The organism is Aquabacter sp. DMC10 (assembly GCF_056314145.1).
In genome coordinates this window covers 221,866-277,049 of sequence record NZ_JBQUYX010000008.1, presented here as the reverse complement: position 1 = coordinate 277,049, position 55,184 = coordinate 221,866, and the positions used below count along the sequence as shown (strand labels likewise).

General features: G+C 67.0%; 54 protein-coding genes (2 of these 54 only partly in view). 15 read left to right on the top strand and 39 right to left on the bottom strand.

Translation table 11 applies throughout. From position 1 onward, the window contains the following. From ACT54L_RS20890 to ACT54L_RS20875, 4 genes are all read right to left on the bottom strand, one after another. Window positions 1-482, bottom strand: the 5' portion of a protein-coding gene (locus tag ACT54L_RS20890; RefSeq protein ID WP_476087567.1) for an ABC transporter ATP-binding protein. Its footprint begins 322 nt before the window's first position; 482 of the gene's 804 nt are visible here — the first part of the coding sequence; the start codon lies at window positions 480-482; its stop codon lies off the left edge, out of view. A gap of 70 nt (window positions 483-552) precedes the next feature. Next, window positions 553-957 carry a RidA family protein gene (locus ACT54L_RS20885; protein ID WP_476087566.1) on the bottom strand — a complete coding sequence of 135 codons (405 nt, stop codon included), beginning with the start codon at window positions 955-957 and terminating at the stop codon, window positions 553-555. Between the two features lie 5 nt (window positions 958-962). Continuing rightward, window positions 963-2,117 (bottom strand): alanine racemase, encoded by a 1,155-nt coding sequence (locus ACT54L_RS20880; RefSeq protein WP_476087565.1) that lies wholly within the window; start codon window positions 2,115-2,117, stop codon window positions 963-965. A 1-nt stretch (window position 2,118) separates the two neighbouring features. Beyond that, window positions 2,119-2,760: an HAD family hydrolase gene (locus tag ACT54L_RS20875; RefSeq protein WP_476087564.1), complete on the bottom strand. Its 642-nt coding sequence runs from the start codon at window positions 2,758-2,760 to the stop codon at window positions 2,119-2,121. Between the two features lie 409 nt (window positions 2,761-3,169). On the opposite strand from ACT54L_RS20875, the gene ACT54L_RS20870 reads away from it, so the two are divergent. Then, the gene (locus ACT54L_RS20870; protein ID WP_476087635.1) at window positions 3,170-3,697 is read left to right on the top strand and encodes a Dps family protein; all 528 of its coding nucleotides are present in this window, start codon (window positions 3,170-3,172) and stop codon (window positions 3,695-3,697) included. A 126-nt stretch (window positions 3,698-3,823) separates the two neighbouring features. On the opposite strand, the gene ACT54L_RS20865 is transcribed toward ACT54L_RS20870, so the two are convergent. Both ACT54L_RS20865 and ACT54L_RS20860 read right to left on the bottom strand, forming a co-directional pair. Then, window positions 3,824-5,218 carry a sensor histidine kinase gene (locus ACT54L_RS20865; RefSeq protein ID WP_476087563.1) on the bottom strand — a complete coding sequence of 465 codons (1,395 nt, stop codon included), beginning with the start codon at window positions 5,216-5,218 and terminating at the stop codon, window positions 3,824-3,826. Then, entirely contained in the window at window positions 5,193-5,858 is a 666-nt protein-coding gene (locus ACT54L_RS20860) for a response regulator (RefSeq protein WP_476087562.1), read from the bottom strand. Before ACT54L_RS20860 ends, ACT54L_RS20865 begins: the two co-directional genes overlap by 26 nt. Window positions 5,859-5,967: 109 nt before the next feature. Between ACT54L_RS20860 and ACT54L_RS20855 the strand changes: the two genes are divergently transcribed. The 3 genes from ACT54L_RS20855 to ACT54L_RS20845 all read left to right on the top strand — a co-directional run bounded on the left by ACT54L_RS20855 (window position 5,968) and on the right by ACT54L_RS20845 (window position 8,717). After that, window positions 5,968-6,747 carry an ABC transporter ATP-binding protein gene (locus ACT54L_RS20855; protein ID WP_476087561.1) on the top strand — a complete coding sequence of 260 codons (780 nt, stop codon included), beginning with the start codon at window positions 5,968-5,970 and terminating at the stop codon, window positions 6,745-6,747. Window positions 6,748-6,759: 12 nt separating this feature from the next. Beyond that, the gene (locus tag ACT54L_RS20850; RefSeq protein WP_476087560.1) at window positions 6,760-7,626 is read left to right on the top strand and encodes an ABC transporter permease; all 867 of its coding nucleotides are present in this window, start codon (window positions 6,760-6,762) and stop codon (window positions 7,624-7,626) included. Between the two features lie 74 nt (window positions 7,627-7,700). Continuing rightward, window positions 7,701-8,717, top strand: coding sequence for an ABC transporter substrate-binding protein (locus ACT54L_RS20845; protein ID WP_476087559.1), 1,017 nt, complete (start codon window positions 7,701-7,703; stop codon window positions 8,715-8,717). 90 nt (window positions 8,718-8,807) lie between these two features. Here ACT54L_RS20845 and ACT54L_RS20840 read toward each other — a convergent pair whose 3' ends face one another. After that, window positions 8,808-9,206, bottom strand: a complete 399-nt coding sequence (locus tag ACT54L_RS20840) for a (R)-mandelonitrile lyase (RefSeq protein ID WP_476087558.1) — start codon at window positions 9,204-9,206, stop codon at window positions 8,808-8,810. Window positions 9,207-9,319: 113 nt separating this feature from the next. Here ACT54L_RS20840 and ACT54L_RS20835 point away from each other — a divergent pair, with 113 nt between their 5' ends. Beyond that, a complete protein-coding gene (locus ACT54L_RS20835) occupies window positions 9,320-10,375 on the top strand; it encodes an NAD(P)H-dependent flavin oxidoreductase (protein ID WP_476087557.1) in 1,056 nt (351 codons plus the stop codon). A gap of 3 nt (window positions 10,376-10,378) precedes the next feature. Here ACT54L_RS20835 and ACT54L_RS20830 read toward each other — a convergent pair whose 3' ends face one another. The 10 genes from ACT54L_RS20830 to ACT54L_RS20785 all read right to left on the bottom strand — a co-directional run bounded on the left by ACT54L_RS20830 (window position 10,379) and on the right by ACT54L_RS20785 (window position 22,314). Beyond that, window positions 10,379-11,374, bottom strand: coding sequence for an Ldh family oxidoreductase (locus ACT54L_RS20830; protein WP_476087556.1), 996 nt, complete (start codon window positions 11,372-11,374; stop codon window positions 10,379-10,381). A gap of 327 nt (window positions 11,375-11,701) precedes the next feature. Next, complete coding sequence (locus ACT54L_RS20825; RefSeq protein ID WP_209099234.1) at window positions 11,702-12,097, bottom strand: carboxymuconolactone decarboxylase family protein; 396 nt, start codon at window positions 12,095-12,097, stop codon at window positions 11,702-11,704. A gap of 359 nt (window positions 12,098-12,456) precedes the next feature. Further along, window positions 12,457-13,752, bottom strand: a complete 1,296-nt coding sequence (locus ACT54L_RS20820; protein ID WP_476087555.1) for an ABC transporter substrate-binding protein — start codon at window positions 13,750-13,752, stop codon at window positions 12,457-12,459. 167 nt (window positions 13,753-13,919) lie between these two features. After that, window positions 13,920-15,164, bottom strand: a complete 1,245-nt coding sequence (locus ACT54L_RS20815; RefSeq protein ID WP_476087554.1) for an ABC transporter substrate-binding protein — start codon at window positions 15,162-15,164, stop codon at window positions 13,920-13,922. A gap of 62 nt (window positions 15,165-15,226) precedes the next feature. Continuing rightward, entirely contained in the window at window positions 15,227-15,934 is a 708-nt protein-coding gene (locus tag ACT54L_RS20810; RefSeq protein WP_476087553.1) for an ABC transporter ATP-binding protein, read from the bottom strand. Then, a complete protein-coding gene (locus ACT54L_RS20805) occupies window positions 15,921-17,690 on the bottom strand; it encodes a branched-chain amino acid ABC transporter ATP-binding protein/permease (protein ID WP_476087552.1) in 1,770 nt (589 codons plus the stop codon). The genes ACT54L_RS20810 and ACT54L_RS20805 overlap by 14 nt, the downstream gene beginning before the upstream one ends. Next, window positions 17,690-18,646, bottom strand: coding sequence for a branched-chain amino acid ABC transporter permease (locus ACT54L_RS20800; protein ID WP_209099243.1), 957 nt, complete (start codon window positions 18,644-18,646; stop codon window positions 17,690-17,692). Before ACT54L_RS20800 ends, ACT54L_RS20805 begins: the two co-directional genes overlap by 1 nt. A 122-nt stretch (window positions 18,647-18,768) precedes the next feature. After that, window positions 18,769-20,184 (bottom strand): MmgE/PrpD family protein, encoded by a 1,416-nt coding sequence (locus ACT54L_RS20795; protein ID WP_476087551.1) that lies wholly within the window; start codon window positions 20,182-20,184, stop codon window positions 18,769-18,771. A 124-nt stretch (window positions 20,185-20,308) separates the two neighbouring features. After that, on the bottom strand, window positions 20,309-21,268 hold the full coding sequence (locus tag ACT54L_RS20790) for an NAD(P)-dependent oxidoreductase (protein WP_476087550.1): 960 nt from the start codon (window positions 21,266-21,268) through the stop codon (window positions 20,309-20,311). 83 nt (window positions 21,269-21,351) lie between these two features. After that, entirely contained in the window at window positions 21,352-22,314 is a 963-nt protein-coding gene (locus ACT54L_RS20785) for a LysR substrate-binding domain-containing protein (protein WP_476087549.1), read from the bottom strand. Between the two features lie 260 nt (window positions 22,315-22,574). Between ACT54L_RS20785 and ACT54L_RS20780 the strand changes: the two genes are divergently transcribed. Beyond that, window positions 22,575-23,315, top strand: coding sequence for an SDR family oxidoreductase (locus ACT54L_RS20780; RefSeq protein WP_476087548.1), 741 nt, complete (start codon window positions 22,575-22,577; stop codon window positions 23,313-23,315). A 12-nt stretch (window positions 23,316-23,327) separates the two neighbouring features. On the opposite strand, the gene mntR is transcribed toward ACT54L_RS20780, so the two are convergent. Then, entirely contained in the window at window positions 23,328-23,792 is a 465-nt protein-coding gene (gene mntR, locus ACT54L_RS20775) for a manganese-binding transcriptional regulator MntR (RefSeq protein WP_476087547.1), read from the bottom strand. A gap of 265 nt (window positions 23,793-24,057) precedes the next feature. Between mntR and ACT54L_RS20770 the strand changes: the two genes are divergently transcribed. Then, a complete protein-coding gene (locus ACT54L_RS20770) occupies window positions 24,058-25,371 on the top strand; it encodes an Nramp family divalent metal transporter (RefSeq protein WP_476087546.1) in 1,314 nt (437 codons plus the stop codon). Window positions 25,372-25,456: 85 nt separating this feature from the next. Here the strand turns inward: ACT54L_RS20770 and rhmD are convergent, their stop codons facing one another. From rhmD to ACT54L_RS20750, 4 genes are all read right to left on the bottom strand, one after another. Beyond that, the gene (rhmD, locus tag ACT54L_RS20765) at window positions 25,457-26,644 is read right to left on the bottom strand and encodes an L-rhamnonate dehydratase (RefSeq protein ID WP_476087545.1); all 1,188 of its coding nucleotides are present in this window, start codon (window positions 26,642-26,644) and stop codon (window positions 25,457-25,459) included. A 59-nt stretch (window positions 26,645-26,703) separates the two neighbouring features. Beyond that, window positions 26,704-28,014 carry an MFS transporter gene (locus ACT54L_RS20760; protein ID WP_476087544.1) on the bottom strand — a complete coding sequence of 437 codons (1,311 nt, stop codon included), beginning with the start codon at window positions 28,012-28,014 and terminating at the stop codon, window positions 26,704-26,706. A 139-nt stretch (window positions 28,015-28,153) separates the two neighbouring features. After that, window positions 28,154-28,906: an SDR family NAD(P)-dependent oxidoreductase gene (locus ACT54L_RS20755; RefSeq protein WP_476087543.1), complete on the bottom strand. Its 753-nt coding sequence runs from the start codon at window positions 28,904-28,906 to the stop codon at window positions 28,154-28,156. Window positions 28,907-28,920: 14 nt separating this feature from the next. Further along, entirely contained in the window at window positions 28,921-29,763 is an 843-nt protein-coding gene (locus ACT54L_RS20750) for an ureidoglycolate lyase (protein ID WP_476087542.1), read from the bottom strand. A gap of 138 nt (window positions 29,764-29,901) precedes the next feature. Between ACT54L_RS20750 and ACT54L_RS20745 the strand changes: the two genes are divergently transcribed. Continuing rightward, complete coding sequence (locus ACT54L_RS20745) at window positions 29,902-30,912, top strand: LysR family transcriptional regulator (protein ID WP_476087541.1); 1,011 nt, start codon at window positions 29,902-29,904, stop codon at window positions 30,910-30,912. 49 nt (window positions 30,913-30,961) lie between these two features. Here ACT54L_RS20745 and lldD read toward each other — a convergent pair whose 3' ends face one another. Together lldD and ACT54L_RS20735 are read right to left on the bottom strand one after the other, a co-directional pair. Beyond that, on the bottom strand, window positions 30,962-32,134 hold the full coding sequence (gene lldD / locus ACT54L_RS20740; RefSeq protein WP_476087540.1) for an FMN-dependent L-lactate dehydrogenase LldD: 1,173 nt from the start codon (window positions 32,132-32,134) through the stop codon (window positions 30,962-30,964). Then, complete coding sequence (locus ACT54L_RS20735) at window positions 32,131-32,883, bottom strand: FCD domain-containing protein (RefSeq protein ID WP_476087539.1); 753 nt, start codon at window positions 32,881-32,883, stop codon at window positions 32,131-32,133. Before ACT54L_RS20735 ends, lldD begins: the two co-directional genes overlap by 4 nt. Window positions 32,884-33,182: 299 nt before the next feature. On the opposite strand from ACT54L_RS20735, the gene ACT54L_RS20730 reads away from it, so the two are divergent. Then, window positions 33,183-34,316: a PLP-dependent cysteine synthase family protein gene (locus tag ACT54L_RS20730; protein WP_476087538.1), complete on the top strand. Its 1,134-nt coding sequence runs from the start codon at window positions 33,183-33,185 to the stop codon at window positions 34,314-34,316. Window positions 34,317-34,319: 3 nt separating this feature from the next. Here ACT54L_RS20730 and ACT54L_RS20725 read toward each other — a convergent pair whose 3' ends face one another. Next, window positions 34,320-34,763 (bottom strand): SRPBCC family protein, encoded by a 444-nt coding sequence (locus ACT54L_RS20725; protein WP_476087537.1) that lies wholly within the window; start codon window positions 34,761-34,763, stop codon window positions 34,320-34,322. Window positions 34,764-35,280: 517 nt separating this feature from the next. On the opposite strand from ACT54L_RS20725, the gene ACT54L_RS20720 reads away from it, so the two are divergent. Then, a complete protein-coding gene (locus tag ACT54L_RS20720; protein WP_476087536.1) occupies window positions 35,281-35,757 on the top strand; it encodes a hypothetical protein in 477 nt (158 codons plus the stop codon). A gap of 13 nt (window positions 35,758-35,770) precedes the next feature. Here the strand turns inward: ACT54L_RS20720 and ACT54L_RS20715 are convergent, their stop codons facing one another. Then, window positions 35,771-36,196 (bottom strand): ArsR/SmtB family transcription factor, encoded by a 426-nt coding sequence (locus ACT54L_RS20715; RefSeq protein WP_476087535.1) that lies wholly within the window; start codon window positions 36,194-36,196, stop codon window positions 35,771-35,773. A gap of 119 nt (window positions 36,197-36,315) precedes the next feature. On the opposite strand from ACT54L_RS20715, the gene ACT54L_RS20710 reads away from it, so the two are divergent. Beyond that, entirely contained in the window at window positions 36,316-37,293 is a 978-nt protein-coding gene (locus tag ACT54L_RS20710) for a quinone oxidoreductase family protein (RefSeq protein ID WP_476087534.1), read from the top strand. Window positions 37,294-37,332: 39 nt separating this feature from the next. Here the strand turns inward: ACT54L_RS20710 and ACT54L_RS20705 are convergent, their stop codons facing one another. From ACT54L_RS20705 to ACT54L_RS20665, 9 genes are all read right to left on the bottom strand, one after another. After that, on the bottom strand, window positions 37,333-38,886 hold the full coding sequence (locus ACT54L_RS20705) for an APC family permease (RefSeq protein WP_476087533.1): 1,554 nt from the start codon (window positions 38,884-38,886) through the stop codon (window positions 37,333-37,335). 253 nt (window positions 38,887-39,139) lie between these two features. Next, window positions 39,140-39,913: a 4-hydroxy-2-oxoheptanedioate aldolase gene (gene hpaI, locus ACT54L_RS20700; RefSeq protein WP_476087531.1), complete on the bottom strand. Its 774-nt coding sequence runs from the start codon at window positions 39,911-39,913 to the stop codon at window positions 39,140-39,142. A 24-nt stretch (window positions 39,914-39,937) separates the two neighbouring features. Next, window positions 39,938-40,741: a 2-oxo-hept-4-ene-1,7-dioate hydratase gene (gene hpaH, locus ACT54L_RS20695; RefSeq protein WP_476087530.1), complete on the bottom strand. Its 804-nt coding sequence runs from the start codon at window positions 40,739-40,741 to the stop codon at window positions 39,938-39,940. After that, on the bottom strand, window positions 40,728-41,609 hold the full coding sequence (locus tag ACT54L_RS20690) for a fumarylacetoacetate hydrolase family protein (RefSeq protein ID WP_476087528.1): 882 nt from the start codon (window positions 41,607-41,609) through the stop codon (window positions 40,728-40,730). Before ACT54L_RS20690 ends, hpaH begins: the two co-directional genes overlap by 14 nt. A gap of 50 nt (window positions 41,610-41,659) precedes the next feature. Then, window positions 41,660-42,640 carry a 3,4-dihydroxyphenylacetate 2,3-dioxygenase gene (hpaD, locus tag ACT54L_RS20685; RefSeq protein WP_476087527.1) on the bottom strand — a complete coding sequence of 327 codons (981 nt, stop codon included), beginning with the start codon at window positions 42,638-42,640 and terminating at the stop codon, window positions 41,660-41,662. A 111-nt stretch (window positions 42,641-42,751) separates the two neighbouring features. Further along, window positions 42,752-44,269 (bottom strand): 5-carboxymethyl-2-hydroxymuconate semialdehyde dehydrogenase, encoded by a 1,518-nt coding sequence (hpaE, locus tag ACT54L_RS20680; protein ID WP_476087526.1) that lies wholly within the window; start codon window positions 44,267-44,269, stop codon window positions 42,752-42,754. Between the two features lie 70 nt (window positions 44,270-44,339). Then, window positions 44,340-44,735 (bottom strand): 5-carboxymethyl-2-hydroxymuconate Delta-isomerase, encoded by a 396-nt coding sequence (locus ACT54L_RS20675; RefSeq protein WP_274775972.1) that lies wholly within the window; start codon window positions 44,733-44,735, stop codon window positions 44,340-44,342. Window positions 44,736-44,970: 235 nt separating this feature from the next. Beyond that, window positions 44,971-45,504: a flavin reductase gene (locus tag ACT54L_RS20670; protein ID WP_476087525.1), complete on the bottom strand. Its 534-nt coding sequence runs from the start codon at window positions 45,502-45,504 to the stop codon at window positions 44,971-44,973. Window positions 45,505-45,508: 4 nt separating this feature from the next. Further along, complete coding sequence (locus ACT54L_RS20665; RefSeq protein WP_476087524.1) at window positions 45,509-47,098, bottom strand: 4-hydroxyphenylacetate 3-hydroxylase N-terminal domain-containing protein; 1,590 nt, start codon at window positions 47,096-47,098, stop codon at window positions 45,509-45,511. 118 nt (window positions 47,099-47,216) lie between these two features. Between ACT54L_RS20665 and ACT54L_RS20660 the strand changes: the two genes are divergently transcribed. From ACT54L_RS20660 to ACT54L_RS20650, 3 genes are all read left to right on the top strand, one after another. Continuing rightward, window positions 47,217-48,077 (top strand): helix-turn-helix domain-containing protein, encoded by an 861-nt coding sequence (locus ACT54L_RS20660; protein WP_476087523.1) that lies wholly within the window; start codon window positions 47,217-47,219, stop codon window positions 48,075-48,077. A 348-nt stretch (window positions 48,078-48,425) separates the two neighbouring features. Next, window positions 48,426-48,872 carry a hypothetical protein gene (locus ACT54L_RS20655; RefSeq protein WP_476087522.1) on the top strand — a complete coding sequence of 149 codons (447 nt, stop codon included), beginning with the start codon at window positions 48,426-48,428 and terminating at the stop codon, window positions 48,870-48,872. Window positions 48,873-49,010: 138 nt separating this feature from the next. Continuing rightward, on the top strand, window positions 49,011-49,406 hold the full coding sequence (locus ACT54L_RS20650) for a hypothetical protein (protein WP_476087521.1): 396 nt from the start codon (window positions 49,011-49,013) through the stop codon (window positions 49,404-49,406). A 218-nt stretch (window positions 49,407-49,624) separates the two neighbouring features. On the opposite strand, the gene ACT54L_RS20645 is transcribed toward ACT54L_RS20650, so the two are convergent. From ACT54L_RS20645 to ACT54L_RS20630, 4 genes are all read right to left on the bottom strand, one after another. Then, window positions 49,625-50,431: an ABC transporter ATP-binding protein gene (locus tag ACT54L_RS20645; protein WP_476087520.1), complete on the bottom strand. Its 807-nt coding sequence runs from the start codon at window positions 50,429-50,431 to the stop codon at window positions 49,625-49,627. Then, window positions 50,428-52,191: a branched-chain amino acid ABC transporter ATP-binding protein/permease gene (locus tag ACT54L_RS20640; protein WP_476087519.1), complete on the bottom strand. Its 1,764-nt coding sequence runs from the start codon at window positions 52,189-52,191 to the stop codon at window positions 50,428-50,430. Before ACT54L_RS20640 ends, ACT54L_RS20645 begins: the two co-directional genes overlap by 4 nt. After that, entirely contained in the window at window positions 52,188-53,228 is a 1,041-nt protein-coding gene (locus ACT54L_RS20635) for a branched-chain amino acid ABC transporter permease (protein ID WP_476087518.1), read from the bottom strand. The genes ACT54L_RS20640 and ACT54L_RS20635 overlap by 4 nt, the downstream gene beginning before the upstream one ends. A gap of 66 nt (window positions 53,229-53,294) precedes the next feature. Beyond that, the gene (locus tag ACT54L_RS20630) at window positions 53,295-54,452 is read right to left on the bottom strand and encodes an ABC transporter substrate-binding protein (protein ID WP_476087517.1); all 1,158 of its coding nucleotides are present in this window, start codon (window positions 54,450-54,452) and stop codon (window positions 53,295-53,297) included. A gap of 290 nt (window positions 54,453-54,742) precedes the next feature. On the opposite strand from ACT54L_RS20630, the gene hpaR reads away from it, so the two are divergent. Beyond that, a protein-coding gene (hpaR, locus tag ACT54L_RS20625) for a homoprotocatechuate degradation operon regulator HpaR (RefSeq protein WP_476087516.1) crosses the window boundary here: on the top strand, window positions 54,743-55,184 show its 5' portion. The gene runs 158 nt beyond the window's last position; 442 of the gene's 600 nt are visible here — the first part of the coding sequence; it begins with the start codon at window positions 54,743-54,745; its stop codon lies off the right edge, out of view.

The following is a 55,184-nucleotide window of genomic DNA, read 5'->3' as shown; positions in this document are numbered from 1 at the left end:
CGGGCGATGGCCACGCGCTGCTTCATGCCCCCCGAAAGCTGGTGGGGGAAGCGGTCCGCCGCATGCTCCAGCTTCATCAGCGCCAGCAAATCACGGGCGCGGGCATCGGCGGCAGCGCGGCTGCGGCCGATGCGGCGCTGGGGATAGGCGATGTTGTCGAGCACCGTGCGCCAGGGAAAGAGCTGGTCGAATTCCTGGAACACCACCGCCCGGTCGGGGCCGGGGCGGTCCACCGCGCGGCCATTCACCTGGAGCGTGCCCTTCAAGGGCGAGAGGAAGCCCGCCACGGCTTTGAGGATGGTGGACTTGCCGCAGCCGGAGGGGCCGAGCAGGATGGCCGTCTCGCCGCGCGCCACGGTGAAGGTGACATCTTTCACCGCCGTCACGGTCCCCGCCGGCCCGCCATAGCCCAGATGCAGGCCGGTGACGGCCAGCATGGGGCGTTCAGCGTCCGGCACGGTCTGTGCCTGAACCTGTCGCATCGTTGGTTCCTGTCTGGTCGGTTGCTCCGGCCTCTGCGGGCCGGTTTGGGTCCTGGTGGGTTGGACGCGGTCAGATCACGGCGATGGCCTCGATCTCCACTTTGGCACCGAAATGCAGGGGCCCGGTGGGCACCACCGAGCGGGCGGGGCGATGGTCGCCGAAGAAGTCCGCATAGGCGGCATTCACCTCGTCCCAGCCGGCAATGTCGGAAATGTAGAGGGTGGTCTTGGCCACCCGCGTGCGGTCGCAGCCGGCGGGCTTGAGGATGGCCTCGATGCTGGCGAGGGCGAACAGGGTCTGCTCACGCAGAGAGCGGGCAGGATCCTGCCCGCGCAGCACGCCCAATTGGCCGGACACATAGACCGTGCCGCCGGCCACGATGGCCTGGGAATAATGCCCGCCGGGGGCGGGAGCCTCGCGGCTCATGACGCGGGTGAGGGGCGGTTGGGTGGGGTTCGTCGTGGGGCTCGTCATGGGGATCACCAGCCGGAAATGCGGGGCCAGAGGGAGCTGACCTTGCCGTCGGCGATGACCGCATACTGGTCATAGGCCGCGCAGGTCAGGCAGGCATGATTGGGCAGGATGCGCACGGTCGTGCCCACGGGCAGGCGGGCGAACCAGGCTTCGTCGTCCACGGGCACATGGCCGTGTTCCTGGTGGACGGCGGTGACCGACAGGGCGCCGAGGCGTTCGCCGGTAACGGCATCGCACACATAGCCATAGCCAGCATCGGGCAGGAATTTGTTGGCACCGATGTCCTTGGTGAGGGCCAGCGCCCCCGCATCCAGGATCAGCGCGCGGGCGGCATGGTTGTGGCCGATGACGGTGGAGAGGACGCTAACCGCAATGTCCTCCAGCGTGCACATGTGGCGGGAGAACTGGGCGAGGTCCCAGAACATATAGATGCCCGCCCGCGCCTCGGTGACGCCCTCCAGGTGGTCCGCATGAAGCACGGTGGGCGTCGAGCCGATGGAGACGATCTTCACCGGGATGCCCGCCGCGCGGATGGCCTCCGCCGCTCCGACCGCCGCGTCCCGCTCGAGCGCGGCGAGCTTCACCACGTCGGGAATCTGGTCGCTGCCATAGGAATGGCCCGCATGGGTCATGACCCCTCGGAAATCCAGGTGCGGCGCGTCGTGGATGGCGCGGGCCAGCGTCACCACATCCGGCGCGTCGGGCAGGAGGCCCGAGCGGTGCTCGCCGCAATCGATCTCCACCAGGAAGGAAAGGCGCGTGTGCGCCTCTGCGCAGAACGCCTCCGCCGCCTCGATGACGGACAAAGCGTCGGTAACGAGGAGCAGGTCCACCCCCGATGCGCCGATGCGGGCGGCGCGGGCGAACTTGCCGGGCGCGACGGCGGTGGCGAGCAGGATGTCCTTATAGCCGGCGGCGGCGAAATACTCGGCTTCCTTCAGCGTGGAGACGGTGATGGCCCCAGGCCCGTCGGGCAGCGCCACGCGGGCCACGTCCACGGATTTGGCCGTCTTCAGATGGGGCCGCAGGAGCACGCCGAGATCCGCGCAGCGCGCCCGCATGCGGGCGGCATTGGCTTCGAGCTTCGCGCGGTCCAGCAGCAGAGCCGGGGTTTCGAGATCCTGCGCGGCAAAGCCGAGAGGGGAGGGGGCCGCTTCCATGTCACACCAGCTTCAGGAGAGGGTCGAGGGAATCGGCAATATAGTCCGGCCGCGCTGCATCCACCGGCCTCAAGCCCATGCGATTGTGCCAATAGACGGACATGCCCACCCCGCGCGCGCCCGGCACGTCGGAGGCCGATCCCGCCACGAAGAGGGTGCGGGCGGGGTCGACGCCCAGTTTCTCCAGCACCGCGCGATAGGGCTCGGGGCGGGGCTTGTAATAGCCGGCATCCTCCGCCGTCACCACGGCGGCAAAGTCGGTGCCGGTGCAGGAAACGGCGATGGCCCCGAGCGTGCGGGAGCAATTGGTGGCGATGCCCAGCGGCACCTTGCGGGAGAGTTCCGCGAGCACGGCCTGTGCCTCCGGCCAGCAGGCAAGTTCCGCCTGACGGTCGGCCAGCGCCTGCGCCCAGTCCACCGGGAAGCCGCAAGCCTGCGCGGCCTGCGCCACCAATTCCTCATAGGGCCGGTAGCTGCCGCAGCCATAGGTGAGTTCAAGATATTTCCGCCGCCAGCGCAGCCCCGCCTCGGGCGAGCCGGCAATGTCGTTCCACAGCGACCAGGAATCGATCAGCGCGGTCAGAAGATCGAACACCACCGCGTCATAGCGGGCCGCGCCCGTCGTGTTTGCCCCGTCCATCATTCGTCCTCCTGCATGTTACATGTAGCATGTAGAGGTGAGAGTCAATCGCTTGCCATCTGCAAGGGACGCCGGCGCGAGAAAAATGCGAGGGCGCGGCAACCTTCGGCGTGGCCGGGCGTTATGCCCGCGGCTCGCGTGCGGGCCGGATGCTGCGTGGGCGCCATCGTCCGCCGGCCCGGCCACTGGCCGCGCGCCCGGTCCGCCATCCCCGGCGGGCGCGCGAGAAGCGAAGAAGAGGTTCTCCATGGCCATTTCCAAGAGCAACCGGACCGGCACTCCCTCCAACCTTCCCTCGAAGGCCCCTGCCAAGAGCGCGCCCAAGGCGGCCACGGCCAAGGCGGCGCCCGGAAAGTCGGTGTCCGCGAAGGCCCCGCCGGCCAAATCCGCCCCGGCGAGCAAGCCCGCCCCCCTGTCGGACACCGCCGCTGCCGCCGCCAAGGAGCGCCGCCTCGGCCCGCTGCGCACCCCCACCGATCTCGGCGCCGAGGCGACCCAGGACATCGCCGCCGCCCTCACCCGGCTGCTGGCGGACATGTTCGCGCTCTATGTGAAGACCAAGAATTTCCACTGGCACGTCTCCGGCCCGCACTTCCGCGACTATCATCTGATGCTGGACGAGCAGGGCGCGCAGATCTTCGCCACCACCGACGATCTGGCCGAGCGCGTGCGCAAGGTGGGTGGCACGACGCTGCGCTCCATCGGCCACATCGCGCGCCTCCAGCGCATCCCGGACAATGAGGCTGATTATGTGACCGCCCCCGACATGCTGGCGGAACTGGCGCAGGACAACATCGCCCTCACCACCTATCTGCGCGAGGCCCATGCGGTGTGCGAGGACCATAACGACATCGCCTCCACCAGCCTCATTGAGAACTGGATCGACGAGGCCGAGCGGCGCACCTGGTTCCTCTACGAGGCCACCCGCTCCAACCATTGACGGGGGATTTTGCCGCCGCCTCACCGCGCGGTGAGGCGGTGGACACCTCATGACGAATGAGGTGCAAAGTCGTTTGAAATCAATGCTGTCCCTTCGGGCGTTTTCGCCCCGTTTGGCCGCCCGATTTCACCCCGTCCCCTCCACTCCCGCCGGATGCTCCGGCAGCAGCAGTGCCGCGCGGAAGGCGCCCTCGCCGCCCGAGAGCACAAGCGCGCCGCCATGGGCGCGGGCGACTTCCGCCGCGATGGCAAGGCCGAGCCCCGAGCCGTGGGAGGCCGCGCCCTTCTGGAACGGCTCGCACAAGTGCGCCCGCGCCTCCGGCGGAATTCCCGGCCCGTCATCGGTGACGGCGAGGGCAAAGCCCGAGGGAATATCCTCCACCGCCACGGTGAGGCGCGTGCGGGCGCCATGGGCGAGCGCGTTGTGGATGAGGTTGGCGAGCGCCTCCCGCACGCTGATGGGGTCCGCCCAGATGGTGGCTGGGTCCATTTGCGGCAGGAAGGCGATGGAGACCTCCCGGTCGAGGCTGAGTGGCACGGCCTGGGAGAGCACGGATTTGGCCAGCGCGTTGAGATCCACTTCGGTGAAGCGCGGCGACTGGGCGCGGTGCAGGATCATGGCATGGTCCAGCAACTGGCTGGTCAGCCGGCCAAGATCGGAGACCCGGTTCCGCAGACGCTCCAATTCGTCCGGATTGACGCTCCCCGCCGCCAGCAATTCGGCCTCCGCATCGATGGCGGCGAGCGGCGTGCGGATCTGGTGGGCGGCGTCGGCGATGAAGCGCTGCATCATCCGCACGCGCGTGTCGAGCCGCTGCATGAAGCCGTCGATGGCGCCCACCAGCGCCCGCACCTCCGGCGGCGCGACCACCGAAATGGGGCGCAAGTCGTCCGGCTGCCGGCCGGCAATCTCCGCCTCGATGCGGGTCAGCGGGGCGAAGACCAGGCCGAGGCACAGAGCGGTCGCCACCAGAGCCAGCGTGTTCATGGCCGCGATCAGCGCCAGGGCCTTCAAAGTGAGGTCGAAGGCGAGCGCATTGCGGGCGTCCAGGGTCTGGGCAAGCACGATCTCGATCCAGCCATCGCCCGGCGCGTTTTCAAGCTTGCGGGCGAGCACGGCGATGCGCACCTTGTGGCCGCGAAAGGTGCCGTCGGCGAGCACGACGCCGGAGCGGGCGGCGCTCGGTGCCACGTCGGCGGCAAGGTCGTCATGGCCGGCCACCACCACGCCGCGCCCATCCGTGACCTTGTAGAAGACGAGGTCATAGGCCGAGAGGGTCGAGAAGGCGGCGGCGGGTGGCTCCAGCGCCACCACCCCGCCCTGGAGATAGATGTTCTCCGCGATCTGGATGGCCCCACCAATCAGCAGCTTGTCATAGGCATCGCGGGCGGCGAGCGCCGCATATTGCCAGGCGGCGATGGACAGGATGAGCGAGCCCACCGCCAGCAGCGCGCCGACGATGAACAGGACGCGGGCGCGCAGCGAGGCGCGCAGCTCACGAAGCGAGGAGCTGATAGCCAAGGCCGCGCTCGGTGCGAATTTCCACGGGGGTGCCGGCGAGCTTGCGCCGCAGGCGGGCGACGAACTGCTCCACCGCATTGGGGCTCGGATCCTGGTCGAAGCCGAACAATTGCTCCACCAATTCTTCCTTCGAGACGTAGCGCCCCGATTTGGAGGCGAGGATTTCCAGCACGGTCAGTTCGCGCCGGGTGAGATCGAGCGGCCGGCCCGCCACCGCCGCCGTGCGCCCCGCCCGATCGATGGCCAGTGGCCCCACCTTGAGGGTGTTGTCCGACAGCCCGGCGGCCCGGCGCAGCAGGGCGCGGGCGCGGGCCTCCAGCTCGCGATAGTCGAACGGCTTGGTCAGGTAGTCGTCGGCGCCGAGATCCAGCGCGCTGATGCGGTCATCCACCGCCGAGCGGGCGGTGAGCACCAGCACGGGGGTGCGCAGGCCACGACCGCGCAGATTCTTCAGCACCGTGAAGCCGTCCATGTTGGGCAGCATCACGTCGAGGACCACGAGGTCATAGACCTGGACTTCGATGAGTTCGCTTGCGGTGCGCCCGTCCGTCTCCCAGTCCACCGCATAGCCGATGCGCTCGAAGCGGCTCACCACGGCGCGGCCGATCTCCTCCGTGTCCTCCACCAGCAGGATGCGCACGATTGTCAGTCCCGGTCAGGTTCGTGTCAGCGATGCCGGCTATGATCCTAAGCAAGGTTGCCTGAGTGCACCAAGAAAAAAGAACGCGCCTTGTGGCACGGGAGGGACGATGACGCTGCATCCATCTGAGACTCAATTTGCGCCCCTGCTTTCGGTTGAAGGCGTGACGCTGCAATACAAGACGCCCGACACGCTGGTGACGGCGACATATCGCGTCGATTTCAAGGTCTATAATTCGGACCGCTTCGTTCTTCTTGGTCCGTCTGGTTGCGGCAAGTCCACTCTGCTGAAGGCCATTGGCGGATACTTGCGCCCCACCGAAGGCAAGATCCGCCTGAAGGGCAACGAGGTGCGCGAGCCCGGTCCCGACCGCATGATGGTGTTCCAGGAGTTCGACCAGCTCCTGCCCTGGAAGACCGTGGGCGAGAACGTCATCTTCGCGCTCACCGCCTCCGGCCGCGCCACCGAGGCGGAGGCTCGCGAGCGCGCCCGCTCCTATATCGACAAGGTCGGCCTGACCAAGTTCATCGACAGCTATCCCCACATGCTGTCCGGCGGCATGAAGCAGCGCGTGGCCATTGCCCGTGGCATGGCCATGGAGCCGGATGTGCTCCTCATGGATGAGCCCTTCGCGGCGCTCGACGCGCTCACCCGCCGCAAGATGCAGGACGAGCTGCTCCAATTGTGGGAGGACACGCACTTCACCGTGCTGTTCGTCACCCATTCCATCGAGGAGGCGATCAAGATCGGCACGCGCATCCTCCTGCTCTCTCCCCATCCCGGACGGGTGCGGGCCGAGCTGAACAGCGTGCCGGCCGAACAGATGGGCACCACGCCCGCCGTGGAGCTGGAAGCCCGCATCAACGACATGCTGTTCGGGCACCACTGAGGAGACGCCAAGATGAGCGAGACGCTTGTTCTGCGTCCGGAGATCGTCAATCCGGACACCCCCCTCGGCCATGTGGAAGTGGAAGCCTCCCTTTCCCTGTTCGAGCGGGTCTATCGCATCGGCGCGGTGCGCAAGGCCTTCATCCTGATCGTGCTGGCCTTGATCTGGGAAGGCTATGGCCGCTGGCTGGGCAACCCGCTGCTCTTTCCCACCTTCACCGAGACGCTCAGCGCCTTCTTCGAGAATATCCGCAACGGCGTCATTCCCGCCCGCACTTTGGTGTCGCTGGAAACGCTGCTGATCGGCTATGGCATCGGCGTGGCACTCGCCGCCGTGCTCACCACTTTGGCCATCGGCTCGCGGCTCGGGGCGGATCTGTTGGAGGCGCTGACCTCCATGTTCAACCCGCTGCCGGCCATCGCGCTTCTGCCGCTGGCGCTCATCTGGTTCGGCCTCGGCAAGGGTTCGGTGATCTTCGTTCTCGTGCATTCGGTGCTGTGGGCCATCGCGCTCAACACCCATTCGGGCTTCCGGGCGGTGTCCAACACGCTGCGCATGGTGGGCCTGAACTACGGCCTGCGGGGCCTGAAGCTGGTGCGCCTCATCCTCATCCCCGCCGCCTTCCCGGCCATTCTCACGGGCCTGAAAGTGGGCTGGGCCTTTGCCTGGCGCACGCTGATTGCCGCCGAGCTGGTGTTCGGTGTCTCCTCCGGCAATGGCGGGCTCGGCTGGTTCATCTTCGAGAACCGCAACCAACTGGAAACCGCCAATGTGTTCGCCGGCCTGTTCACCGTGATCCTGATCGGTCTCGTGGTGGAGAATGTCGGCTTCGCCACCATTGAGCGCAAGACCGTGCGCCGCTGGGGCATGCAGCACTGACGCCTCAAACCCTAAGGGCGCCCCACGCCAAAACCGGGGCGCCCGTCTAACATCGCAATTTCGGGGAGGAAAAAATGAGCTTCTTCAAGCATGTGACCGCAGCCGCCCTCGGCCTTGCCCTGGTGGCGGGCGGAATGGGCGCCGCCCGCGCCGAGGTCAAGGAAGTCCGCATCTCCAAGGGATACGGCATCCTCTATCTGCCGCTCATCGTCATGGAAGACCAGAAGCTGCTGGAAAAGCACGCCGAGAAGGCGGGCCTTGGGGCGGTGAAGGTCAATTGGCTGATGCTGGATGGCGGCAATGTCATCAATGACGCCATGATGGCCGGCTCCCTCGACATTGCCGGCACGGGCGCGCCGGGCTTCATCACGCTCTGGGCCAAGGCCAAGGGCATTCCCAATGTGGAAGTCATCGGGGTCAGCGGCCTCAGCTCCACCGCGCTATGGATGAATTCCAACAACCCGGCCATCCAGTCGCTGAAGGACTTCAAGTCTTCCGACAAGATCGCCCTGCCGGGCATCAAGACCTCGCTGTCCGCCGTCATTCTCCAGATGATGGCCGCGCACGAATTCGGCCCCGCCAATTATGCCAAGCTCGACCCGCTCACCGTGGGCCTGCCCCATCCCGAGGCGCTCGCCGCGCTGGTGGGCGGCAAGACCGAGATCACCGCCCACTTCACCTCCCCGCCCTTCGCCTATCTGGAACTGAAGGACCCCAAGGTGCACCGGGTGGCCAGCTCCGTGGACGTGATCGGCCGCCTGACCATGGACGTGACCTTCGCGCCCAAGCGCTTCGTGGATGCCAATCCGAAGATGGTGCAGGCCTTCATCGACGCCCTCGACGAGGCCAACGCCCTGATCGAGCGCGACAAGCCGCTGGCGGCGGAAATCTATGTGCGCAATTCCAAGGTGAAGACCACCAAGGAGGAATTCCTGGAGATGCTCCAGGACAAGGACACCTGGTTCTCCACCACCCCCGAAGGCATCATGAAGATCGCCGACTTCATGTACCAGGCGGGCTCCATCAAGGTGAAGCCGGCCGGCTGGAGCGACCTGTTCGTGCCCCAGCTGAAGGACCGCTCGGGCAGCTGAGGCCTTTCCCTCGCACAAGAAGGCCGCCACCGGGGAACCGGGGCGGCCTTTTTGCCGTCTTGGGCGGAGCGAAGGCTGGGCCGCCTGCGCTCAGGCGCCCAGATACTGCGCCTCGGTGACCTGCTCCAGCCAGTCCACCGCCCGCCCATCCAGGCGCTCCTGGATGGCGATGTGGCTCATGGCGGTGTCGGGGGCAGCGCCGTGCCAGTGCTTCTCGCCGGGCGGGAACCACACCACGTCGCCGGGCCGCAATTCCACGATGGGTCCGCCCTCCCGCTGCGCCCGCCCGAAGCCGGTGGTGATGATGAGCGTCTGGCCCAGCGGATGGGTGTGCCAGGCGGTGCGGGCGCCGGGCTCGAAGGTCACCAGCGTCCCCGCCACGCGGGCCGGCGCGTCCGGCTGGAACAGCGGATCCTGGCGCACCGTGCCGGTGAAATAGTCCGCGGACGGCGTGAGCGAGGGCCGCTCGCCCGCATGTGTGATGTCCATCCCGCAATCTCCTCCATTTTGCCTCCCCCCACACATAGGCGCGAACCGTCCTCCCGGGCAGGGGGCAGAGCGGATGGCTTGGTGTAAGGTGCGGCGAAAAATTGGAGGACCCCATGCCCGCCGATCGCCGCATCACCGATCTCCTCGGCATCGACCTGCCCGTCATCCAGGCCCCCATGGCCGGCTCTTCCACCCCCGACATGGCGGTGGCCGTGGCGGAGGCGGGCGGGCTCGGCTCGCTACCCTCCGCCCAATACAGCGTGCCCCAGCTGCGCGAGGCGATCCTGGGCATCAAGGCGCGCACAAGCCGCCCGCTGAACGTCAACTTCTTTTGCCACGTCCCGCCCGCTGATGATCCGGCCGGCCAGGCCGCCTGGCGGGCGCGGCTCCAGCCTTTTTATGAGGAAGCGGGCCTTGCCGACTTGGTGCCCCCGGCCGGTCCCGGCCGCGCGCCGTTCGACGATGCCTTCTGCGCCGTGGTGGAGGAGTTGCGGCCGGAGGTGGTGAGCTTCCATTTCGGCCTGCCGGCGCCCGACCTCCTGGAGCGGGTGCGGCGGACCGGGGCGCGGATCTTGTCCTCCGCCACCACGGTGCGCGAGGCCCTCTGGCTGGAGAGCCAAGGCGTCGATGCCATCATCGCCATGGGCGCCGAGGCGGGCGGGCACCGGGGCAATTTCCTCACCCACGACATGGCCGGCCAGGTGGGGACGATGGCGCTGGTGCCGCAGGTGGTGGATGCGGTCTCAGTGCCCGTCATCGCCGCTGGCGGCATCGCCGATCGGCGCGGCGTCGCGGCGGCCTTCGCGCTGGGGGCCTGCGCTGTGCAGGTGGGCACCGCCTATCTCTTCACCCGCGAGGCCAATGTGAGCGCGCTCTATCGCGCGGCGCTGGAGGGCGCGGCGGGGGATGAGACGGCGCTCACCAATCTTTTCACTGGCCGCCCGGCGCGGGGCATCCTCAACCGCCTCATGCGCGAGGTGGGGCCGCTGAGTGCCCTGGCGCCCGCCTTCCCCACAGCCGGCGGCATGCTGGCGCCCCTGCGCCAGACGGCGGAGGCCAAGGGCGCGGCGGATTTCACCAATCTGTGGGCGGGGCAGGCGGTGGCGGTGAGCCGCATCTCCAGCGCGGCGGATCTGACGCGGGAACTGGCCGCCGGCGTGCCCGGCTGATCCTCAGGCGGGGACCCCGGCCGCAAAGCCTTCCAGCTGCCGCACCAGCAGGTCGGGCACCTCGATGATGCCGGCCGCGCGGCGTTCCGCCCGCAGGCGCCGCGAGCCGTCGAAGGGCATGCGCACGGTGCCCCCGCCCGCCACCGGGCGGGTGGCGCGCACCGCGTCTCCATAAGCCGAGGCGTTGCGGCGGAACGTGTCCGCATCGCCCAACAGGTCGGGCTTGAGGGTGATGATGACCATGCCGAAATCGGCCAGCTCCGGCGGGATGGTCGGCGAGCCCGCGAGCATGCCAAGCAGATGCACCACGATGGCGAGGCCCGATCCCTTCGGCCCGCCCCAGGCGGCAAACGCGCCAGCGAGCGCGGCAGCGGGATCGCGGGTGGGTGCGCCATCCGGGCCATAGGCCACGCCCTCGGGGAGTTCGTGGCCGAGGCGCTTCGCCAGCGTCACCTCCGCATGGATGATGGCGGAGGTGCCGATGTCCCAGATCACCGGCGCGTCCGCCGTGGGAAAGCCGAAGCACATGGGATTGGTGCCGAACCGCCCTTCCGTGCCGCCATAGGGCGCCACCCAAGGCGAGGCGTTTGACGCGATCATGCTCACAAGGCCACGGGCGGCGGCCATTTCGGCATAATAAGAGAGCATGCCCGTGTACCAGGTGCGGCAGGCGCCGACCACCGCGATGCCGGAGGCGTCCGCCTTCTCGATGGCCATCTCCATGGCCCGATGCGCCACCAGATAGCCGATCTGGTCGCCGCCATCGAGGCGGGCGGAGACGGGCGTCTCATGGAGCACGCGCATGGGCTCGCGCGGCGTGGTGGTGCGCTGGAAGCGCTCGGCCACGGACACGGCGCGGGCAAGGCCGCCATAATCCAGGCCCCGCAATTCGCAATCCATCAGATGGTCGGCAATGAGCGCCGCCTCCGCCGGGCTGTGGCCGAAGGCTTCCATGACCCGCTCCGCGAGGCGCCGGGCTTCGTCGAGGGTGAGGCGCATGGCGGTGGCTCCTGGTTGGGTGGGGGGCGGATGGAAGGCGGCGGGCGCGCGGCGGCCGGCGCGGACACCCGGACGCATGGCTGTCGCGCCCCCTCCGCTCGTCAGGCCCGGCCTTGTGCCGGGCATCCACGGGGTGGGGCCGGGCGGGCCGCAGTCGGTTCCGCGAACGGAGGGGTGTGGATGGCCGGAACCCGCATGCTTGCGGGTTCCGACAGGAGAGCCGCAAGTCGTCAACAGACGACTTGCGGGATAAACCCGGCCATGACGGCGGCCTCAGGTGCAATGGAGGCGCTTAACATGCAGCCTTGGCCGCCGCGGCGTGGCCGCTCAACCGCCCGCCGCTTCCTTTTCCACCTCGTTGAAGGCTTCCTGCGCGGTGCGGAAGGAATCCACGCCGGCCGGGATGCCGCAATAGATGGCCACCTGGAGCAGCACCTCGCGGATCTCCGCCTTGGACACGCCGTTCTTCAGTGCGCCCTTCACATGCATCTTCAGCTCGTGATTGCGGTTGATGGCGCCGAGAATGGCAAGGTTCAGCATGGAGCGCGTCTTGCGCGGCAGCTGGTCCTCGCGGCCCCACAGCCAGCCCCAGCAATATTCGGTCGTCAGCTCCTGCATGGGGCGGTTGAATTCGGTGGCGTTGTTGAGCGAGCGCTCCACGAACTCCTTGCCGAGCACGTCCTTGCGGATGGAGAGGCCGCGCTCGAAGACATCGTTGGTCATGATGGTCCTTCCTGGTCTTTCAAGGGTGAAAAGCGGCCCGGCGCGCTCGCGCCGGGCCGGAGGGGGAGCGGGGCCGGCGCGAGGGCGGATCCGCTCGGGAAAGGCCGGGTCTTCTGGTCCTGGCCTGGTGTGTCGGCGGCGCGTTGAGGCGCCTCAAAAAGGTGTCCGTCATGCCCGGGCTTGTCCCGGGCATCCACGCGGCGCCGCCTGGAGGGGCGCAGCAAACCTGTTCTTTTTCTTCTTGGTTGTTTCTTGTGACACGCCCCGTGGATGGCCGGGACAGGCCCGGCCATGACGGCTCTGAAGCGTGCATCCGCCTGGCGAAGTCTTGAGCTTACGTCTCGTCGTACGTCCTGCCCTTATTTCTTCGGCCAGAAGGGCTCGGCCACCGCCAAATCCTTCGGGAAGACGGTGACGGGGATGCCGTTCTGCCACTGCACAACGGTCATCTGCGCATCCACGCGCCGGCCCTTCTCGTCGAACTTGATGATGCCGCCGGGGTAATATTTGGACGGCCCGCCATCCATGGTGCGCAGGGCCTCGGCCACCGCCACCTTGTCGGCCTTGCCGGCCTTTTCCAGCGCGTCCTTGATGACCCACATGTCGCCATAGGTGGAGATGGCGTTCTGCGTCATCCAGGGCTCCTTGTAGCGGGCGTTCAGCTCCTTCACGAGCCCTTCATGGCCCTTGGTGGCCCACGAGCCGACGCAGGTCAGAAGCCCCTGGAGAAGCTGAGGCGAGATGGTCTGGAGAATGTCCGGCTCGGCAATGGCGATGCCGAAGGAGATGGTGGGAATGCGGCCCTGTCCGAGGCCGAATTCGTTCATCTTCTCCAGCACCAGCTTGGCGTCGGAAATGACGGTGGGCAGGAAGAAGAGCAGGTCCGGCCGGGTGGAGCGCACCTTCTGGATCAGGGGGGTCGCGTCCGACAAGGGAGGCGTGAAGGTCTCGTCCATGACGAGTTCCAGGCCCAGTTCCTTGAGCAGGCCCTCGCGCATGGGCTTCACGGAGGCGATGGAGGCGCCGGTATTGTCGGTGATGATGGCCACCGTCTTCGGCCGCTTGCCGGAGGCATCCTCGGCCAGCTTCATGATGAGCGGCAAGGCCTGGCGCGCCTGCGAGGCGGCGGTCGCCGAGGTCTGGAACACATAATGGAAGCCGCGGTCGGTGATGAGGTCGGAATAGGAGAGCGTCAGCATGGGAAGCTGGGCGCGCTCGGTGACTTCGGTGGCCGCCAGCGTGAAGGAGGACAGGTAGGCGCCGGTGGCGGCGACGAGATCCGGCTCCTGCGCCACCATGCGCTGGGCGGCATTCTTGGCCTTCTCCGTGGTGTCGCCGGAATCCAACACCACCAGCTTCAGCTTCGCACCGCCCAAGGCCTTGATGCCGCCGGCGGCATTGATGTGGTCCACCGCCATTTCGGCGCCCATCTTCATGACATTGCCGGGGCGGGCATAAAGGCCCGACAGCGGCACCAGCAGGCCCACCTTCACCTCCTGCGGCTGGCCGGCCGCCGGGGCGGCGGCGCTGCCTTGCGCGGGAGCGGCGGGAGCGGGGCTCGCGCCCTGTGCCAGCGCACCGCCCGCCGCCAGCGTCGAGGCCACCGCCGCGAGCATGGTCCGGCGCGTCAGCGCGCGCGTCCAGGTCTCTTTCATGGTTGTTCCTCCCTTATATTTGTTAAGACTTATTTTGTTCTTGTTTTCTGGCTTTTTGTCTTCAGATGTTCAGTGTTCATTGCGATGTCTTCGCAAGGTCTGAAAAGCTGGCGTCATGCCCGGGCTTGTTCCGGGCATGACGGTCCAAAGGCGCGCGCGCCGGCCGGTCACTTCTTGGGCCAGAAGGGCGGGGCGACGGCCAGCGCCTCGGGGAAGACGGTGACGGGGATGCCGTTCTGCCACTGCACCACCACCACGCCCGCGCCGATGCGCCGGCCCTTCTCGTCGAACTTCAGGATGCCGCCGGGATAGTATTTGGAGGGGCCGCCATCCATGGTGTGGAGGGCATTGGCCACAGCTTCCTTGTCGGCCTTGCCGGATTGTTCCAGCGCATCCTTGATGAGCCACATGTCGCCATAGGTGGAGACCACGTTCTGCGTCATCCAGGGCTCGTTATACTTGGCCTTCAACTCGGCCATGAGCTTTTCCTGGCCCTTGACGCCCCAATTGGCGACGATGGTCATGATGCCCTGCACCACTTCCGGGCTCACCGACTGGAGCATGTCCGGCTCGGCGATGGTGATGGAGAAGGAGATGGTGGGCACCTTGCCCTGGCCGAGGCCGAATTCGTTCAGCTTTTCAAGGCCGAGCTTGGCATCCGAAATGGCGTTCGGCATGAAGAAGAAGAGGTCCGGCCGCGTGGAGCGGACCTTCTGGATGATGGGGGTGGCATCCGCCAGCGGCGGGGTCCACACCTCGTCCATCACCAGCTCCAGGCCGAGCTGGGGAAACAGCTTTTCCTTCAGCGCCTTGGCGGTGGCGATGGAGGTTCCGGTATTGTCCATGGCGATGGCCACGGTCTTCGGCTTCTTGCCGGAGGCCTTCTCCGCCAGCTTCATCAATTCCGGCAGGCCCTGCATGGACTGGGAGGAAGCGGTGGCGGCGGTCTGGAAGATATACTTGAACCCACGATCCGTGAGCAGGTCAGAATAGGACAAAGTCAGTAAGGGGAGTCCCGCCCGCTCGGTGACTTCGCTCACCGCCAAGGTGAACGAGGACAAATACGAGCCGGTGGCGGCGACGAGATCCGTCTCCTGCGCCACCATGCGCTGGGCGGCGTTCTTGGCCTTCTCCACCGTGTCGCCGCAATCGATGGGAACGAGCTTCAGCTTCGCCCCGCCCAGCGACTTGACGCCCCCCGCCGCATTGATGTCGGCGATGCCCAGCTCGGCCCCCATCTTCATCACCGCGCCGGGCCGGGCATAGAGGCCGGAAAGCGGCACGATGAGCCCGACCTTGACCTCGGCCGGCGACCCCTGCGCCATGGCGCGGGTGGAGAGCGCAAGTCCCGTGGCCGCCGCCCCGCCGACGAAGGCGCGGCGGGTCAGCGCGGAAATGAAGTCCTCGTCCATGTTATTCCTCCCTAGATCCGTAATTCCTCGGCCTTGTTCCGACCGTGTTCGGAGCGTGTTCGCTACATGCCGAGATAGGCTTGGCGCACCCGGTCGTCGGCCCGGAGCGTGGCGTTGGAGCCGGAGAGCACCACCCGTCCCGCTTCCAGAACATAGCCCTGGTCTGCCGACTCCAGCGCCTCAGCAACCCGTTGTTCCACCAGGAGAATTGTAAGCTTCGTCTCGCGGCGGATCTCGATCAGCTTGTCGAAGATGAAGTCCGCAATGGCCGGCGCGAGGCCCATGGAGGGCTCGTCCAGCATCAAAAGCTTTGGCGCCGAGGCGATGCCCCGGCCGATGGCCACCATCTGCTGCTCGCCGCCCGAAAGGGTGCCCGCAAACTGCTCTGATCTTTCCTTAAGCACTGGCATCAAAGAGAAAATCAGGTCGAGATTGCGCTTGAAACTGCGTCTTCCGGCCTCGGTAAAGGCCCCCATTTCGAGATTCTCCATCACCGAAAGGGACGGGAAGACCTGCCGGCCCTCCGGCACATGGGCGATGCCCAGGTGCGGCCGCTCGTGGGGGGGAACCTTGGCAAGGTCCTTCCCCTCGAAGCGGATGGCGCCGGCGCTGGGCGCCACCACTCCCGATATGGTCTTGAAAAGCGTGGACTTTCCCGCGCCGTTGGGGCCGACGATGGCGACGAACTGGTCCGCCTCCACGCTGATCGAGACATCCTTCAGGACCGGGACCACGGAATATCCCGCGCAGACCCCCTCAAGCGTGAGCATGAGCCACCCATTTCTTGCCGAGATAAGCCTCGATGACCCGAGGGTTGCGGGTGACGGCCTCGGGCTCGCCATCCACCAGGACGGCGCCGTGGTCCAGCACCAGGAAGTGATCCACCAGGCGCACCATGGCCTGCATGGTGTGCTCGATGATGACGATGGTAACTCCTTCTCTTGCAAGGCGTTGCACCACCGTCACCACCTCGTCCGCCTCGCCGTGGCCGAGGCCGGCAAGGGTCTCGTCCAGCAGCAGAAGGCGGGGCTTTCCGGCCAGCGCGCGGGCGATTTCCATCAGCCGCAGCTCCTTGGTGGTCAGCTCCGCCGCCACCTTGTCGGCCACCGCAGAGAGCCCGGCGCGGGCCACCGCGTCATCGGCAAAGCGCAGGGCCTCGTCCTCGCTTTTCGCCCGCACATAGGCGCCCACCCGGACATTCTCGCGCACCGACATGCGGGGGAAGGGGCGCATGACCTGGAAGGTCCGGCCGACGCCCGCCTCGCACAATTCGTGCGGACGGCGGCCCACCATCTCCTTGCCGTCGAACGTCACCGTGCCCGTGTCAGGCTTCAGGAAGCCGTTGAGAAGGTTGAACAAAGTGGTCTTTCCGGCGCCGTTGGGGCCGATGATGCCGAGGATCATGCCCTCATGCACATCGAAGCTGACATCCTGCACGGCCTTCAGTCCGCCGAACGACTTGGAGAGGCCGCGCACCGACAGCAGCACCTTTCCGCCCGGCGCCCGGCGTTGCCGCGCGGGGGAGGGGGTGAAGGCCACCACATGGTCCGGCAGCACGGGGGCGACCGCGGTCGGCGTCCCGGAGCGCTTGCGCCACCAGTCGCGCACCTTCCAATAGACGCCCTCGGGCGCCATGAGGATCACCGCCATGATGGCGATGCCGAAGATGACGCCCTGGATGCCGGGCACCCGCGCGCCCAGTTCCGCGTGCAGGATCTCGGACACCGGGATCAGCACCGCGGCGCCGATCAGCGGTCCCCAGACGGTGCCGATGCCGCCGAACATGGACACGGTGAGCGCCTGGGCGGACACCAGCATGCCGAACACGGAAGGCGGAGTAACCACAAGCAGAACAACCGCATAGAAGGCACCTACCGCACCGGCGATGGCGCCGGACAGGACGATGGCGGAGAGCTTCCAGCGCAGCGTGTTGATGCCCGCCGCCTCCGCCGCCGCCTCGTTCTGCTTGATGGCGAGGAGCGCGACGCCGAACCGGCAGCGCTCCACCCAACGGGTGATGAGCACGACGATGAGCAGCATGGCGAGGGCGACGAAGGTGTACATGCGCGGATCGGAGAATTGCATGTACGCGAACGGCGTCTCCCGCTTGATCGGGATGGTCAGCTCCTGGTAGCCGAGCCACTCGAAAATATAGAGCAACGCCAAGGGGTAAGCCAGCATCGCCAAGGCGAAGTAGTGGCCCTTGAGGCGGAAGGTGGGGAAGCCGATGAGCAGGCCGGCAATGCCACCGATAACCGCCGAGATGGGGATGGAGATCCAGGGCGAGATGTCGAAATAGATCTGCCCCAGCACGGTCGCATAGGCGCCGAGCCCGAAGAAGGAGGCGTGGCCGAAGGAGACAAGGCCCGTATAGCCGGACAAGAGGTTCCACGAGAGGCCGAAGCAGGCCCAGACGAGCACCAGCGTGAGGGTGAGCTGGTAGTAGGAATTGGTGACCACGAGGGTCACTGCCGCGTAGATGGCCGCGACGATCAGCAAGGGGGCGAGGGAGCGAAGGGTCTGCATCACGTCCTCTCCACCATGCGGCCGAAAAAGCCCTGCGGACGCAGGAAGATAATGAGCAGGAAGACGACGAAGATCGCCGCGTTCTGGAGCTGCGTGGGCAGGACCAAGGTGGAGAGCTGCTGCACCAGGCCAATGGTCATGCCGCCCCAGAAGGCGCCGGTGATGGAGCCCATGCCGCCCAGCACCACGCCGGCATACATGACGATCACGTATTCAAGGCCGATGAAGGGATGGAACGGGTAGTTGGTGGCAAGCAGCCCGCCCGCGAGCGCCGTCACCGCCGTGCCAAGGCCGAAGGCGATGCGGTAGGAGCGGTCGATGTCGATGCCCATGTAAGTGGCCGCAACCGGATTGTCAGCGGAGGCGCGCAAGGCCTTTCCGAGGCGGGTGCGGGCGATCAGCAGCCACAGGCCGACCATGGCGACGACCGAGAAGAGGGCCGCTATGCCACGGGACTTGTTCACGAAAATGGAGACGTAATCGCCCCAGAACGGCCCCAGTTCCCAGGCGCTGGATGACAGCGGCGTGCGGATGGAGGCGAGCACCGAGCCGAACACGATCAGCCCGCCATTCTGCAGCACGAGCGCGATGCCGAGCGTCAGGATGAGCTGGGCGAAATGCCCCTCGCCTTCCAGCTGCGCCGTGCGCTGGCCGGTGACGCGGGAGATCAGCAGCTTGTGGATGAAGTAGCCGAACAGGAACAGGAGCGGCGCCGACAGGACGATGGCCACATAGGGGCCGATCACACTGCCGAAGATCGTCTGTATTCCAAAGGTGAGGAACAGATAATAGGCGGCATACATGCCGAGCATCATGAAATCGCCCTGGGCGAAGTTGATGACGCGCATGACGCCGAAGATGAGGCCCAGGCCCACGCACATGAGCCCGTAGATCGCCCCTGCCAGAATGCCGGCGGCCAGCGCCTGGAGAATATTCTCGACCATCTGCGACGTCATGGCTGCGTCCTCGCAGCCAGGGGCGCAGTGCCGCGCGGCACCGTCTTCATTTCCTTGGTCCTCCCAGTTTTCAGCCGGGCTTTGTGCCCGTTGGTCCCATCCCTTCCGCTGAGCGGAAAGGCTCATGCATGCAGTGTGTTGGCCGCCACCACCGTGCGCCCCGCGCCATCGGCGGGGGCGGCGCACAGGGCCGCGATCTGGCCGGTATCGGCGGCGTGTTCGAGCTCGTCCACGCGCTCTTCGATCTCCTCCGCCCGGGCGGCTCCGATCACGGCGCCGGCGGCCGTGCGGAAGCGCTGGCGGATCTCGCTCTCGGTGGCGGGAATGACATCGGCGAGGCGCCGGCTGATGGTGGCGCCGCCGGCGAGCTGCACCACCACTTCCGCCCCTTGGGCGGCGGGGAAGCGGGCGGAGAATTCCGCGTCGCGCTCAAGGCGGATCAGCCCGGCAAGCCGCAGGATCTCGGGCGCGTCCAGGCGACGATAATTCTCTTCCTCCACGGCCTTGCGCACCAAGGCGGCGGCAACGCCGTACTGGATCGACATCTTGGCCTGGAGCGCCCGCTCATAGGGGCCGGCGAAGTCACAGCCGGGATAGCGGATGGCGGCTTCGGGGAGGAGGACGGTGACCTCGCGAATGGTCTCGCGCCCGTCGATCTGCTGCGCCACGCGTAGCGCCGCCTGGGTGGCGGTCTGGGCGAAATTGCAGGCGGGGGCGGGCTTGTTGTAGACGGCGAGCACCTCGGCCTGGCCGCGCGGGAAGAGCGTCACGGGCTGGGAGAGCGCCGCCCGTCGGAACGCCATGGCAAGGCCCGCCTCGCCCTCCAGGATATAGTCCGACCCCATCGCTCCCGCGCGGGCGAGGTCCACCGAGAGGATGGCGGCGCGGGCCGCAAAGCCAGGATGGAAATACATGTCGCTGCTACCCTCATGCGGCCATTGGTTCAGGCCGCTGGAGGCATTGGCGCCGAGCGCCAGGGCGGAGGTGATCTGGTTTTCCGACAGGTCCAGCAGGCGGCTTCCCGCCGCCGCGCCGGCGATGGGGCCCAGCAGGCCCGTGGGGCGGAAGAGGCGGGCAAGATCCGCATTGAACAGCGCCCGTCCCAGCCGCCCGCCCACCTCGTAGCCGACGGCCGCTGCGGTCAGGAACGCCGCGCCCGATACGGGGGCACGCTGGCTGAGGGCCAGGAGGACGGGCCAGATGACTACGCCGTGGTGGCCGATGCTGGCGGCGTGCATGTCCTCGCGCACCAGGCCGTGGCCGGCGGTGGCATTGGCAAAGGCGGCATCGCCCGTGGGTGCGGTGACGGAGGTGCCGATGATGGTCGCGCCTTCGCTGGTGCGCGGCGCGACGGCCACCGCCTCGCGGCTCCAGGGCAGGTCGGCGGCCTCGAAGGCACAGGAGAGGAAGTCGAGAAGGCACACCTTCAGCTTGTCGCGGGTGGCCGACGACAGGTCATCAAGGCGCGTCCCCCGCGCCTGGAGCGCGAGGGTGCGCGAGATGGAAAGCGGGCGCGCGGCCGCGTCCAGCATCGTCATGGATGCGTCTCCTCGACCTGTTGTTCTGTTTGCCGGTCCGCCGCTTCAGCTGGACCGGAGTCTTGCTTGGTCGCCTGCGCGACGTGTGAGGCGCGCCCGGGACTTGGACCCGGACGCGCGAAGATCAGCCGCGGATCTCGACTCCCGCCCATTCCTCGGAGAGGCGGGCGATGCTGGTGAAGTCGGAGTCCGCGCCATATTTGGCCTGGGTCAAGGCCAGGATCTGGCGGACGACCGCGCCCATAATCATGGGAATGCCCATGCCCTCGGCCTCGTCCAGGCACAGGCGCACGTCCTTGTAGGACAGTCCGGTGGCGAAGCCGAAATCGAAGGTCCCGGGCAGGACAGAGCGGGGGAACTTGTCCTGCGTGGCGCTGTTGCGGCCGGACGAGACATTGATGATGTCCAAGAGGATCTTGGGATCAAGTCCCGCCTTCACGCCCATGGCCATGCCCTCGGACGAGATGACCAAGGCGGCGGCGGCAAGCAGGTTGTTCACGAGCTTGGCCGTCTGGGCAAGGCCCGCCTTCTCGCCGGTATAGAACAGCTTGCCGAAATGCTTGAGAATGGGCTGTGCCGTGGTCTCGTAGACCTCGCGCGGACCGGAGATCATCAGCGCCAGCGTGCCGCCCTTGGCCCCCGCAATGCCGCCGGAGACGGGCGCATCAATCAGCGCAATGTCGCGCTCGGCAAGGCCCTTGGAGACGAATTGCGAGGCGCCTGGGCCGGAGGTGGATAGGTCGATGACCGTGCGCACCGCATTGCCACGGGAGATGCCGCCCTCGCCGATGGTCACCGCCTTGACGATGTCGGGGGTCGGCAGGCTGAGCAGGACGGTCTGGGCGGTCGAGGCCACTTCCAGCGGCGAGGCGGCAAGCCGCGCCCCCCGGGCCACCAGCGGCGCGGTGGCGGCCGGCTGCGTGTCGAACACGCACAGATCGTATCCCGCATCCAGAAGGCGGCCCGCCATGGCGCTGCCCATGCGGCCGAGACCCACGAACCCAACAAGTTCACCTGACATGACGCTTCCTCGGCGCTCTCGCGGCGCTCCCTGGCCGCAGGCAGGCCCGCGCCCCTTGGGCACCCTGCCGCGGCTCTTCGATTGCTGAGGGAGGCTAAACCGGAGACTTGCCGAGCGTCATTGCCGTTTCCGACATAACAGATTTCTCACGCCTGATCTTCGCGCTGCAGCGCGCCGGTGGCGACCGGCATATTGGAGGACCAGGCCCCGCGCCGCACCAGTTCCTGCACCTGCCGCCGCACCATTGAGGCGAGCGCGCGCGTGGAGAAGGTGGTGGGGCGCTGGCTGGAGGTGGCGAGGATCAACTGGCGGGTGATGACGGGATCGACAATGGACCAGCTCTTCATGCGGCCAGCCTCGATGAGATGGCGCGCCGGGCCATAGGAGAGCAAGGTGTAGCCGATGCCGTTTTCCACCAGGCTCAAGGTGGAGGGCATGGCATCCACTTCGATGATGACGTTGAGGTCAATCTCCGCCTCGCTCAGCAGCGAATCCACCACCAGCCGCAGGCCGTGGGGCCGCGAGGGAATAATCATCGGGATTTCCGGCAGCCGGCTCGCGGGAATGGGGCCGTCGGGAAGGCCAAGGGGATCGTCGATGGCGCCCAGCAAGTTGATCTCTTCCTGGAGCAGCGGCTCGGCGCGCAGGTTCGACGTGCGGGGCGCGTTGTAGAGCACGGCCACGTCGATCTTGCCGGTGGCGAGCCATTCCAGCAGATGGCCGGAAAAGCCTTCCACCACGCGGATCGCCACCATGGGAAACTCGGCGCGGAAGGTCTTCACCAGCGGCACGGTGAGCACCGCGCCCACGGAGGGCGGCATGCCCAACGCCACCGTGCCACGCGGGGAGGAGCGCAGCGCCGTCACCTCGTCGGTGGCGCGGGTGACGGTGTCCAGCACATTGCCCGCATAGCCGTGCAGCAGCTTGCCGGCCTCGGTCAGCACGATGCCGCGGCCGTTGCGGTAGAAGAGCTCGATGCCCAGCTCCTCCTCCAGCGACTTGATTTGCCGCGACAGGACCGGCTGGGCCACGGAGAGCACGGCGGCCGCGCGCGAGAAGGAGCCGAATTCCGCCAGCGTGGTGAAGGCCTTGAGCTGCTTGAAATCCATCCCGGGTCCGCTTTTCTGTTGCTTGGCTCTATTGCTTGGCCGCCCCTTGTGGCGCGGGCGGCGGCGCCAAATCTGGCATAACAGTTAGCACGCGGGCGAGTGCGGACACAGCGCGCCTCATCTGACAGTGTTCGCGTCCGCAGACGCACATCTCGTCTCAATGCCATTCAAAGGGCGCACGTCTTCCCGCGGGCCGCGCCCGCGCCGGACGGCGCGCGCCCCCGCACGGTCAAGAAAGGCCGGCGTCAGGGAGGACACAAATGCCTGAACAAAGGACCGAAACAGCGCTTCTCACGGGGGCGGCGGGAGGCTTCGGCCGGGCCATCGCCCGCGCCGTGATCGCCTCGGAGCGCAAGGTGGTGCTGGTGGATCGCAACAGGGAGGCGCTCACGGCCTTCGCGGCCGAGCTGGGCGCCAATGCGGTGCCGGTGGTGCTCGACATCTCCGACTATCCGGCGGTGGACCGCCTGCTCGACCAGGTGCCCGAAGCGTTCGGCACGGTCGATATCCTCATCAACAATGCCGGCCACGACATTGGCGGGCGCTTGCCCTTCGTGGAGGGCTCGGCCGATGACTGGACGGGGATCATCCAGACCAATCTCATCGGCACCATGCGGGTGACGCGGGCGGTGCTGCCGCCCATGGTGAAGCGCGATCGCGGCCATGTGGTAAATGTCTCGTCCATCAATGCGGTGCGCCTGGTGCCGGACATGACCGCCTATTCCACCTCCAAGGCGGGCGTGCGCATGTTCACGGAGACCCTGCGGGGCGAATTGACCGAGAGCGCGGTGCGCGTCACCGAGATCCTGCCCGGCCTTGCCCGCACCGGCATCATCCGCACCCGCTACCGGGGGGACGAGGAGAAGGAGAAGGCCTATTTCGATCAGTTCAAGATGGCTCTCGACCCGGAAGACGTGGCCCGCACCATCCTGTTCGCCCTCGACCAGCCGCCCCACGTCCAGATCGCGGAAATCGTGGTGCTGCCGGTGAACCGCTACTGACCGGCTCGGCCCTTACGCCTTGCGGGCGTCCAGGAAACGGCGGACGGCCGCAAGGGTGGTTTCGGAGACATAGTGCTCCATGCCTTCCGCATCGGTCTCGGCGGCCTCCTCGGGCACGCCGATGGCCACCAGAAGGTCCACCACGAGGCGATGACGGGCGCGCACCCGCTCGGCCATGGCCGCGCCCGCCTCGGTCAGGAACACCCCGCGATAGGGACGCGACGTGACCAGCCCCTCCCGCTTCAGGCGTGCCAGGGCCTTGGTTGCGGTGGGGTGGGTGACGCCCATGCGGCGGGCGATGTCGGTGACGCGCGCCTCCCCATGTTCGGCGATGAGGTCGCCGATCATTTCCGTATAGTCCTCCAGGATCTCGGCGGAGCGGGCCGTGCGGGCCCGGTCGAAGCGGCAGCTCTCCTCCGATGGCGTCTCGTCCGACTGCGCGTCCACGGGTTGCTTTTCCTCCCATTGCTTTTTCAAGAGCTTGTCCTCCGGCCGCGCCTGTTCCGGTCGCCATTTTCGCACCCCGGTCTTGCCCGGTTCGTGTGTGACCGGCGTCGTCTGTCTCGCGCCACGCGTTTCCTCGCTGGCCCCAGGGCGGGGCCCGGGCCAAAATGAAATTCCGACCACACTATGAAGCCATGGCTACGGATTGCAACCGCGCGCCTGAGGTCGCGGAAGGCTCTTGCAATAAATGTAGCCTAAGCTACATTCTTTGGCGTCAGCAACAAGATGCCTTCGTGCCATGAGCGACAGCCTGTCTCCCGCCCCCGTCGGTTCGGTTACCGATCGCACGCGCCTTGCCATCGAGGAGGTGCTGTCCGGCCGTCGCCGTGGGCCGCTCTCGGCCCTGTTGTTCGTCGGCCCGGCGGTAATCGCGTCCATCGCCTATATGGACCCCGGCAACTTCGCCACCAACATCCAGGCGGGCGCCGGCTATGGCTATACCCTGCTCTGGGTGGTGGTGATGGCCAATCTGGTGGCCATGCTGTTCCAGTCTCTTTCGGCCAAGCTCGGCATCGTCACCGGACGCAATCTGGCGGAGCTGTGCCGCACCTCCTTCTCCAAGCCCGTGGTTCTGGCCATGTGGGCGGTGAGCGAGGTGGCGGCCATGGCCACGGATCTGGCCGAGTTCCTCGGCGGCGCGGTGGGCCTGTCGCTACTCTTCGGCTTGCCGCTCTTGGTGGGCATGGGCATCACGGCGGTGGTCACCTATGGCATCCTCCTCATCGAGGGGCGCGGCTTCCGCCCCCTGGAGCTTGTGATCGGCGCGCTGGTGGCGCTGATCGGGCTTTGCTATCTCGTTGAAATGCTGATCGCGCCGGTGGATTGGGGCCAGGTGGCGCTCGGCGCCGTCACGCCGCAAATCCCCGATGCGGCCGCGCTCACCATTGCCGTGGGCATCATCGGCGCCACCGTCATGCCCCATGCGCTCTATCTGCATTCCGGCCTGACGCAGGACCGGACCCGGGCGCGCGACATCGGCCAGAAGCGCCTGCTGGTGCGCTTCTCCAATCGCGAGGTGATGGTGGCGCTCTCCGTGGCGGGCCTCGTCAACATGGCCATGGTCATCATGGCCGCCAGTGCCTTCCATCTCGGCCATAGCGATGTGGCGGAGATCGAGACCGCCTATCACACCCTGACGCCGCTGCTGGGCGCTGCCTCCGCCGGGGTATTCCTGGTCTCGCTGATCGCATCCGGCATCTCCAGTTCCGTGGTGGGCACCATGGCCGGGCAGATGATTATGCAGGGCTTCATCGGCATCCGCATTCCCCTGCTGGTGCGCCGCCTCGTCACCATGGTGCCCGCCTTCGTGGTGGTGGCCATGGGCGTGAACGCGACCCACGCGCTTGTGCTGAGCCAGGTGGTGCTTTCCATCGCCTTGCCGGTGCCCATGATCGCCCTTGTGCTCTTCACCGCCCGGCGGGACCTCATGGGCGAGTTCGCCAATTCGCGCCTGATCAACGTGCTCGCCATCGGCGGCAGCATCGTCGTGCTGAGTCTCAACGGCGTTCTGCTGGCCCAGGCCTTCGGCGTGCCCATTCCGGGGCTCGGATAAAAAAAAAAGGCCGGTGCACGAGGGCACCGGCCAGCGGGAGGAACATGTGCAGGGAAGGGCGCACGGCGTCCTCCCCTCGGAACGTTCAGTTGGACGGATAGGGCCGGTGAAGCTGCACCTCGGGATTGAGGGAGACACCGAAGCCCGGCTTGTCCAGCGCGGACGCCTTCAGGCGGCCATTCACCGGTACCGGCTCGTCCAAGAGCAGCGGGTGGAAGGCGGGGCGCACCTCATCGGCATTGGGGGCGCTCATGATGATTTCCGTGAACGGGCTGTTATGGCGCGTGATCACGAAATGGTAGCTGTAGGGGCCCGAGCCGTGGGGCACCATGAGCTTGCCATGGGCGTCCGCGAGGGCCGAGATCTTGATCAGTTCGGTGATGCCACCGCACCAGTTCACGTCGGGCTGGATGATGTCGCAGCAATTCATCTCCAGCAGCATGCGGAAGCCCCAGCGGGTGGCCTCGTGCTCGCCGGTGGTCACCAGCATGCCGGTGGGCGCCTGGCGCTTCAGCTCCGCATAGCCCCAATAATCGTCCGGGGAGAGGCACTCTTCGATCCACTTGAGGCCGAATTCCTGCGCCTTGTGGGCGAGGCGGATCGAATAGTTGAGGTCGAGCGCCATCCAGCAATCATACATCAGCCAGAAGTCGTCGCCGACCTTGCTGCGCATGTCCGCCAGCAGCTCGATATTCTTCTTCAGGCCCTCGTCGCCCTCGGCGGGGCCATGGAGCAAGGGCAGCTTGCCGCCGATGAAGCCCATCTTCTTGGCAAGGTCCGGCCGGGCGCCGGTGGCATAGAAGGACAGTTCGTCCCGCACCGGGCCGCCCAGCAAGGCATGAACCGGTTCGCCGCGGATCTTGCCCAGAAGATCCCACAGAGCGATGTCGACACCGGAAATGGTGTTCACCACCACGCCCTTGCGGCCATAGAACTGGGTGCCGAAATACATCTGGTCCCAGATCTTCTCGATCTCGGTCACCTGCCGGCCGATCAGGAAGCGGGAGAGGTGCTTCTCCACGATGAAGGCACCGATCTCGCCGGCTGTGGTGACCCCGATGCCCACGGTGCCGTCGGAGGCTTCCACCTCGACCACCAGGGTGCCGAGGACATTGATGCCGAAGGAACGGCGGCTCTGCCGATATTCCTCATAGCGCGCCATGGGGGTGGCGATGTGATCGTCGATCCAGTGATAGCCCTGGGTGTCGTGATAGTCGGCGCCGCCGCCGCGCACGGTGAACGCGCGGACCGCCTTGATGGTCGGCATGGCCATGGTCTTGTCTCCTCATCGCCCCGCGCGCGGCGCGGGGCGTCCGGTGGTCGAAACAGGGGTCAGGCGCGCTTGGCGTTGGCGGGAATGGGACCTGCCTTGGCCCGGCCGAGCGCCAGGATCAGGAGGGCGCCCAGCAAGGTGGTGCCCGCCAGCAGGTAAAGGCCGGCGGACGTGGAGGCGAAGGTGGCCTCGGCCCAGGTCTTCACATTGGGCGCCACGAAGCCGCCCAGCGCGCCCAGTGAATTGATGAGGGCGATGCCGCCCGCAGCCGCCACGCCGCCGAGATAGTCGGTGGGGAAGGTCCAGAAGATGGGCTGCACGGAGATGAAGCCCGCCGCCGCGAAGCACAGGGCGATCAGCGCCAAAGCCGGCGAGGTGGTGGCCACCGAGGCGGCGATGCCGAGGCCGGAGACGGCGAGGATGACCGCCGCATAGCCGCGACGGTTGCCGGAGGCATCCGACATGCGCGGCAGCACATAGGCCGCAACCAGGGCGCAGACCCACGGAATGGCCGAGACGAAGCCCACCTGGAGGCCCACCTTCGTGCCGAGCAGGTTCGCCACCTGCGTCGGCAGGTAGAAGACCACGCCATAAACGCTCATCTGGATGAGGAAATAGATGAGCGCGAAGTGCAGCACCTTCATGTTGCGCATGGCGGCGAACAGGTGCGCGGGGCCGTGGGCGGTCTTGTGGCTGTCCTCGGCGGCAATGGCCCGGCCAAGCTCCGCCTTTTCCGCCTGGCTCAGCCATTTGGCGTCGGCCGGCTTGTTGTCCAGGTAGAAATAGGCCCACACGCCGACGATGACCGCCAGCAGGCCTTCCACCATGAACATCCACTGCCAGCCATGCAGGCCGCCGAGGCCGTGCCAGTCCAGCAGCAGGCCGGAGAGGGGCGAGCCGAAGATGAAGGCCAGCGGGGCGCCGAAATAGAACAGGCCCATGGCCCGGCCGCGGGCGAAAGAGGGGAACCAATAGGTCAGATAGAGGATCACGCCCGGGAAGAAGCCGGCCTCGGCAGCGCCGAGCAGGACGCGCAGCACATAGAAGGTGAACTCATTGTGCGCGAACATCATGGCGGCCGAGATCAGGCCCCAGGTAATCATGATGCGCGCCATCCAGATCTTGGCGCCCACCCGGTGCATGATGATGTTCGAGGGCACCTCGAACAGTGCGTAGCTCAGGAAGAAGATGGAGGCGCCGAGCGCGAAGGCGGCGTCCGAAATGCCGGTATCGGCCTGGAATGCCTTCTTGGCGAAGCCCACATTGGCCCGGTCCAGGAAGGCCAGCACATACATGAGCAACAGGAACGGCAGCAGCCGCTTGGTAACCTTGGAAATCGTCGCCTGAAGCGACGGGGACGGGGCAGGCATCAGCCTCTCCATAGATGAACGTTGCCTCCGACCGTCTCGGGGTCATTCCCGGACGATTCTGTTCTTGGCGCGCCGGGTCATGCCCGGGCGCGCGGGAGACGGCGGCCTTACGCCGCCAGGATCTGTCAGGAATTGGGGATCAGTAGACCGCCCGGCCGCCGGAAATGTCGAAGACGGCGCCGGTGGAGAAGGCGCATTCGGCCGATGACAGCCAGGCGATGAGGGCGGCCGCCTCGTCCACTTCCAGGAAGCGGCCCATGGGGATCTTCGACAGCATGAAGTCGATATGCTCCTGCTTCATCTGGTTGAAGATCTCGGTGCGGGCGGCGGCCGGCGTGATGCAGTTCACCAGGATGTTCGCCTGCGCCAGTTCCTTGCCCAGCGATTTGGTGAGGCCGATGAGGCCCGCCTTGGACGCGGAATAATGGGAGGCGTTGGGATTGCCTTCCTTGCCAGCGATGGACGCGACATTGACGATGCGCCCCCAGCCATTGGCGATCAGGTGCGGCACCACCACCTTGCAGGTGATGAAGGGGCCGACGAGATTGACGTCGATCACCCGCCGCCACACCTCGGTGTCCAGCTCCCAGAGCTTGGCATTGCCGCCGGTGATGCCGGCATTGTTGACGAGGATGTCGATCTTGCCGTGGGTGGCGAGAACGCCCTGCGTGGCCGCGACCACGGAGGCTTCGTCGGTCAATTCCACGGTCTGGGTGCTCACCGTGCCGAGCTTGGCAAGCTCGGCGGCCGCATCCGCGAGGCGGGCGGCGTCGATGTCCCACAGGCTCACCTGGGCGCCCGAGGCGAGCATGCGCTGGGCGGTCGCATAGCCGATGCCGCGGGCGCCGCCGGTGATGATGGCGACGCGGTCCTGAAGGTCGATCTTGGTCATGATTTCCTGCTCCTTCAGGCCTGGACGGTGGTCTGGCGCTGCTCGCCCAGCCCCTGGATGCCGAGCCGCATGACTTGGCCTGCCTTCAGATAGACAGGGGGCTTCTGGCCGAGGCCGACGCCGGGCGGCGTGCCGGTGGAGATGATGTCGCCGGGCTGGAGGCTCATGAACTGGCTGATATAGCTCACCACATGGGCGACGCCGAAGATCATGGTGCGGGTGGAGCCGTCCTGGTAGCGGTGGCCGTCCACCTCCAGCCACATGTGCAGGTCCTGCGGGTCCTTCACCTCGTCGGCGGTGACCAGCCAGGGGCCGATGGGGCCGAACGTGTCGCAGCCCTTGCCCTTGTCCCACTGGCCGCCGCGCTCGATCTGGAAGGCGCGCTCGGAGACATCGTTGACGATGCAATAGCCGGCCACATGGGCGAGCGCGTCGGCTTCGCTGACATATTTGGCGGTCTTGCCGATGACGATGCCCAGCTCCACTTCCCAGTCGGTCTTCTGCGAGCCGCGGGGAATCTCCACATCGTCATTGGGTCCGACGATGGAGCTGGTGGCCTTCATGAAGAGCACCGGCTCTTCGGGCACCGGCAGGCCGCTCTCGGCCGCATGGTCGGAATAATTGAGGCCCACGCACACGAACTTGCCCACCTGGCCCACGCAAGCGCCGAGGCGGGGATTGCCGTCCACCAGCGGCAAGGTGGCAGTGTCCACCGCCTTCAGGCGCTCGAGGCTGTCGGGGAGCAGCGCGGGGCCGGCAATGTCGGGCACGAGGGCGGAGAGGTCGCGCAGGCGGCCTTCGGCGTCAATCAGACCAGGGCGCTCCTGCCCCGACGCGCCATAGCGAACGAGCTTCATTCTAGTCCTCCCATGCGGTTGGCCGTTGCTTCGGTCACGGCCGGACCGGTTCGAGCCATTTCGCGCGGGACGCTAGCCGACTGATCGATAACGCGATAATGAGAAGTTCTGTTCAGTCCATTCCATTTGGTTATCGCCATGCGCGACCTCGGCCCGCCCGCCCTTCTCTCGCGCCTGCGCTTCAAGCAGCTTCGTCTCGTGGATGTGCTGGGGCGCACGGGCAACCTGCGCCGCACGGCTGTTGAGCTGAACATGACCCAGCCCGCCGCCACCAAGATCCTGCAGGACCTGGAGGAGATGCTGGGCGTGCGCCTGTTCGAGCGCACGCCGCGCGCCATGGTGGCCACCGAGATCGGCGCCCATGTGGTGGACTATGCGAGGCGGGCGCTCACCGACGGGGAGCGCTTCGCCACTGGCCTCGCCAATCTCAAGCGCGGTGGCTATGGCGCGCTGGCGCTCGGCGCCATCATGGCCACCGCTTCGGACCTCTTGCCGCGCACCATCGCCGAGCTGAAGCGCCAGAGGCCGCTGATGACCATCCAGGTGCTGGCCACCACATCCGACCAACTGATCGCCGCCCTTGATCGCGGGGAGCTGGACCTCGTCATCGGCCGCATCCCCTCGGTTCAGGACCGGGCGAAGTTCGATTTCGAACCATTGTCGAAGGAGGAACTCTGGGCTTTCGCCGCCACCTCCCATCCGCTGGCGGGACGGGAGCACCTGGACCTTGCCGATATGGGCGACATGCCCTGGGTGCTCCAGCCGGCGCCGAGCCCCATGCGTCTGCTCATCGATACCGCCTTCGCGGCGGCGGGCCTGCGCACGCTGGACAATCTGGTGGAGACCTCCTCCATCTTCGCCACCCTCAATCTGGTGCGGCATGCGGGCATGATTTCCATGCTGCCGAGCACCATTGTGGCCCAGGAAGTGGCAAGCGGCGGCTTCGTGCGCCTGCCGCTGGAGGTGGAGGGCCGCCTGGACCCCTATGGCATTGTCACCCCCAAGGGCGTCGCCATGACCCCCAATGCGGCGGAATTTCTCAGCATCCTGAAATCGTTGGTGGCGCGGGACGCGGCGTCCGCCCCGACCCGCGCGCCGGCCCTGCGCAAAGCCCGCGCCACGAAGGCGACGCGCGCGGCACCGGCCTGACCCGGCACCGCGCGGTTCATCCGCGCCTCAAAGGCCGGCGCCTGGTCGCTCAAGCCGCCGTGGCGATCTGGGCGAGCGGCGTTTCCACGTCCCGCACCAGGCTCTCGCGGGAGATGCCGGCCAGCGTTTTGGCGCCAGTGAGGGTCATGGCCACCCGCATCTCCTTGGCGATGAGGTCGAGCACATTCTCCACGCCCTTGCCGCCGGCGGTGGCCAGGGCATAGACGAAGGCCCGGCCCAGCAGCACGCCATCCGCCCCCTGTGCCACCATGCGCACCACATCAAGGCCGTTGCGGACGCCGGAATCCGCCAGCAGCGTGAGCTTGCCCTTCACCTTGTCGGCAATAGCGGGCAGCGCCCGGGCCGAGGAGAGCACGCCGTCCAATTGCCGTCCGCCATGGTTGGACACCACGATGCCGTCGGCGCCGAAACGCACCGCATCTTCCGCATCCTCCGGGTCCAGGATGCCCTTGATCACCATGGGCCCCTTCCAGAATTCGCGGATCCATTCCAGGTCGCTCCAGCCGATGGAAGGGTCGAAGTTCGCCCCCAGCCAGCCCACATAGTCCTCCAGCGTGGTCTTGTGCCCGCGATAGGCCGAGACATTGCCAAGGTCATGCGGCCGGCCCATCAGTCCCACATCGAACGCCCAGGACGGATGCGTCATGGCCTGGAGGATCCGGCGGATCGCCGCATTGGGGCCAGACATGCCCGAATGAGCGTCCCGATAGCGCGCGCCGGGCACCGGCATGTCCACGGTGAAGACCAGGGTGCGGATGCCCGCCGCCCACGCCCGCTCCAGCGCATTCTTCATGAAGCCCCGGTCCTTCAGCACATAAAGCTGGAACCACATGGGCCGCGCCAATTGGCTCTGCACCTCCTCGATGGGGCACACCGAGACGGTGGACAGGGTGAATTGCACGCCGCGGCTGAAGGCGGCTTTCGCCGCCTGCACTTCGCCCCGCCGCGCGAACATGCCGGTCAGCCCAACGGGGGCCAGCGCCAGGGGCATGGACAGATGCTCGCCGAACAGGGTGGCCGAGAGGTCGACCTCGCCGACACTCTTCAGCACCCGCTGGCGCAAGGCCAGCAACGAGAGGTCCGAGACGTTGCGCCCCAGCGTATATTCAGAATAGGCGCCACCGTCGATGTAGTGGAACAGGAAGGGCGGCAAGCGGCGGCGGGCGGCTTCGCGATAATCCGCGGACGAGGAGATAATCACGGCGTGGCGTCTTTCTGTGGGCGGGTCTGGGACAAGGCGCGGGAGGAGCGGTGCCGCCGGGCCGCATCCTCCTCGATCTGGCGAAGGGTCTGTTCGACGAAGTCCAGGTGCTGGACGGCCGCGCGGCGCGCGTCCTCCGCCCGGCGCGCGGTGATGGCGGCGGCAATGGCGCGATGCTGGTCGTCCAAGGCGTGCGCCGTGCTGGGCAAAAGGTACAGCCGTTCAAGACTCTGGGAGATGCTTTGCCGCAGGAGGTCGAACAGGCCCGCCATGACCTGCCGCAGGACCGCATTATGGGAGGCCTCGGCGATCGCCATGTGGAATGCGGCGTCCGCACGGGCCTGGGTGGCCGCGTCGGCGCCGGATGATGCGGCGAGCCGGTTCAGCGCCTCCTCCAAGCGGACGAGATCGTCCGGCTCCGCCCGCAGCGCCGCGTGATAGGCCATGTCCGCGTCCAGCGACTTTCTGATCTCCATCACGTCGCGCCAATAGCCGGGCTCTGTGTCCGCGCTGGAGGCAAGGGGCATGAGGGCCCGGGCCAGGGCCTCGGCGGTGTCAGCCACGAAGCTGCCGCCGCCCGGCCGCGTCACAAGGCGCCCGCGGCTCGCCAGATGCCGGATGGCCTCCCGAAGGCTGGACCGGGAGACCTGAAGCTCGGCGGCCAGGACCCGTTCGGCCGGCAGGCGCGCGCCGGGCTCCAAGTGCCGCTCCGCGATGAGGGCTTCGATGGCGTCGGCAACATCCGCCATGGTAGGGGTGGCCCTTGTGTACGTCTGGTCCGACCAATTTGATCGGGGATTCCAATTCTTGCCTCATACAGCCATTGTCGAAATGAAGAAAGAGAAAATTGGTCGGACCAATTCCGCTCTGTCCCGCGCAGGCGCTCCGCCGGGGAATCTGCCCGGCCCCGTGCGGCCGAGCGGGACCATCTGGCTCTTTCTTTCACCAATTTTGCCTGTGAAAAGTCAAAATCGAAGCTAAGCTGACGGGACCCTTCCGTTCCCGGCTCATTGGCACGCGCCCTTGCCGGGTCCCTTCAGGACAGATCATGACCGACGCTTCCTTCGGCCTGCCATGCCCCCCGCTGTCCCCCTTGCCCCCCAGCCCCGATCGGGATTGGACGCGCAAGGCCCTTGCGCTGTTGCGCGGGGACGGGCGGCGTTCGGCGGACACCCATCTGGTGAAGCCCGTGTTCAAGGGCCTGACGGGCATTTCGGTCTATCTGAAGGACGAATCCACCCACCCCACCGGCAGCCTCAAGCATCGGCTCGCCCGCTCCCTGTTCCTCTATGGCATCTGCAACGGCTTGATCCGCAAGGGTACCACCCTGGTGGAAGCCTCGTCCGGCTCCACGGCGGTCTCCGAAGCCTATTTCGCCCACCTGCTCGACCTGCCCTTCATTGCCGTCATGCCGCGCACCACCAGCCGGCAGAAGATTTCGGCCATCGAGCATTTCGGCGGCCGCTGCCATTTCGTCGACCATTCTTCGGAGGTCTATGTGGTGGCCGAGCGCCTCGCCGCCGCGCATGGCGGGCATTATCTCGACCAGTTCACCAATGCGGAGCGCGCCACCGACTGGCGGGGCAACAACAATATTGCCGAATCCATCTTCGAGCAGATGAAGGGCGAACCTCATCCCGAGCCGGAATGGGTGGTCATGAGCGCCGGGACCGGCGGCACCTCGGCAACACTCGGGCGCTACATGCGCTATCACTCCATGCCCACCCGCCTGTGCGTCGTCGACGTGGAGCATTCGGCCTTTTATGCCAGCTACATGTCCGGTGACCGGGAGGTGACGTGCCCCACGCCCTCCCGCATCGAAGGGGTCGGCCGGCCGCGGGTGGAGCCCTCCTTCCTGCCGGGCGTGATCGACCACATGATCAAGATCCCCGACGCCGCGTCCATTGCCGCCATGCATGTGCTCTCCGAGCGGCTGTTCCGGCGGGTGGGCGGATCGACGGGTACGAATTTCTACGGCCTGTGCTGGATCGCGGCGTCCATGATGGCGGAGGGGCGGCAGGGATCGCTGGTCTCGCTGATCTGCGACAGCGGTGACCGCTATGCCGCCACCTATTATGACCCCGAATGGCTCGTCCGCGCCGGCATCGACATTGCCCCGCACCGGGCGCGGCTGGAGGCCTTTCTCGACACCGGCGACCCTGCCCTCATGAATGTGGCCTGAGGCCTATGGTGTGATCTCCGGCTCCACCAGCCGGGCGAGATTGCGCAGCGACTCCTGCCAGCCGAGCGTGCAGGCTTCCACCGGGATGAGATCGGGAATGCCGGCCTGCTCGATCTCCACCTGCGTACCGACGGAGACCGCCGTGAGCTTCACCGTCACTTCCATCTCGCCCGGCAGGTTGGGGTCGTCGAAGCGGTCCGTGTACTGGATCAGGGCCCCGGGCAGGAGGGTCCGGTAGGTGCCGCCAAACGCATGGGCTTGCCCGGTGGTAAAATTGCGGAAGGACATGCGGAAGCTGCCGCCCTCGCGGGCGTCCAGGTGATCGACGGAGCAGGTGAAGCCGTTCGGCGGCAGCCATTTGGCGAGGGCATCGGCCTTGATGAAGGCGCGATAGACCTTTTCCGGGCGCGCGGTCAGCACGCGGTGGAAGCGGACGGTGCCGGGCATGTTCGATCCTCCTTGGCCAAGTGGGACACCCCGCGGTGCCACGCATTGCGCGGGATTTGTCCCAGGACGATGCCGGGGCGGCGGCTCCGACATCCGGCGGAAATATTTGTGGGACGCGCCTGCCGCTGGCGCCGGCGGCGAAAAATCCCATTGCCTTTCCGGCCGCGCCGCGCTGATGATCTCCCGGACGGGGACAGGATGCAGGGATCAAGGGGGCGCGATTCCAAGCACGGGGCCGGCGGCCAAGGTTGCCAGCGCCGTGTGCCACGTGCGAGAGCCTGAGCTGCTTGGGTGTGCCACCCGAACGGCGCGATGGTCTCGCAGACATGGATGGAGGCGGCTTGCCGATCTGGTTGCTCTGCAATCCCTTCGGCGCTCTCTCCTCGGACGCCGGTCAGGCGGCCCTTGTCAGGCCTCTGGCGGCTCCCCCGCGCCCTTCTCGCCTTCGCATCTCTGCTCGACCGATCCCTAGCCCCTCGCGCCGCGTGACGCCGAGGTCAGTCATGGAGATGATGGCATGATCCGCCTCGCCCGCCTGCTGCCGGCCCTGGCTGTTGCTGGCTTTACCGGAGCCCTCGGTGTTTCCCAAGCGCAGGCTCAGCCCTACCAGACCGCTCCCGGCGGCTTCTACCGCCAGGCCAATATGGCGGCGGTGATGTATCAATATGCCCCCGACCGCTACTGCCAGGTGCAGAACGAGGCGCAGATGGCCGCCTATGGCGGTTTCGGCCGCGTGCGGGTGGTGCCCTATCTCCAGATGTGGGGCCGGCCCACCGGCGCGTGCGGCTGGCCGAACGGCTTCTATCGCCGCGCCAACGAAACCGCCGTCTGGCAATTGGGCGGCGGCGCCGGAGGCCAAGTGGGCAACATGATCTGCCACGTGCGCGACGAGCGCCAGATGATGCGCTTCGGCGGCTTCGGGCAGGTGTGGGTGGTGCCGCCGGGCTCCGATCTCGTGCGCGGCCGGCGCATGATCGGCGGTTGCCCGGGCTGACGTTCGCCCCGCCTCAAGAGGCTTGAAGCTCCGGGGGCAGTTCGTCTGCCCTTGCATCATTGTGCGGACGGGAAGATGTCGGTTGGCCGGTGCCTCCCCCATCCCGCGCGGGGGATTGCCCGCGGTGCTCCCGCGCCTCCGCCTGAAGCAGGGCCAGGAGGTCCGGGAAGCGGCGGCGCAGATCGTCCCAGCGCAGCCGGTTGGTCCGGGCATTGCCGCAATCCACCTGACGGATGAGCCCGGATTCCCGCAGCACGCGGAAATGATGGGTCCGCGTCGCCTTGGTCACCGCCAGATCGAAGGCGCTGCAATGGCGTACCGTCTCCTCCGATGCCGCGAGGGTCAGGACCACCTGCCGGCGCAGCGGATCGGCCAGGGCGGCAAAGATCGCCCCCAGCTCCATTTCCTCCAGGTGCGGATGGCCCGTCTCGTCCGGCATCGGTCTCCTGCTTTCACGTCCACGTCAGCCCGCGTGCGGCGGCGCCGTCGGAGTAAGGTACGACTTGTATCATACCTTACCCCATGCATGATGGCACCACGAAACGGGAGTCCTTTACCATGACTGAAAGTCGGACTGTCCAATTGGAAGGCTTCGGGGGGCCGGAGGTGATGACCCTGGTGACGCGCGCGGTGCCCGCGCCCGGACCCGGCGAGCTGCAGGTGCGCCACACCGCCATCGGCTTCAACTTCATCGACATCTACCAGCGCCAGGGCATCTATCCCCTGCCGCTGCCCACTGGCCTCGGCTTCGAGGCGGCGGGCGTGGTGGAGGCGGTGGGGCCGGGGGTGGATGGCCTCGCCGGGGGCGATCGCGTCGCCTATATGAATGCCGGGGTGGGCGCCTATTCCGAACGCCGCACCGTGCCCGCCGACAAGCTGGTGAAGCTGCCGGACACGGTCTCCGACGAAGCCGCCGCCACTCTGCTGTTCAAGGGCATGACCGCCCAGTATCTGGTCCGCCATACCCACAAGGTGGTGCCCGGCGACGTGCTGCTGGTGCATTCGGCGGCCGGTGGCGTCGGGCAGATCCTTGCCCGCTGGGCGACCGCCCTGGGTGCGCGGGTCTATGGCACCACCGGCTCGCCGAAGAAGCGGGAGGCGGCGCTGGCGGCCGGATGCCTGGAGGTGGTCGACCTCAATGATCCCAACTGGCCGGAGGCCTTCGTGGCGGCGGCGGGCACCAAGGCCCGCGTGGTCTATGACGCGGTGGGCAAGGATACGCTGCTGCGTTCGCTGGATTGCGCCGCGCCGTTCGGGCTGGTGGTCAGCTATGGCGCCGCCTCCGGCAAGGCGCCGGCCATCGCGCCCGACCTGCTCGGCAGCAAGGGCGGCCTGTTCCTGACCCGGCCCTCGGTCTTCCCGCACAATGCGGACCCCGCCACCTTCCGGGCCAATGCCGCCGATCTGTTCGACGCCATCGCCAAGGGCCATGTGAAGGTGGATATCGGCGCCCGCTACAGGCTCGATGACATCGCCGAGGTGCATCGGGCCGCGGAAGCGCGCGCGGTGACCGGTGCCTTCCTCATCACGCCCTGACAGCGTGCGCGGAGCCGGTATCCGGCTCCGCGCTTGGCATCAGCTGACGTTGCGATCTTCGCTGAGGTAGCGGAGGTAGGTGGCACGATCCAGCGGACGGCGGACCGCGAAGTAGAGGATCGCCAGCGAGAAGATAATCAGCAGAAGCGTGTCCAGGCCGCGCGGAAGAACACCGATGCCGCCATAGGTGCCAAGATAGGACGCAAGCCCGATCCCGCCGCAATATGGCAGCAGCCACTTGGCCTGATCCATGTCCAGATCGGACGTGCCGATGCGAATGGCGTTCAAGGTGAACAGAACGCCGCCCACCATCAGGCAGACGCCCAGCTGCCACACGCTCTCCCAGCCGCCCCAGAAGATGACGAGGGTGGCGATCACGAAGCCGGCGCTCGCCACAAAGCCGGCGAAGGGCACTCGGAAGGGGCGGGGCCGATCGGGATCAAGCCGGCGCATGGACAGAAGCACAACCGGCCCCACCGCGAAGGACAGGGTGATGGCCGAGCCGCACAATTGCAGGATCTCCTCGAACGAGAAGAAGAAGAACATGAGGATGGCCACCACCAGATTGAGCAGCAAGGCCATGTCCGGCACGCCGCGTTCGGAGATGGTGGCCACCTTTTTCGGGAAGAAGCCGTTTTCGCCGAGCGCGAAGGCGAGGCGGGCGGTGGAGCCCACCGACACCAGGGCGGCGCCCATGGGACCCACCAGGGCGCCGAAGTTGAGAACCCGCGCCAGCCATCCAATGCCGGCCGCCGAGGCCACCGCGCCGATGGGGCCATAGGCGCCCGAAATGTCCAGGTGCGCCCACCCGTTGGTCAGGTAGGAGGGCTGGAGTGCGCCGATGAAGGCGATCTGCAGGCCGCTATAGATCAGGAAGCAGATGAGAACCGACAACAGCAACGCCACCGGGACGGTGACGCCGGGATTGCGGGTTTCACCGGCCAGATCAATGACGTGGCGGAAACCGATATAAGAGACGATGACGCCGCCCGCCGACACTGCGCTCAGGATGCCTTGGGGCCCCATGGGGGCGAAGCCGCCCGCGGCGGTGAAGTTGGCGGGCTGGAAGCTCGTGCCGATGAGCACCACGATCACCAGGACGGGAATGACGAGCTTCACCCAGGTGATGGCCGAATTGATGCGGGTGAAGAATTTCACGCCGTAGAAATTGATGACGGTGAAGGCGACGATCAGAAGGCTCGCCAGGCTCAGTCCGATCCAGGACAGGTTTGCCGTGCCCGGGTTGTGCAAGGCGGGAAAGTGGGGGCCGAGATAACGCAGCGCGGCTTCCACCTCCACGGGGGCGGTGGCACTGTAGCCGACCCAGGCGCTCCAGCCCATCACCATGGCCACGGTCTTGCCATGGCTGAACTGGGGCAGGCGCCCGAGGCCGCCGGCCACCGGCAGCATGCCCGACACCTCCGCAAAGGAAAGGGCCAGCAGGAGCATGCAGATTGCCCCTATGACCCAGGAGATGACCGCCGCGGGTCCCGCAATTTGGGCCGACTGGAGAGGGGCGAAGAGCCACCCAGAGCCGACGACGCCACTCACCCCGATGAAGGTCAGGCCGATAAGCCCGATCTCTCGCCGCATCCCTTGCATGCTTCACGCCCGCATCTTCGAGCGGCGACGGTCCGTGACGGATCGCCCGCGCGCTGCCCAAGCCCCGCTGGAGCGCACTCCGACAGAACGGTGTCTGCCCCAGGGTCGTGCCCAGCCCTTGAGGGCTCGACCAATGTCACCGGCCGCCAAAAGACGGCCGTTTGCGGAAAGCTAATACGGGACCGCGCCTTCGTCCCTGGCGTTTTTTGTTTTTTTGCGGTGCGGTGTAGCCGGCCAGCGTGGCTCAGGCGGAAAAGGGGAAATCCTTCAGCTGGCGCGCGGCAGCGCCTGCGAGCAGGCCCACATCTGTCCCGATGGCGATGAAGGTGGCCCCCGCCGCATGGTAGCGCTGCGCCAAGGCCGGGTCCGAGGTGAGCACGCCCGCGGGCTTGCCATTGGCGCGGATGCGGGCGATGGCACCCTCCACCGCCGCCACCACCTCCGGCGCGCCGGGACGGCCGAGGAAGCCGAGGTCGGCGGCAAGGTCGGCCGGCCCCACGAACACGCCATCCACCCCGTCCACGGCGCAGATGTCGTCGATGGCGGCCACCCCCGCCCGGCTCTCCACCTGGAGCAGCAGGCAGATTTCGGCATCGGCGGTGACGAGATAGTCGGTGAGCCGGTTGAAGTCGGACGCCCGCGCCAGCGCCGCGCCGATGCCGCGCACGCCGTGCGGGGGATAGCGCACCGCCTTCACCAGCGTCTGCGCCTGCGCGCCGCTTTCCACCATGGGGATGAGGAGGGTCTGGGCGCCGATGTCCAGCAATTGCTTGATCATCCAGGTCTCGCCCACCGGCGGGCGGACGATGGCGGCGGAGGGGCCGCCTTCGAGCACCTGGAGCTGGGCGACGAGGCTCTGAATGTGGTTGGGCGCATGCTCGCCATCCACCAGCAGCCAGTCATAGCCGGCGCCGGCGCAGATTTCGGCCGTATAGGCATTGGCGAGGGCGAGCCACAGGCCGGTGAGGGTCCGGCCCTCCGCAAGGGCGGCCTTGAAGCGGTTGATGGGGGCGGGCATGGGAGGTCTCCGAACGCGCGGCGCTCAGGCAAAATGGCAGGACAGGGTGCCGGCTGTGCCGAAATCGGCGGTGATGGTGTCGCCGTGCCGGGCCTCGATGGGACGGATGAAGGAGCCGGCCAGCACCACCTGCCCGGCCTCGATCCGCTGGCCATATTGGGCGAGGCGATTGGCGAGCCAGGCAATGCCGCGGGCGGGATGGTTGAGGACGCCCGCGCCAAGCCCGGTCTCCTCCACCTCCGCATTGCGCGAGACGATGGCGCCCATCCAGCGCATGTCCGTGGTGTCGGGGGCAAGCGCCTTTCCGCCCAACAGAATGCCCGCATTGGCCGCATTGTCCGACACCGTGTCGACGATGGTGCGGGCCTTCTTGGTTTGCGGGTCCACCCGCAGGATGCGGGTGTCGAGGATTTCCAGCGCCGGGGTCACGAACTCCGTCGCCCGCAGCACATCGAACACGCCGATGCCCGGCCCCTCCAGCGGCGCCTTCATGACAAAGGCCACTTCCGCCTCGATGCGCGGCTGGATGAAGCGGTCGGGGGCGATGACGGCGCCGTCATCGAAGGCCATGTCGTCCAGCAGCACGCCGGAATCCGGCACGTTGATGTTGAGCGCCGCCTGCATTGCCTTGGAGGTGAGGCCGATCTTCCAGCCGATGATGCGCCGCCCGGCGGCCAGCTTGCGCTTCACCCAGGCGTCCTGGATGGCATAGGCCTCGTCCAGCGTGATGCCGGGATGCTTCAGGGAGATGAGCCCCGTCTGCACCCGCGTGCGCTCGGCGGCATCCAGCAGGTCCGCCTCGGCGGCGATCTCATCAGCGCTCAGCATGGACGTCCTCCCGCGAGACTTTGTTCACCAGCGTGCCGATGCCCTCCGCTTCCACCTCGATCACGTCGCCCGGCTTCAGCCAGACGGGCGGGTCGAGCCGGGCGCCGGCGCCCGTGGGGGTGCCGGTGAGGATGATGTCGCCGGGCACCAGGGTGGTGAAGGTGGAGATGTAGGAGATGATCCGCCGGAACGGGAACATCATGCGCCCCGTCCGGTCCTGCTGGCGCACCTCGCCATTGACGCGGGTGGTCAGCGCGATGTCGGCGATCTGCGCCTCGTCCTCGAACGGGATAAGCACGGGACCGATGCTGCCCGTGGCGTCGAAATTCTTGCCCTGGGTCACGTTGAACTTGGCGTGCCGCACCCAGTCGCGAATGGTGCCCTCATTGGCAAGCGTGATCCCCGCCACATGGTCGAGGGCATCCGCCTCGCTGATGCGCCGCCCGCCTTTGCCGATGACGAGCACCACCTCGCCCTCATAGTCCAATTGCTCGGATTCGGGGGGCAGGATGAGGGGCTCGTTATGCCCCACGAAGGAGCGCGGGAAGCGCACGAACAAGGAGGGATAGGTGGGCAGGGCTTGCCCATCCTTATATTCGGCATTGCGGTCGGGATAGTTCACGCCCACGCACAGGATCTTTTCCGGCGCCGGCACGGGGATCTCATAGCGCACGGACGCCGGATCGAGATCCGCCTTCAGCCCCGCCGCCTCCGCCGCGAGGGACAGGAGGGCGCCGTCCGCGATCACTTCGCGCAAGCTGGGCCAGCGGGTGCCGAAACGGCCGGAGAGGTCGATGATGCCCTCAGGGGTGAGCAGGCCGTAGCCGGCGCGCCCCTGGTGGGTAAAGCTGACGAAATGCGGCCGCATGGCCCATCCTTCCGATAACCGGCGCCGCCACGCGGCGTCGCAAGACGAGGTCAGGGGGCGATGATGGGCTGGGCCTTCAGGATCGCCTCGGTGGTGGGCGTGCCGGCAAACAGGCTGCCATGCTCGAACCAGGAGCGCGGCGCGGGCGCGCCCCAGAGCGTCTGGCGCTGCGGATCCTTGAGATCCCACTTGATGGGCTCAAGATCGGGATCAACCGTCAGGTAGTCCGAGCAATAGATCTCGATGCGGTGGCCGTCGGGATCGAGAATATAGAGGAAGAAGGCGTTGGAAATGCCGTGCCGGCCCGGGCCGCGCTCGATATTGGCGAGATAGCCGGTGGTCGACATGAGGTCCAAGAGGTCGATGATGTTCAGCGGGGTCGGCACCCAGAAGGCGGTATGGTGCAAACGCGGGCCGCGGCCATTGGTGAAGGCGATGTCGTGCACGCCCCCCTTGCGGTGCATCCAGGCCGCCCACAGCCGCTTGCTCTCCTCGTCTTCTGTATATTCGGTGACGCGGAAACCCATCTCATTATAGAAGGCGACCGAGGCATCCACGTCCTGCGTGAAGCAGTTGAAATGGTCGATGCGCAGCGGCTTTACGCCGCGATAGAGCGCGTATTTCTGGTGGATGGGCTCCAGGCGCTTCATCTCGTAATAGAATTCGAGCGGCGTGCCGAAGATGTCGCGGGTGGCGAGCGTGCGGCCCTGATAGGGGCGCTCCACGAAGTCCGCCGGCAGGCCCTTATTGGCGAACCAGGTCCGCGCCGTGTCCAGGTCCTCTTCCGCATAGACCTTCATGCTAAGGGCCGAGACTTCCGCCACGGGGGCCTTGCGCAGCACCAGGCAATGGTGGCCGCGTTCTTCCATGGCCCGCAGATAGATGGTCTCTTCATCCTCGTCGGTGACCTGGAGGCCCAGCGTATCCACATAGAAGGCGCGGCTGCGGGCCAGGTCCGTGACGGCGAATTCAACATGGCTGAGGCGCACGATGTTGAAGGCCGGATAAAGGTTCGGCTTGGGAATGGGCACTTTGATCCTCCCCCGTATGCCCGCCCGCCTCCCGCGGCACGGACGGATGGCGCGGGCGCCTTGGCGCCCGCTGGCGTTTTCGTTCGTTGAGGCCCGCTTTTTTGGCGCGGGCTATTTGGCGAGTTTGGGCACCTTGTGGCCGGCGGTGGCGAAGGCGACGTTGCGGGTTTCCATGTAGAAATCGAACGACCAGTCGCCGCCGTCACGGCCGATGCCGGAATTCTTCACCCCGCCGAACGGGGTGGGCAGATGGCGGACATTCTCCGAATTCACCCAGGTCATGCCCGCTTCCAGGCCGTCCGTGAGGCGCAGCGCCCGGTTGAGATCATTGGTCCACACATAGGCGGTCAGGCCATAGGGCACGTCATTGGCAAGCGCGAGCGCCTCGGTCTCGTCGGCGAACGGAATGGCCGTGAGAACGGGGCCGAAAATCTCTTCCTGGGCGATGCGCATGCCATTGTGGGCGCCGGTAAACAGGGTGGGGGCCACATAGCAGCCGCCGCCCGGCCCCTCCACCTTCTCGCCGCCCGCCGCCACCGTCGCGCCCTCGGAGCGGCCGATCTCGAAATAGGACAGCACCTTCTTCTCGTGCACCGGGTGGATCAGCGGGCCGACCACCGTGTCCGGGTCGAGCGGATGGCCCACCTTGATGGACTTGGCGCGCTCGGCCACCGCCGCGGTGAAGCGGTCATAGATGGAATGCTCCACCAGCAGGCGGGAGGAAGAGGTGCAGCGCTCGCCGTTCAGCGAATAGATCATGAAGGCGGCGGCGTCCGCCGCCTGATCCAGGTCCGCATCGGCGAAGACGATGACCGGGTTCTTGCCGCCCAGCTCGAAATGCACGCGCTTCAGCGTGTCGGCGCCCTGGCGCATGATGTGGGAGCCGGTGCGGCTCTCGCCTACGAAGCCGATGGCCTTGATGTCGCGATGCTCGGTGAGCGCCTTGCCGGCATCCTCGCCGAGCCCGTTGACGAGGTTCCACACGCCCTTGGGCAGGCCCGCGCTCTCGGCGATCTCCACCAGGAGGCGGGCGGTGAGCGGCGAGAATTCCGCCGGCTTGTGCACCACCGTGCAGCCGGCGGCGAGCGCCGGCGCGATCTTCCAGGTGGAGAGCATGAAGGGCGTGTTCCAGGGCGTGATGATGCCCACCGGGCCGATGGGCACCCGGTTGGTGAGGTTCATCTGCCCGTCCGCGCGCATGACCCGGCCGTCCCGCGCCTCAGGCGCCCGATCGGCGAAGAAGCGGAAGTTCTCGGCCCCACGCAGCGCCGCCTTCGCCATGAATTTCAAGGACTGGCCGGTGTCCATGCACTCGATGAGGGCGATTTCCTCGGCGCGCGCCACAATGGCATCGGCGATCTTGTGGAGCAGCGCCTTGCGCTTCTCGCCCGAAAGCGCAGCCCAGGCGGGAAAGGCGGCCTTCGCGGCCTTGGCGGCGCGGTCAATGTCCGCCGCCTTGCCATGGGCGACCTTGGCCAGCGGCTGAAGGTCGATGGGGGAAATGGAGGCGAACGTCTCCCCGTCGGCCGCCGGCACGGCCTGGCCATTGATGTGGTTCAGCACGCCATCGCGCCGGAAGCGGGCAAGATAAGCCTCGGCCTTGGCGACATTCTCTTCAAAGGTGGGCATCAGGCTCTCCCTTCCGGCCGCGCGCGCTCGCGCGCCGGCCGGTGGTGACGGCGCGCGAGCGCCGTCGGCATTAGGATTGGGCGGCCGCCCGCAGGCGGGGATGGATGGCGTTGCGCTTCCAGCTGAGCGCGGAATGGATCTCCCGCACCTCCAGCGACAGCGCGAAATGGGGCTCCGCCAGAAGCGGGGCGAGGTGCCGGCTGGCAGCCGCGAAGATCAACTCGCCCGCCCGCTGTCGCTCTTCTTCCGAGCGCCCCTCGCCGATGCGGAAGGACATGTCCAGGAAGGCGTTCTGGGGCAAGAGGTCGGCAATGGCATAGTGGCGCGCCGAGAAGGCACGCACGCGCACGGCTCCCTCCTCGAACAGGCCGCTCGACAGGATGGCGGCGTGCAGGTCCCTGCACAGGGTGCCCATGTCCGTCCGACCTTCAAGGTTGGCGGAATATTCCAAGGTCAAGTGCGGCATGCATCCTCCCGGCCGCGGTTTCTTATAATTAACACGTTAAGTATTTTGCGACGGGTGTCAACTGCGGCATGTGGGACGGGGGCGTTCGGGGCACCTTCTGTCCTGGCATTTGCGTGTGGCGAGGCTGTCCGCTGGCGCTGCAGACGACGTGTTGCGCCCGGCCCGACCCCGTGGATGACCGGGACAAGCCCGGTCATGCCGAGGGGAGAGGGATCGCCCGGAGTCACCAGGGCGTTCAGCCCCCGAAGCTGCCCACGGGCGAGGGCAGGTTGACGAAGGTGCGGTCGAAATAGAGCAGCGCCTCGCCATCGGCCCGCTGGCGCAGGCCCTCCACCCGGCCGATCAGCACATGGTGGGTGCCCACCTTGTGCTGGGCGGTGAGCGTGCAGTCGAAGGCGACGATGGCCCCCTCCAGCATGGCATTGCCCGAGGGTTGCTCATGCCAGCCCGCCGCCGCATAGCGGGCCGCCATGTCCGGCTCGCGGCCGGCAAAATGGTGGGCGAGCTCCTGATGCTCCCGCCCCAGCACGTTCACGCAGAAGCGGCCATTCTCCAGGAAGGTGCCGCACTGGGCCGATCCGGCATTCATGCACACCAGGAGGCTCGGCGGATCGTCCGTCACCGAGCACATGGCGGTGGCGGTGAAGCCGCCCTGCCCCGCCGGCCCGTTGGTGGTGACGATGGTCACCGGCGCGCACACCCGCGCCATGGCATTGCGGAAATCGCTTCGGGAGACGGGAGGCACGGGGGCTTCCGTGGCCGTGTCCATGGCCTCAGGCCTCGTAGGGCGGGAACCAGGTGTCCCCGGTCCAGCCCGCCTCGTCATAATCGTCCATGCAGGTGTCCACGAGCGCTTCCATCTGCTTCAGCAGCCCGCCACGCTCGGCACCCTTGAGCACCTGGAGGCGCACTTCCTCCGGCGCGCCGGCATAATTGAGCTCATAGAGCGCATGGCGGCCGCCGAACTCGGTGCCGGTGGCATCCCACAGGAGTTTCAGGATCTTGATCCGCTCCTTATGCCCCATGCCGTTGGAGCCGCGCACATATTGGCTGAGATACTTGTCGATCTCGGGATTGGCGAAGTCCTTGGCGGAGGAGGGCAGGTAGATGAGGCCCGAGGCCACGGTCCGCCGCACCAGGTCGATCACCTTCGGATAGGCCTCCGACATGAAGGTGCGATAGGAGAGCGCCGCTTCCATGTTGGGCAGCACCGCGCCATTCGCCCATTGCACCGGATTGCGCGCCATGGCGTGGGAGAAGGACCAGAACATGTGGCGCAGCGCGATCACCTCGCCGAGCGCCGCCTGGTTGCCGCGGAAGGCATCGCCCCCGGTGCAGCGCAGGGCCTTCGCCAAGAGCCCCGCCAGGAAGTCGAGCTTCACCGCAAAGCGCGTGCAGCCCTGGAAGCAATAGCCGTGCATGAAGCCGGAGGCGGGGTGGAAGGACAGGATCTTCTGCGCATCCCGCAGCACCAGAACGTCTTCCCAGGGCACGAAGACATTGTCGAGGATGAGGATGGCGTCATTCTCGTCGAAGCGGGAGGAGAGCGGATAATCGAAGGGCTGGGCGGTGCGGTTGGCGGTCTCCTCATAGGAGACGCGGCAGATCATCTTCAGGCCCGGCGCGTTCATGGGCACGATGAACATCACCGACATGGACGGGTCCTCGGTGATGGTCACCGAGCTCTGCGCCAGGAAATTATAGTGGGTCAGCGCCGAAGAGGTGGCCACCACCTTGGCGCCGGACACATAGATGCCGGCGTCCGTCTCCTTGGTGATGTGCACGAACACGTCCTTCACCGCCTCCGCCGGCTTGTGCCGGTCGATGGGCGGGTTGACGATGGCGTGGTTCATGAACAGCACGCTTTCCTGCGCGCGCTTGTGCCAGGCCAGCGCATTGTCGCGGAAGGGGCCGTACCAGTCCGCATTGGCGCCCAGCGTGTTCATGAGCGCCGCCTTGTAGTCGGCGGTGCGGCCCATCCAGCCATAGGACAGGCGCGCCCATTCGGCGATAGCGCCCTGCTGGGCGACGAGATCCTCGCTGGAGCGGGCGATGCGGAAATATTTGTGGGTGTAGCCGCCCGAGCCTGTGTCGGTGGGGGAGGTGAGCAGGTCGTGCCGCTTGGGATCGTGGAGCGCATCATAGAGCCGCGCCAGCGAGCGGGCGGAATTGCGCATGGAGGGGTGGGCGGTGACGTCTGAAATCCGCTCGCCATTGATATAGACCTCCCGGCCATCCCGCAGCGAGGCGAGATATTCGGCGCCGGTGAAGGGGCGCTTGGCGTCGGCGCGCAGGGTCTCGGCGCGCGGCAGCTCGCCGGTGGCGGGGCTGACGGGCGCGGCGGTGGCGGCGCTGGGGCTCATTGTTTTCCTCCCGTGATCTTGGACCAAAGTCTAGGCCTTGCCCCTCCGCCGCGCCATGGACAGAATGATCATATGACTTGGACTTTTGCGAAAATCATTGATCGGCGAGCGTTGCACTATGACTGATCCGGTGCCGCGCTTCGCCCTTTATGGCGAGCCCGATCAGGGCGTCGCCGTTGGTTTCCTACACGTGGAACGGGTGATGACCCGCGGCCATCTTCACCAGGGGCAGGTGGAGGCCCACACCCACGACCAGATCGGTCAGATCACCTATTGGGTGAGCGGCGGTGGACGCTATTTCATCGAGGATGACAGCTTGGACTTTTTTGCGCCGGCCATCAGCTTTGTGCCGAGCCGGGTCGTGCACGGTTTCAAGGTGGCGCCGGGCTCCGACGCCATTGTCCTGTCCATCGCCGACGGCGCCCTCTCGGCGGTCGGCGCGCTCACGCCGTTCAGCCTCGCCGCGCCGGTTTTTCTCACCGGACTGGCGGAGGATCCCGCCTGGGCGCGCCTTGCCCGCCTGATGGCGGCGGTGGAGGAGAGCCATGCCCTCGCCGCCGGCGGGGCGCAGGACGTGACCGCCGGCCTTGCGGTGGCGGTGCTGGGCGAGATGCGCCAGCTGGCCGCCGGCGCCGATGCTGCCCGTCCGGTTCCCCCGCTCGCCGCCGCCCTGAGGCAGATGGTGGAGCGGCAGTTCCGGTCCGACTGGGGTGTCCGGCACTATGCCCAGGCGCTCGGCACCACGCCCTATCTTCTCGGCGCCGCCAGCAAGGCCGCCTTCGGCCTCACCGTGAAGGATCTCATCAGCGCCCGCCGGCTGCTGGAAGCCAAGCGCCTTCTCCTCTTCACCATCCGCCCTTTGGAAGACATCGCCGCCGAGGTGGGGCTGCCGGACCCGGCCTATTTCTCCCGCTTCTTCCGCGCCCGCACCGGGGAAGCCCCCACTGTCTGGCGTCGCCGCCACAGGGCGGAGGGGTGAGGCGCGGACGGCGCGCGAGGGGCGGCGGCCTCAAATGCCAGCCAAGGGAAAAGCCACCCGCCCACCGCGTTACCGCGCTAGACGTCGGGCGCCGTTGAGGCACAGGGCGGCACACTGGTCGGCTGAAACCGCGTCGGGGGCTCTCCCTAGGCGCATCGCATGCTCAAAGTGTCATCGATCGGACCAAAATATTACACAAAGTTCATCTTTAACAACAGCGTGATGATTTGTTTCCGAATACATGACGTAACTCGACAGCCAAAGCAGGCGGGTGTAAACGAGCCGCGCTCAAGGCTGAGCTGTTTTCCGAGCGCGGCTTTGGGTGTTCCGCACTTAGGGGGTGTTCAAATGTCCGATCAGATTCAGGTGGCTGGCGAAACCGGAACCGCGGCCAGCATTGCCCTGCTCCAGCGGATTGCGACCGACGCGGCCGAGATGAAACACTTCATTGCGGCGGCACAGAGCCCGCACGCGCTGGCCGCCTACTTGGCGGGCAAAGGCATCGAAGTGTCCCTTCAGGATGCAGAGGCCCTGCGCAAGGTCCTCGCCGCCGAGCTGGTGCGCCAGGATGAGACGGGCGGCGCCACGCGGCTTGAGGATGCCGAATTGGATGCCGTCGCGGGCGGTTTCGGCATGGGCAGCGGAGCGATTCAAAATTCGAGCGCCGAGAAGTGGGGCAAGGCGCTCCTCTCCTTGGCGGGCTTCCTGGTGAGCACCGTTCAGTCCGGCGGTCCTCTCGGAGCGATCCTCACATCGGCCCTGACGGATGACGTCACGAGGATCGCCAAGTCCTGATTTGGTCGGTCCAGGATAGTCCAGGGGCCTCGCGTCTTTTCGAGCGAAGGGCGTTTTCTTCGCGGGAGAAGATGCGCAAGCCAAAATGTTGCGCCGGTGCGGTGAAGCAGTCTCGCCGACAGCGCTTGAGAGGCATAGGTGGCAAATATGTCTAATGAGAGCCATGGATTCGAGGCGTCGCGCCTGGCGGATCTGCAGTCGCTTTTCACCAAGGTCGCGTCCGACCCCATGGAGGTCCAGCGTTTTGCTGGCTCGGTGAACGGCGCCCCGGCGCTGGCCGCCTTCACCGCGGAACGGGGCGTCGTCCTGACCGCGTCCGAGGCCGAGGCGGCTTATGAGGCGCTGGCGAAGATCGCGGCGGCAAAGGCCGGTGCAGCAGGCGCCCCGGGCGTGATCGAGGACGCGGAACTGGCCGGGGTGGTCGGCGGGGTGAATTGGGGATCTGCTCTTCTGACCTTCGTGGAGATTGCCATCCCCGGCGCCGGCAAGGCCCGCATGCTCGGCGAGTTCATCTACAACAAGATCAAGTCGTGACGCCTTTCCGTCATGGTCCCCGACGCCGGGGGCCATGACGGGGAAGATCAGGTGCGCGATCTCCAGGGCGCAGGTCTCGTCCGGCTCCGCAGGGGCCGGTTAGGTGCGAAAATCCTTGGATTGCTTCAGGGGTTCATGGAAACACTGAAGTACTCTAAGTGTTTGAGAGAGAATGCGAGTTCAGATCAGCCGGCAGTGCAGGCTGATCGGTGCCTGCTCTAGGCCCGCAGCCGCTGCGGCCCGCCGCCCAGCGCCGCGTCCTGCGGCGGTGCGTCCTTGTGGGACGCCGCCGGCTTGTGGCCGAGGCCGATATAAGTCTCGGTCACTTTGGGGTCGGCGGCGACCGCCTTGGCGGGGCCTTCCAGCGCCACGGCACCCATTTCCAGCACATATGCATAATCGGCGACGTTCAGCGCGGCGCGGGCGTTCTGTTCCACCAGCAGGACCGACATGCCCCGGTCCCGCAACGCCGCCACCGCGTCCAAAACCTCGCGCACGATGCGCGGGGCAAGGCCAAGGCTCGGCTCGTCCAGCATCAGCAGCTTGGGGCGGGCCATCAGCGCGCGGGCCAGCGCCAGCATCTGCCGCTCGCCGCCCGAAAGCGTGCCGGCCGCCTGGGCGCGCCGTTCTTTCAGGCGGGGGAAGAGGCCATAGAGGGTCTCCAGATCCTGCGCGCGGCTGTCGTCGCGCACATGGCGCCGGCTGTAGCCACCCAGCAGGAGATTGTCGGACACGCTCATCTGGGCGAACAGCTCGCGCCGCTCCGGCACGAGGCAGAGCCCGGCGCAGACCCGCGCCTCCACCCCTTCCGCGCTCACCTCCGTCCCGCCATAGCGGATGGTCCCCCGGCTCGGCAGTAGGCCCATCAAGGCATTGAGAAGGGTGGATTTTCCGGCGCCATTGGGGCCGATGACCGTGACGATCTGGCCGCGGGGAACCTTGAGGTCGATGCCGCACACCGCCTCCACCTTGCCATAGGCGACGGTGAGGCCCTTCACGTCCAAGAGCAGGTCCGGGGCGCTCATGCGGTGCCTCCCAGATAGGCTTCCAGAACCGCAGGGTCCGCCTGCACCTCAACCGGGGCACCCGCCGCGATGGGGCGGCCGAAATCCATCACCACCAGCCGGTCCACCAGGTTCATGACGAAGTCCATGTCGTGCTCGACGATGAGGATGCTCATGCCTTCCGCCCGCAGGCGGTCCAGCAATTGGCCGAGCGCCTGCTTCTCGTGATAGCGCAGGCCCGCCGCCGGCTCGTCGAGCAGCAGCACGAGAGGATCGGAGGCGAGCGCCCGGGCGATCTCCACGATGCGCTGCTGGCCGAGGGCGAGGGACCCCGCCGGCTGGTCGCGATAGTCGGCAAGGCCTACCCGCTCCAGCTGCTTCAGCGCCTCTGCCCGCAAGGCGCCTTCCTCGCGCCGGTCGAGACCGAAGATGGCGGAGAGCACGCCCTTGGAGCTGCGCCAATGGGCGCCGATGGCGACGTTTTCCAGCACGCTCATGTCGCCGCGCAATTGCACATGCTGGAAGGTGCGGGACAGGCCGAGCGCGGCGATGGCGCGGGCGGACAGGCCCGAGGCCGGCTTGCCCATCACCGTCAGCGCGCCCTCGGAGGGGGCGAGCACGCCGGACAAAAGATTGAAGAGCGTGCTCTTGCCCGCTCCGTTGGGCCCGATGACGCCCAAAATCTCGCCCGCCTGGAGGCGGAAGGAGACGCCGTTCACCGCCACCAGGCCGCCGAACCGGCGCACCAGCTTTTCCGCCACCAGCACCGTCTCGCCGCGCGGCGGACGGGGACGGGCGGGAAGGGCAGGGGCATCGGCGGGGATGGCGAGCGGGGGCTTGGCCGGCAGGCGGCGGGTGACGAAGGGCACGAGGCCGGTGCGGGCATTCTGCAGCAGGAGGATGATGAGCAGGCCATAGGCCACGGTCTCCACAGCCCCGGACACGCCGAGGAAGCGGGAGGCCACATCCTGGAGGCCGTCGCGCAGCACCACCATGACGCCGGCGCCCACCACCGCACCCCAGAGCTGGCCGATGCCGCCCACCACCGCCATGAACAGATATTCGATGCCCACATTCAGGCCGAAGGGAGTGGGGTTCACGAACCGCACCAGGTGGGCATAGAGCCAGCCCGACACCGCCGCCAGCAGCGCCGCATGGATGAAGATGGCCACCTTCAGCCGCGTGGTGTCGACGCCGAAGGCTTCCGCCATGGTGGCCCGGCCACGAAGGCAGCGTATGGCCCGGCCCGCCCGCGAGCCCAAGAGATTGTGCACCGAGAGCAGGCCCAGCAACACGAAGGCCCAGATGAGATAGGAGAAGCGCCGGGCATCGTCGAACACGAAGCCGAACAGCGACACCGCCGGCAGGCCGGAAATGCCGTCATGGGCGCCGAGCACCGCGATATTGCCCACCAGGAAGTAGAGCGCCAGGCTCCAGGCGATGGTGCTCAGCGGCAGATAATGGCCGGACAGGCGCAGCGTCACCGCACCGATGGCAAAGGCGCACAGGCCCGCCACCAGGAGGCCCAGCGGCAAGGTGAGCCAGGGGGAAAGGCCGAGCGCGGTGGTGGCATAGGCGGTGGTATAGGCGCCGATGCCCACGAAGGCCGCCTGCCCGAAGGAGGTGAGCCCGCCAATGCCGGTGAGCAGGATCAGGCCGAGGCTGGCAAGGCTGCCGAGGCCCACATAGTTCATCAGCGTCACATAATAGTCCGGCAGCAGCAGCGGGCCGGCGGCGCAGAACAGGAGGAAGGCGCCGAGCAGAGCGTGGCGGGCGGTCATTCCTCTTCCTCCTCCATATGGACGGCGGACAGGCTGCGCCACATCAGGATGGGGATGATGAGCGAGAAGACGAGCACATCCTTGAAGGCCGAGGCCCAGAAGGAGGAGCCGGCTTCCAGGAGCCCCACCATCACGGCACCCAGCGCCGCCAGCGGATAGGAGACGAGCCCGCCCAGGATGGCGGCGACGAAGCCCTTCAGGCCGATGACGAAGCCGGTGTCGTAATAGATGGTCACCAGCGAGCCGATGAGGATGCCCGAGACCGCGCCGATGAGGGCGGCGAGCGTGAAGGCGAGCACGCCGGAGCCGGTCGCGGAAATGCCCACGAGCCGCGCGCCCACCCGGTTGAAGGCGGTGGCGCGCAGGGCCTTGCCCTGGAGCGTGTTGCCGAAGAAGGCGAACAGCGCGCAGATGAGCGCCAGGGTGATGGCGATGGCGAACAAAGACTGGGCCGAAAGCGGAAAGGCGCCCAGGAAGAAGGTGCCGTCCACCAGCGGCGTCACGCGCACCCCTTCCGCCCCGAAGGCGATGAGGCCGAGGCCCGTGAGCACGAAATGCAGCGCCACGGCAACGATGAGCAGCACCAGCACGGAACTCCCCGCCAGCGGCTGGAAGGCGGTGCGGTAAAGAATGGGGCCGAGGGGGACGACAATGGCGAGCGTCAGGGCCACATTGACCAGCTGTCCGCCGCCGAGCGGCGCGGCCAAGGCGGCAAGGCCGCAGGCGGCGAGCGGCACGCCGGCATAAAGCGCGGCGGAGAGAAGCTGGCCGCGATGGCGCGGGCCACGGGCATAGGCCCAAAGGTCCATGCCGGCCGCGATCAGCCCGCCGGCCACGACGATGAAGGCGGTGCCCGGCAGATGGCCGGCCTGGAGGCTCGCCAAGGTGAGCGCGCCATAGCTGACGATTTCGCCCTGGGCCACGAACATGACCCGGGTGACGGAGAAGACCATGACCAGCACGAGGGCCAGCAGCGCATAGATGGCGCCGGTGGTCAGCCCGTCCTGCAGAAGAAGCACGGCGATGACGGAATTCATGAAGGCTCCCGGCGCGAAGGGGAGGAGCTGCCGGCGGCGGTTGCCGCCGGCCTGGATCTCTTGGGATCAGTCGAGGGGCACGTAGACCCACTTGCCGCCGGCGATCTTCACGATCACTTCCGAGCGGATGTCGGTGCCATTGTGGTTGGTGGGGGTCAGGTTGAACACCGCCTCCGCGCCCACCACGTCCTTGGCCGTCTCCATGGCATCCCGCACGGCGGCGCGGAAGGCCTCGTTACCGGGCTTGCCGCCGGCCTTCAGGGCCGCTTCGATGCCATAGCGGGCGACGAGATAGGCATCCCAGGCGGTGGCGCCGAAGAGCGAACGGCTGTTGGCGCCATAGGCCTTCTCGTAGGTGGCGAGATAATCCACGGCCACCTTCTTGATGGGATTGTCGTCGGGCAGCTGCTCGGCCACCAGCACCGGCGGGGTGGCGAGGAAGACGCCGTCCAGCGTCGCGCCGCCCACCCGCAACACGTCCGCATTGGCCATGCCCTGGTTGATATAGATGACGCCCTTATAGCCGAGCTTGCGCAGCTCCAGGATGGGGGTCACGCCCGGCGTGCCCGCCGCGCCGATGATGACCGCGCCGGGATTGGCGGCCAGGATCTTCAAGGCTTGCGCCGTCACCGAGGTGTCGGTCTTGCTGTAGCGCTCGTCGCCCAGCACCGGCACATTGTGGGCGGCGGCCACCTTCTTGTAGGCGCCGATGAAGCTGTCGCCGAAGCTGTCATTGAAGCCGATGAAGGCCACCGACTTGATGCCGGTCTTGGCGATGTGCTGGAACACCCGCTCGCCCTGCATGGTCTCTTCGGGGGCAAGCTTGAAGGACCAGCGCTTGTTGCCCTCCACGGGGCTGGCGATGACGGAGGAGCCGGCAAGGCTGATGCCCGGCGTCTTGGAGCCGCCCAGCACTTCCAGGATGGCCAGCGACGTGGGGGTGATGGACGGGCCGATGATGACGTCCACATTGTGCTCGTCCACCAGCTTGCGGGCGGCGCGCACGGCCGCGCTCGGGTCGCTGGCATCGTCGAGCACGACGTAGCGCACGGTCTCCCCGCCGATCTGCTTCGGCATCAGGTCCACCGTGTTCTTCTCGGGGATGCCGAGCGAAGCGGCCGGCCCGGTGAGCGAGAGCACCGCGCCCACCACCACATCCGCCTGTGCCTGCGAGGCAGCGGCAAGGAACAGGGCGCAACTGGCAATCCGTGCGATGGCTTTCACGTGTCGTCCTCCCATATCGTGGCGCGCTGGCTTCTCGCGACCGGGCCCTCATTTTTCGAGGTGCAGGAAGACCATTAACAAGTTAATTATCTCGACGCAATGGCGTTGTGGGGCACCATGGCACAACCGCGCGCACAAGCAATTGTTGCCGGCGCATAATATGTTTAATACCGGATGCCGGCCGCCCGCAGCCCGGCCTTGTTCTCATCTTGGCGCCCGCCGCTTTGCCCGGCGTGCGCCGCTTTCACGGGCCTTCTAAGGCCGTCTACCCCCGGTTTCACGGAGCCGCCATGACCAGCCGCGCCCGCCCCGAACAGTTGGACCCGGAAGGGGCCGTGCCGGCGACGCGGGTGCGCCTGCGTGACTTTTCCAAGTCGCTGCCCATGTCGCTCTTGCGGGCGCGGGAAGGGGTGATGCGGCACTTCCGGTCCAGCCTGCGCCATTTCGGCATCACCGAGCAGCAATGGCGCATCCTGCGCGCGCTCACGACGGTGGAAAGCCTGGAGATTACGGCCCTGGCGGAGGTCACGTTCCTGCTGCCGCCCAGCCTCTCGCGCATCCTGAAGGATCTGGATGAGCGGGACCTCATCATTCGCCGCAGCTCCGACACCGACATGCGGCGCGGCCTCGTCTCCATCTCGCCCAAGGGCCTCGCCTTGATCGAGCAGGCGGGCATGTATTCGGAAATCATCTATCGCGACATCACCGGCCGCTTCGGGGCCGAGCGCCTCG

Excerpts from the sequence above, each read along its gene's own strand:
- ACT54L_RS20885 (WP_476087566.1), bottom strand. The coding sequence starts at position 957 with ATGACGAGCCCCACGACGAACCCCACCCAACCGCCCCTCACCCGCGTC.
- ACT54L_RS20880 (WP_476087565.1), bottom strand. The coding sequence starts at position 2,117 with ATGGAAGCGGCCCCCTCCCCTCTCGGCTTTGCCGCGCAGGATCTCGAA.
- ACT54L_RS20875 (WP_476087564.1), bottom strand. The coding sequence starts at position 2,760 with ATGATGGACGGGGCAAACACGACGGGCGCGGCCCGCTATGACGCGGTG.
- ACT54L_RS20855 (WP_476087561.1), top strand. The coding sequence starts at position 5,968 with ATGACGCTGCATCCATCTGAGACTCAATTTGCGCCCCTGCTTTCGGTT.
- ACT54L_RS20850 (WP_476087560.1), top strand. The coding sequence starts at position 6,760 with ATGAGCGAGACGCTTGTTCTGCGTCCGGAGATCGTCAATCCGGACACC.
- ACT54L_RS20845 (WP_476087559.1), top strand. The coding sequence starts at position 7,701 with ATGAGCTTCTTCAAGCATGTGACCGCAGCCGCCCTCGGCCTTGCCCTG.
- ACT54L_RS20840 (WP_476087558.1), bottom strand. The coding sequence starts at position 9,206 with ATGGACATCACACATGCGGGCGAGCGGCCCTCGCTCACGCCGTCCGCG.
- ACT54L_RS20835 (WP_476087557.1), top strand. The coding sequence starts at position 9,320 with ATGCCCGCCGATCGCCGCATCACCGATCTCCTCGGCATCGACCTGCCC.
- ACT54L_RS20830 (WP_476087556.1), bottom strand. The coding sequence starts at position 11,374 with ATGCGCCTCACCCTCGACGAAGCCCGGCGCCTCGCGGAGCGGGTCATG.
- ACT54L_RS20825 (WP_209099234.1), bottom strand. The coding sequence starts at position 12,097 with ATGACCAACGATGTCTTCGAGCGCGGCCTCTCCATCCGCAAGGACGTG.
- ACT54L_RS20820 (WP_476087555.1), bottom strand. The coding sequence starts at position 13,752 with ATGAAAGAGACCTGGACGCGCGCGCTGACGCGCCGGACCATGCTCGCG.
- ACT54L_RS20815 (WP_476087554.1), bottom strand. The coding sequence starts at position 15,164 with ATGGACGAGGACTTCATTTCCGCGCTGACCCGCCGCGCCTTCGTCGGC.
- ACT54L_RS20810 (WP_476087553.1), bottom strand. The coding sequence starts at position 15,934 with ATGCTCACGCTTGAGGGGGTCTGCGCGGGATATTCCGTGGTCCCGGTC.
- ACT54L_RS20805 (WP_476087552.1), bottom strand. The coding sequence starts at position 17,690 with ATGCAGACCCTTCGCTCCCTCGCCCCCTTGCTGATCGTCGCGGCCATC.
- ACT54L_RS20800 (WP_209099243.1), bottom strand. The coding sequence starts at position 18,646 with ATGACGTCGCAGATGGTCGAGAATATTCTCCAGGCGCTGGCCGCCGGC.
- ACT54L_RS20795 (WP_476087551.1), bottom strand. The coding sequence starts at position 20,184 with ATGACGATGCTGGACGCGGCCGCGCGCCCGCTTTCCATCTCGCGCACC.
- ACT54L_RS20785 (WP_476087549.1), bottom strand. The coding sequence starts at position 22,314 with ATGGATTTCAAGCAGCTCAAGGCCTTCACCACGCTGGCGGAATTCGGC.
- ACT54L_RS20780 (WP_476087548.1), top strand. The coding sequence starts at position 22,575 with ATGCCTGAACAAAGGACCGAAACAGCGCTTCTCACGGGGGCGGCGGGA.
- ACT54L_RS20770 (WP_476087546.1), top strand. The coding sequence starts at position 24,058 with ATGAGCGACAGCCTGTCTCCCGCCCCCGTCGGTTCGGTTACCGATCGC.
- rhmD (WP_476087545.1), bottom strand. The coding sequence starts at position 26,644 with ATGGCCATGCCGACCATCAAGGCGGTCCGCGCGTTCACCGTGCGCGGC.
- ACT54L_RS20760 (WP_476087544.1), bottom strand. The coding sequence starts at position 28,014 with ATGCCTGCCCCGTCCCCGTCGCTTCAGGCGACGATTTCCAAGGTTACC.
- ACT54L_RS20755 (WP_476087543.1), bottom strand. The coding sequence starts at position 28,906 with ATGACCAAGATCGACCTTCAGGACCGCGTCGCCATCATCACCGGCGGC.
- ACT54L_RS20750 (WP_476087542.1), bottom strand. The coding sequence starts at position 29,763 with ATGAAGCTCGTTCGCTATGGCGCGTCGGGGCAGGAGCGCCCTGGTCTG.
- ACT54L_RS20745 (WP_476087541.1), top strand. The coding sequence starts at position 29,902 with ATGCGCGACCTCGGCCCGCCCGCCCTTCTCTCGCGCCTGCGCTTCAAG.
- ACT54L_RS20735 (WP_476087539.1), bottom strand. The coding sequence starts at position 32,883 with ATGGCGGATGTTGCCGACGCCATCGAAGCCCTCATCGCGGAGCGGCAC.
- ACT54L_RS20730 (WP_476087538.1), top strand. The coding sequence starts at position 33,183 with ATGACCGACGCTTCCTTCGGCCTGCCATGCCCCCCGCTGTCCCCCTTG.
- ACT54L_RS20725 (WP_476087537.1), bottom strand. The coding sequence starts at position 34,763 with ATGCCCGGCACCGTCCGCTTCCACCGCGTGCTGACCGCGCGCCCGGAA.
- ACT54L_RS20720 (WP_476087536.1), top strand. The coding sequence starts at position 35,281 with ATGATCCGCCTCGCCCGCCTGCTGCCGGCCCTGGCTGTTGCTGGCTTT.
- ACT54L_RS20715 (WP_476087535.1), bottom strand. The coding sequence starts at position 36,196 with ATGCCGGACGAGACGGGCCATCCGCACCTGGAGGAAATGGAGCTGGGG.
- ACT54L_RS20710 (WP_476087534.1), top strand. The coding sequence starts at position 36,316 with ATGACTGAAAGTCGGACTGTCCAATTGGAAGGCTTCGGGGGGCCGGAG.
- ACT54L_RS20705 (WP_476087533.1), bottom strand. The coding sequence starts at position 38,886 with ATGCGGCGAGAGATCGGGCTTATCGGCCTGACCTTCATCGGGGTGAGT.
- hpaI (WP_476087531.1), bottom strand. The coding sequence starts at position 39,913 with ATGCCCGCCCCCATCAACCGCTTCAAGGCCGCCCTTGCGGAGGGCCGG.
- hpaH (WP_476087530.1), bottom strand. The coding sequence starts at position 40,741 with ATGCTGAGCGCTGATGAGATCGCCGCCGAGGCGGACCTGCTGGATGCC.
- ACT54L_RS20690 (WP_476087528.1), bottom strand. The coding sequence starts at position 41,609 with ATGCGGCCGCATTTCGTCAGCTTTACCCACCAGGGGCGCGCCGGCTAC.
- hpaE (WP_476087526.1), bottom strand. The coding sequence starts at position 44,269 with ATGCCCACCTTTGAAGAGAATGTCGCCAAGGCCGAGGCTTATCTTGCC.
- ACT54L_RS20675 (WP_274775972.1), bottom strand. The coding sequence starts at position 44,735 with ATGCCGCACTTGACCTTGGAATATTCCGCCAACCTTGAAGGTCGGACG.
- ACT54L_RS20670 (WP_476087525.1), bottom strand. The coding sequence starts at position 45,504 with ATGGACACGGCCACGGAAGCCCCCGTGCCTCCCGTCTCCCGAAGCGAT.
- ACT54L_RS20665 (WP_476087524.1), bottom strand. The coding sequence starts at position 47,098 with ATGAGCCCCAGCGCCGCCACCGCCGCGCCCGTCAGCCCCGCCACCGGC.
- ACT54L_RS20660 (WP_476087523.1), top strand. The coding sequence starts at position 47,217 with ATGACTGATCCGGTGCCGCGCTTCGCCCTTTATGGCGAGCCCGATCAG.
- ACT54L_RS20655 (WP_476087522.1), top strand. The coding sequence starts at position 48,426 with ATGTCCGATCAGATTCAGGTGGCTGGCGAAACCGGAACCGCGGCCAGC.
- ACT54L_RS20645 (WP_476087520.1), bottom strand. The coding sequence starts at position 50,431 with ATGAGCGCCCCGGACCTGCTCTTGGACGTGAAGGGCCTCACCGTCGCC.
- ACT54L_RS20640 (WP_476087519.1), bottom strand. The coding sequence starts at position 52,191 with ATGACCGCCCGCCACGCTCTGCTCGGCGCCTTCCTCCTGTTCTGCGCC.
- ACT54L_RS20635 (WP_476087518.1), bottom strand. The coding sequence starts at position 53,228 with ATGAATTCCGTCATCGCCGTGCTTCTTCTGCAGGACGGGCTGACCACC.